We start from the raw sequence: 57,671 nt of genomic DNA, 5'->3' as shown, positions 1-57,671 counted from the left end.
GAGAGCGTAAGAGTGACCGGCTCGTCGGTCCAGTTGGTGTAGGTGACCGTCCTGGACACCGGCGAGTGCGGGTATTCGGCTCGGCCGAAGCTCAGGTTTGCGTCGGGGGTGATCTTCGGATCGACCGCGCGGGCCACGTCCACCCGGCCGGCGCCCTGCGCGAACAGGTCGTGCCCGAGGTCCTTGGAGGTCGCCATCAGCGGCGACTTGATCTGCCGCCCGGTGAAGTCCGGGTGCTGCTGGGCGACGATCGCCGCGGCACCGGCCATATAGGGCGTGGCCATGGAAGTGCCACTGGCGGACGTGTAGAAGTCGTCCACGGGCTTGCCCATGCCGGTGCCCTTGGCCCGGGCCGCGACGATGGCGACGCCCGGCGCCGAGATGTCCGGCTTGACCGCGCCGTCCCCGACGCGGGGTCCGCGGCTGGAGAAGCGGGCCATCTGGTCACTCTTGTCCACGGCCGCGACGGTCAGCGCCTCGTCGGCGGCACCTGGCGACCCGACCGTCTCGGAGTCCGGGCCGGCGTTGCCCGCGGCAATGACGAACAGGGTGCCGTAGGTGCGGCTGAGCGTGTTGACCGTTGTGCTCAGCACGTCCTTTCCGTCGGAGGGCGCGCCGCCGAGGCTCATGTTCACCACGTCGGCACCGGACTTGGCTGCCCACTCCATGCCGGCGATGACCGCGGAGCCGGCGCACGAGCCGTCCGAACCGCAGACTCTGCCGATGGAGAGCTTCGCACCGGGCGCCACACCGCGACGCAGCCCGTCGGAGGCCTGTCCGGTGCCGGCGATCGTGGACGCCACATGGGTACCGTGTCCGTGTTCGTCCACCGCACCCTTCGGGCTGTTGGTGAAGTCAACCGCCTCGGCGATCCGGCCGGCGAGATCGGGGTGGGTGGCATCGACGCCACTGTCCAGCACCGTGACCTTCACGTTCGAACCGTCGTAGCCACGTTCCCAGGCGGCGGGCGCGCCGATCTGCGGTACGGACTGGTCGAGCTGCAGCTTCGTCAGCTCGTCCAGCCACACCTTCCCCACCCCGGCCAGCGGGCCGGTCGCCAGGGCGGCGGCGGACTTGCCGGTGTTCTTCTTCCGCACCTCTCGCCACCACTGGCCGTTGCCCTTGATGCTCATCGAGCGGGCGTTGATGCTCGGCAGGACGGTCTTGGCGGTCGTACCGGCGGCGGTCGCCGCTGTCCGGGCACTGGCCTTTCCGCTGTACGCGGTGATCACCGGGACTTCACCGGTTCTGCCCTCGGCCGCCCAATCGGCCAGCTTGGCGAGGTTGAAGAGCTCCCAGTCCAGCACGTCGGCACGGAGCAGCGACAACGCGTCTTCCGGTACGACGTAGACCTGGTCGTTTCTGGTTACGGTGTGAAAGAGAACCGACTCGTTCCCGGGCCGCGTCGCGGGCACGATCTCACGGACGACCGGCTTTTGGTCCTCGGTGATGCCGATCTGCACCTTGTCGCCGGTCACCAGCGTCAGGGACAGGTTCGCCCGATTTCCGGCGGCAGCCTGGAGAAGGCTGTCGTGCACCGACGCGGGCAGGTTGAGGGCAGTAAGGGAAGAGGGAGCCGGAGTTGGGTTGGAGGCATTCGCCGCGGTGCTCGACATGACCGTCCCGAGGACGGTGATGCCCGCGGCCGCGGCGGCCAGCCGTCGCCCGAAACGCCTCACTGCGAGGCCTCCTGTGATGTCGTTATTTCGGGTTCGCCGTGAAAATGGCGCGGGGGATGCATGAGTGTCTCCTGCTCATCGTGAGAAAGAAGTTCTTTCTGCATTCGGCAGATACTTTCCGGCTCTTCACGGACTGAGGCAACCGATTGGCAGTGGCGGATTTCTTCCATGTCGTAAACCCGCCACGGCATTCGGCCGGAAGACCGGCGGAGGAACGCCAAAGCACTCGTGGGCAAGGAAAACTGCCGGTGCCGCGTTCGGGAATGTGGAGATGCGCCGATGAAGCAGTACGCCAAGCGGGCTGGTGTGGACGTCAGAACTTTCGGATGTGTCCGGTCTTTTCGAGGTTGCTGCTGATTTCGGCAATGCGGAGGAGCGGCAAGGTATTTGATTGCCAATACAACGGGGTATGCCCCTGGCGCAAGGGCGTGCCTTGTGCCAGGGGTACGGTCAGGAATGGGCCGTTGTGAGGGTTAGCGAATGGCGTAGGCCTTGATCAGGGTCTGCTCGATCTTGCTGCCGTTGGTGTCCTGTGCCTTGATGCGCAGGGACACATAGCCCTTTGCCGGGTTGTTCACGGACACCTTGTAGCTGCCGTCGCTCTTGCTCTTGACCTTCGCGGACTGCCAGGTGGCACCGTCGTCGGAGGACGCCTCAACCTCGACCCCGTCGATGTCCGGGGTGGCGCCGTTCTGGAGAACGAACGACAGGTCGAACTGGTAGGTGTTGCCGCCCGGGGTGGTGTTCTCCGCGTCCAGGTCCAGGCCGTACCTCGGCCAGAGCAGCGCCAGGTCCTCCTTGCCGTTCGCCGGCCGGGCGGACTTGAACGTCCACGCGGTGCTGGCCTTCGTGGACAGCGGGAACCACGCCGGGTGCGACGTGTCCATGGTGATCCGGTAGGTCGCCGGGTCAGGGCTGACCGGCAGCGTCGTGAGCGAGAACCAGCCCTGCTCCTTGAGGAGTTTGCCGTCCTGGTACAGCCGCACCGTCGACGTGGTGCCGTTATCGCCCTGGAAGTAGGCGTAGTGTCCGGGCTGGCTGTCGCCCATCTCCTGCATGTTGAGGGTGACCTTGTCACCGTCGCGGAACGCAAGGGTGCTCTCCGGTCCGGACGGGCCGTTCGCCGCACCCAGCCAGGTCTCCTCGCGCTGCTCGCCCGGGCTGTAGTTGCGGATGAGGTCCCTCATGCTGGTGATGATGTCCTTGCGGTCCGGGTAGACCGTGTGCGACCACCGCATGTCCTTCATCGTCGGCCACTTGCTGCCGGTGGAGTACCACTCCTCCCGGTCCGCCGGCGCGTCGAAGAAGTCCACGAACTGGATGATGAAGGATTCTCCCGGGCGGATCGCCGAGGTGGTGTCGCCGATCAGAGTGCCCTTGGTGCTGCGGTAGTGGGCCTTCACCACGGCCGAGTTCTCCGCGGTGACCGCGTCGGTGGGGTCGGCCGGAATTCCACCGGGAACCATCAGCGCGATGTTGTACACATAGGGGTGGTTCCCGATGCCCTGCAGGTTGATCTGCGTGGGACCGTCGGCCATCCGGCCGAAGAGCACCGCGCCCTCGTCCTGGGTGAGGCTCCAGGCCGGGATGGCAGTGCCGGTGACGCGCGGCACGATGGTGGCGTAGACGCCGGGCCGGTCGTTGACGATGATCGCTGCCTTCGCGCCGGCACCGGCCACTGCGGCGATCTGGTCGACAACCTTCTGGGTGGCATCGCGGGTGACGACCGCGAGCTTGCCATCGAGGTCCTTGCCGGCCAGGTCCTCCGGCCGTCCCGTGCCGGCGTTGACCGCCTGGAGCGTGCTGGGGCCGTACAACTGGGCCGCATAGGTCACCGGCTTGAGCGGGAGCGCGCCTCCCTGCCCGGCATAGGACGCCCGGATCACCGGCGAGTACCTGCGGTCCTGGAAGTTGAACTCGAAGGTGCCGTCCGTCACCGGCGCGGTGGGCACCACATAGGCGTGCTTCGCGAACAGGCTCGACGTAGTCTTCATGTAGTCGACCCCGCGCTTGCCGGGCAGCTGCTGGCGGTACCCGAGCTTGTACTGGCTCGACTGCGCCTCCTTGGGCGTCGAGACCTTGACCTCCTTGCCCAGCCGGGCGTCCATCGTGATCGTCCGGTCCGCCTTCAGATCCACCACGGGCTCACCGGCAAGCGTGTTGCTCACGGCCACGCCCGTGGCCTTGTCCTTCGTGTACACCAAGCCCATGACGGAGTAGCGACCCTGCGGCACCGCGACGGTCTTGGTTCCGCCCTGGGGGAAGACCTGTTGGGCGACGCCGTTGTCCAGGTCGAACACCACGAGTTCGCCGGACGCCGGGTTTCCGTTCCGGTCGATCGTGTTGAGAGTGAGGTCGACGGTGGGCACGTCCTTCGTGGCGCCGACGGTGGTGCGGGTCGTGGTGCCGTCGGCCGCGGTGGCGGTGATGACACCGGTGTAGTCGCCCACGGCGCCGAGTTCGGGGTGGTAGGTCACCGTCACGCCGGCGGTGGAGTTCGCCGGGACCGTCACGCTGTTGGCGCTGAGCGTGAACATGCCGTCCGGCGGGGGTGCCGTCTCTCCGGCGCTGAACAGGCGGAGCGACAGCGTGGTGTCCGTCGCGGAGGTGTTGACGTAGTTGATCGTCTTGGTGACCGGCGCGCTCTCGGCCGACTTCTGGCCCATGCTGACGACGGCGGGGTTGGAGTAGACCTCGGCGTTGATCGCCTTGGGCACGTCGACGCGGCCGTTACCGCCCTGGTAGGCGTTGTACGAGCCCTGCTTGGCGGTGCTGACCAGCACCTGCTTGAGCCGGTCGGCGGACCAGTCGGGGTGGCGCTGGACGAGGATCGCCGCGGCGCCGGACACATGCGGGGTGGCCATCGAGGTGCCGCTGGCCGAGGTGTAGTTGGCGTCGACGGGGGTGCCCATCGTGGTGCCGGCGGCGCGGGCGGCGACGATGCCCACACCCGGTGCGGTGATCTCCGGCTTGACCGCGAAGGTTTCCTTGACCGGGCCGCGGCTGGAGAAGTTCGCGAGCTGGTCCTGCTTGCTCACCGCACCGACGGTCAGTGCGTCCTCTGCGGCACCGGGCGAACCCACGGTGCCCTTGCCCGGGCCATCGTTGCCAGCCGCGATGACGAACAGCGACCCGGAGGATTCGGTGAGCTGGTTGACGGCCTGGCTGATCGGGTCGGTGCCGTCGCTGGGGACCGAACCGCCCAGGCTCATGCTGATGACGTCCGCGCCCTGGGCCGCCGCCCACTCCATGCCGCCGATGACCCCCGACTCGGAGCCCGAACCGGCCGTGTTGAGGACCTTGCCGATGTACAGGTCGGCGCCCGGCGCCACACCCTTGAGTCTGCCGCCCGATGCGGCACCCGAGCCGGCGATGGTCGAGGCGACATGCGTGCCGTGACCGTGGTGGTCGACCGCGTCGGGGTCGTCGGTGAAGTTCTGCGTCTTCTTCACCTGCCCTGCCACATCGGGGTGGTTGGGGTCGATTCCGGTGTCGAGGATGGCGACCTTGGTGCCGGTGCCGTCGTAGCCGGCCGCCCACGCGTCCGGGGCGCCGATCTGCGGCACGCTCTGGTCCAGAGCGACGTGCACCGGCTTGTCGAGCCAGAGCTTCTTGATGCCGTCGGCGAGCTTCGGTGCCTTTGTCGCGGCGGTGCTGTCGTCGTCGACCGCCTCCCAGAAGGCCGCCGCCTTCTTCTTGCTCGCGTGCAGCGCCACCGCGTTGGCGCTGGGCAGCTCATCCTTCTTCACCGAGCCGGCCGGCGCGGCCTTCTCGAGCGCTTTGCCGGCCTTGCCCGGCGCGCCCGGGTAGGTCGCGATCAGTGGTACGGCGGGGCGGTGTGCGTCGTCATAGCCGTACTCGACCAGCTTGGTGACGTTGAACAGCTCACGGTCGAGCTCGTTCGCGGCGAGGTAGGGCTGTGCCTTCTCCGGGATGACATAGACCTCGTCACCCACCTTCAGGGTGGTGAAAGCCGCCGGGGTGCCGTCGGCAGCGGGCTCGACCGTCGCCGCCTGGAAGCCGTTGGCGTGGCGCTCCAGCGTCACCACCTCGCCCGTGACGAGGGTGAGCTTGTGCGCGGCGACAACGGGGCCGTTCTGCTGCGGCTGGCTCGCCCGGGTGGCCGGCGTTTCGGCGGCGGCGATGGCGGGGATGCCGAGCGTCCCGGCCACGCAGGCCGTGGCCAGCAGCGCCGTGAGCGTGCGATGTGAACGGTGTGGCAAGCGCCGGAGTATGGGGATGGTCAGGTGGACCGGGAGCCTGGATGCCCCGGCCGGTGGTGACTTTCTCATGCGGCAATGACCTTTTCTGAGGGGAGAATGCGCGCGGATACCGCGCGGTTGCGGGGATTGCCCAACGCGCCGAATGGCTGCGATGCATGGGGTGGGTGCCGGCCAGTGCTGCTTCGGGCGGATCGGTGGTACAGCGCCGGGCGGCGAACGATGCGTCCCGCTTTGGCGGCAGTGACCTGGCACCGGTCGGTCGGCCTGCGGGGTTCGTCCCGGAACCTGGCCTCGTCGGGAATCCGGGGACGGTCGAGGCGATCCGTCAGATGTGACCGTGCGGCAGAAGCCTTGCGGCCGCGGGGGGACGAGTGGCGACAGGCGGAGGTAATGATTCCATGACGCTGAGTGTTGTTCACGCACCGGCCACCGGACGACTGGGCAGATGACCCAATTTTGCTGCCGCGCCCGCCTAACCGTGCGCGCCGGCCGGGCTGTCGGCGACGACGCCGGCTTCGACGACCTTCACGGCCAGCGCCGTCCGGGACGAGACCTCGAGCTTGCGCATCGCTGTCTCCATGTGCCGTGCGACCGTCTTCGGCGACAGGATGAGGGCACCGGCGATCTCCCGGTTGGTCCGGCCTCCGACGAGCAGCCGGACTACGTCGAGCTCACGGGGAGACAGTTGATCGCCGTAGCTTCGTCGTCCGCCGTGCCACGACGGGCGCTTCACCCCGACACCGGATGCACGCAGTGTGTGCATGACGCGCTCGGCGTCGCCACGAGCGCCGAGGGTGGACAACCCCTGGAAGGTTTCCGTAAGGAGGGAGAGAGCCGCATCGGACTGGTCCGCAGTTAGCAGACAACGGGCCTGTCGCTCACGGTTGAGCAGGGCGTCGTACGGCTGCGGAAGGCCCTGCCACGCGTCGGCCGCACGCGCGAACAGTTCGGCGGCGCTGAGGGGATCGTCCTGATGCTGGGCCAGGATCGCCCTGCAGGTCGACAAGGCGGCGTGCGGCCGAGGTGCGCGGCGATCACGCACTCCCGCTGCGAATGCGTCGACCAAGTCGCCGGCCTCGTCGATGCGGCCGGCCATGAGTAGTGCCTCGGCCCGGACCGGGGCGAGTTCGGTGGCCCAGATCCACGTGCCCTTGCGCTCCAGGAACCGGATCGGCCCGTCGGTCAACTGCAGCACGTCGTCGACCCGCCCGGCGCCGAGCCGGAGCCTGGCCAGGGCGCCGGCAGGTTCGACGGAATACTCCGCACCGCCATGTCGGTCTGCCTGTTCAAGGACGCGCCGCAGGCACTCGTCCGCTCTGTCCTGGTCGCCGCGGGCCGCATACAGCAAGCCAGTGACCACGGCCGGCGCCAGGCGGCTCACCGGCTGCAGGAGTTCCTCGTCACCGGCCAGCGACAGGGCCCGGTCGGCCAGCCCGTCCCAGGCTCCGGTGAGCCAGTCCAGCTGAGCCAGCGTCACCTGCCCCTTCCTGTGGAGCTTCTGGTACTGATACGTGTCGGTCATTCCTGCGGCCAGCGTGAGCGCCCGCCTCGCCTCCGGGTACCTCCCCCAGATCAGCGCCATGTGCCCGACGTTGTGACGGCCGACCGTGATCTGCTGCCTTTCCGCGGAGGTGGACGCGTCATCGGCGATCAATGCCGCCTCGGCCCACCCCTCCTCCTCTCCGAGCAGCAAAAGCCCACTCGCCCGTCCGACCCGGATAGGCAGCCGGTCCACCGGCGCGATCGAGACCGGCACCTGCGCCACGCGCCGCAGCCACCTGAGGTGTTCGGCCGCCGGTGTCGTCGTCCCGTACGGCAGGCCGAGAAACATCATTGCGCGAACTGACTTCGCCGGGTCGTGCCCGAGGTCGGGCAGCGCGCGTTCCATCTCGATCCGGGACTGCTCGAACCCCTCCATCTGCTGCAGCAGCCGGGCGACGTGGAAGCGGATCTCCGCCGCCTCGCTCGGCGTTGGCCCGCCGGTGTCCAGCACGAGGCGGAGGGCGTCCATCAGTTCGCGGTAGCGTTCGTGCCCGCTGAGCAGATGGAATGGAATCTTGCCGGTCAGCCGGACCACGTCGGCGGGCGGCAGGCTGGCGTTGGTGAGCAGATCGTGCAGCAGAGTGACCGCCGTCGCATCGTCACCCGAGGCGAGAGCGAGGTCGGCAGACTGTTCCGTGTACCGGCACCACGCCGTCGTGTCGCCGGCCTCCCGGAAGTGGCGCGCGAGCTGGGCGACCGGGGACGGGGTGGTGTCTTCGAGAACGTGTGCGGCACGCAGGTGCATCGCCCGCCGCTGCGGCACAGGAATCGCCTCGTACACCGCGCGGCACGCCAGCATGTGCCGGTACGAGACCAGCCCGCGCTGGTCCTCCCTCAGCAGCCCCGAACCCACTGCCTCCGCCAGGCCTGCCAGCCTGCTCGCCGGATCGCCTTCCGGAGCCATCACCTCGACGACGGCCTCCTCGGGGGCGGGGTCGGTGAGTACGGCGGCCGCGCGCAACGCAGCCTGCGCCGCCGGGCCGAGCCGTGCGCTGCGTTCCAGTACGACGTCCCGCACTGTCGGCGGTACGTCGATCTCACTCAGTCGCTGCCGCACCCAGGAATCACCCCGCCGGGTCATATCAGCGCGGTTCCACATCAGCCGGACGGACTCCTCGACCGCGAGCGGAAGCCCGTCGGTCCGGTCGTGCAGGATGGTCGCGAACTCGTCGGAAAACCGTTCCCCACCCAGCATCGAGGACACCATCTCGGCAGTCTCGGGGACATTCAAGGGCTCCAACAACAGCCGCAGCCGCGCCGCTCCCGCCGGTTGCCGCGACGACAACCGCAGCAGCAGAGAGTCCGGCGCGACTTCCTCCGGACGATAGCTCACGAGCAGGCTGACCCGTTGCTGCGGGCGTGATGTCAGAAACAGCAGAAACTCCAGGGTGGCCTCATCCGCCCAGTGCACGTCCTCAACCGCGAGCAACCCGATCTCGAGCCGTACGAGGATCTCCTCGATGGCCCTGAACAGCCGGTGTCGTGCCGCTGCCGCGTCTTCGGCCGGGTCGGGTGTCGGCGGCAGCGCCGATGCCCACTCGGGGAACAACGGTCGGAGCGCCCCCGCCAACCCGCTCAGGCCGAGCCGGGCGACATCCTCGGTGGCCGGCCGGATCGCGTCCACCACCGGCCCGAGCGTAAAAGGCTGCCGAACAGCCGGACATGCCGCCAGCAGCACCCGCTGCCGGGCCGGAGTATGCGTCGCGAGCAGTTCCTGGATCAGCCGGCTCTTACCGATCCCGGCCTCGCCCTCGATCAGTACGACCACCGGCGGGTCGGACAATGCGGCTTTCAAGGCGGCGAGTTCGCGCTCGCGTCCGACCAAACCGGGTGATGCGATCGCCGGCAGGTCGCGTGTGTCGGAATCGCTGGTAGACATTCGCCCCACTGTCGGAGACAGGCGACGGCGTGCCCGAACCGTCGTCTTCCGTGAACAATATGACCAGAGGTTACAAGGCGGGGTGGCAGGGGGGTAGGCCACGTTCAAAGGCGTGGTGCAGAAGGCGATCACTGTGGAGTTCCGGGGCTGAGGTTTGTGCTGCCATCGCGCCCGCCCGGGGGCAGAGGCATCCGTGTCACTTGCCCCAGCCTCACATCGGTCCGCTCCGCCGCCGTGGGGCTACGGACCGGCGGACGCCGCACCGGTGCCGTGCTCTTGCACCGCATGTGCGCGGTCTTTGACGGCCGGCCCGGCTCGGCGTTCGGGAATGTGGAGATGCGCCGATGAAGCAGTGCGCCAAGCGGGCTGGTGCGGACGTCAGAACTCTCGGATATGTCCGGTCTTTTCGAGGTTGCTGCTGATTTTGGCAATACGGGGGACCGGCAAGGTATTTGATTGCCAATACAACGGGGTATGCCCCTGGCGCAAAGGCGTGCCTTGCGCCAGGGGTGTGATCAGGAAAGGGCCGTTGTAAGGGTCAGCGAATGGCGTAGGCCTTGATCAGGGTCTGCTCGATCTTGCTGCCGTTGGTGTCCTGTGCCTTGACGCGCAGGGACACATAGCCCGATGCCGGGTTGCTCACGGACACCTTGTAGCTGCCGTCGCTCTTGCTCTTGACCTTCGCGGGCTGCCAGGTGGCACCGTCGTCGGCGGACGCCTCCACCTCGACCCCGTCGATGTCCGGGGTGGCGCCGTTCTGGAGGACGAAGGCCAGGTCGAAGTGGTAGGTGTTGCCGCCCTGGGTGGTGTTCTGCGCATCCAGGTTCAGGCCGTACTTCGGCCAGAGCAGCGCCAGGTCCTCCTCACCGTGCGCCGGCCGGGCGGACTTGAACGTCCACGCGGTGCTGGTCTCGGTGGACAGCGGGAACCACGCCGGGTGCGACGTGTTCATGGTGATCCGGTAGGTCGCCGGGTCAGGACTGACCGGCAGCATCATCAGCGCGCGGGGCGTCTCGGCGAGGAGCTTTCCGTCCTGGTACACCCGTACCTTCGCCTTGTCGGCGTCCGCGCCGAACCAGCCGAAGTGCTCCGGCTCGCTGTCGCCCATTTCCGGCACGATGAGGGTCATGTCGTCGCCCTCGCGGACCGCGCGGGTGTTCGCCGGGCCGGCCGGGCCGTTCGCGGCGCCCAGCCAGGTCTCCTCATGCCGCTCGCCCGCGCTGTAGGTGCGGAGTACGTCATTCATGCGACGGAGGATGTTGGGGGCGTTCGGGAAGACCGCGCGGGACCAGCGCATCTCCTTCAGAGTCGGCCACTTGCTGCCGGTGGAGGACCACTCCTCCCGGTCCAGTGGCCCGTCGACGAACTCCACGATCTGGACGATGAGGCGCTCCCCCGGGCGGACCACCGAGTCGGCCTCGCCGAGTCTGGCACCCTTGGCGCCGCGGTAGTGGGACTTCACCACAGCCGAGTTCTCCGCGGTGACCGCGTCGACGGGGTCGGCCGGAATTCCAACGGGAACCATCAGTGCGATGTTGTACACATACGGGCTGCTGGCGATGCCGTGCAGGTTGACCTGCGTGGGACCGCCGGCCATCCGGTCGAAGAGGACCGCGCCTTCGTCCTGGTTGAGGGTCCAGGCCGGGATGGCCGTCCGGGCGGCGAACGGCACATTGGCGGTGAAGATACCCGGCTGGTCGCCGACGATGATCACTGCCTTCGCGCCGGCCTCGGCCACGGCGGCGATCTGGTCGGCAGCCGTCCGTGTGGCATCGCGGGTGACGACCGCGAGCTTGCCACTGACGTCCGTGCCGGCCAGGTCCTCGGGCCGTCCCTTGCCGGCGTCGACCGCCCGGAGCGTGCTGGGGCCGTCCAGCCGGACCGCATTGAACACCGGCTCAAGCGGGAGCGTGCCGCCCTGCCCGGCAATGGACGCCCGGATCGCCGGGGCGTACCTGCGCTGCTGGAAGTTGAACTCGAACGTGCCGAGCTTCACCGGCTCGGTGGGCACCACGTAGGCGTGGTCCCAGATCGGGCTGACCATGAACTTCATGAAGTCGAACCCGTAATTGCCGGGGAACTGCTGACGGTACCCGAGCTTGTAGCCGTTCGGCTCCGACTCCTTGGGCGTCGCGACCTTGACTTCCTTGCCCAGCCGGGCATCCAGAGTGATCGTCTTGTCCGCCTTCAGCTCCACCATGGGATCACCGGCGAGGGTACCGTTCAGGATCTCGACTCCGGCCTTGTCCCGCGTGTAGACGACACCCATGACCGAGTAGCGCCCCAGCGGCACTGCGACAGTCGCCGTTCCGTCCCGGAGGTGGGGCTGGATGATCTCGTCCTGGTCCAGGTCGAACACGGCCACGTCGGTGCCCTCCGCCGGGTTTCCGTTCCGGTCGATCGCGTTGACGGTGAGGTCGACGGTGGGCACCCCCTTCGTCGCGCCGACGGTGGTGTGGATCGCGGTGCCGTCGGGCGCGGTGGCGGTGATGACACCGGTGTAGTCGCCCAGGGCGCAGAGTTCGGGGTGGTAGGTCGCCGTCACGCTCGCGGTGGAGTTCGCCGGGACCGTCACACTGTTGGCGCTGAGCGTGAACGTGCCGCTCGGTGCGGGCCCGGTCTCCCCGGAGCCGGCCAGGCGGAGCGAAAGCGTGGTGTCCGCCGCGGAGGTGTTGACGTAACTGACCGTCTTGGTGACCGGCGCGCTCTCGGTCGTCGACTTGCCCATGCTGACGACAGCGGGGCTGGAGTAGACGGTGGCGTCGATCGCCTTGGGTACGTCGACCCGGCCGCCGCCCTGCTGGTAGGCCGTGTACGCGCCCTGCTTGGCGGTGCCGACCAGCACCTGCTTCAACCGATCGGCGGTCCAGTCCGGATGGCGCTGAGCGAGGATCGCCGCGGCGCCGGCCATGTGCGGGGTGGCCATCGAGGTGCCGCTGGCCGAGGTGTAGTTGGCGTCGACCGGGAGACCCATCGAGGTGCCGGCGGCGCGCGCGGCGACGATTCCCACGCCCGGTGCGGTGATCTCCGGCTTGACCGCGAAGTCGCCCTTGCGCGGGCCGCGGCTGGAGAAGCCCGCGAGCAGCTCCGACTTGGACACCGCGCCGACGGTCAGCGCGGCGTCGGCGGCACCCGGCGAACCCACCGTCGACTTGTCCGAGCCCTCGTTGCCGGCCGCGATGACGAACAGCGCGCCGGAGGACGCGGTGAGCTCGTTGACGGCCTGGCTCAGCGGGTCGGTGCCGTCACTGGGGACCGGCGAACCCAGGCTCATGCTGACGACGTCCGCACCTTGGTCCACCGCCCACTCCATGGCGGCGATGACCCCCGATTCGGGTCCGACTCCGGCACTGTTGAGGACCTTGCCGATGTACAGATCGGCGCCCGGCGCCACACCCTTGTACTTGCCGCCCGACGCGGCACCCGATCCGGCGATGGTCGATGCGACATGCGTGCCGTGACCGTGGTGGTCGACTGCGTCGGGGTCGTTGGTGAAGTTCTGCGTCTTCTTCACCTGCCCCACCACATCGGGGTGGTTGGGGTCGATACCGGTGTCGAGGACGGCCACCTTGGTGCCGGTGCCGTCGTAGCCGGCCTTCCACGCGGTCGGCGCGCCGATCTGCGGCACACTCCGGTCCAGCGTCACCTTGACCGGCCGGTCGAGCCAGAGCTTCTTGATGCCGTCGGCAAGCTTCGGTGCCTTCGTCGGGACGGCGCTGTCGTCGTCGACCGCCTCCCAGAAGGTCGCCGCCTTCTTCCTGCTCGCGTGCAGCGCCACCGCGTTGGCGCTGGGCAGCTCGTCGACCTTGACCGAACCGGCCGGCGCGGCCTGCTTGAGCGCCTTCCCGGCCTTGCCCGGCGCGCCGGCATAGGTGGCGATCAGCGGCACGGCGGGGCGGTGCGCGTCGTCGTAGCCGTACTCGATCAGCTTGGTGACGTTGAACAGCTCGCGGTCGAGCTCGTTCGCGGCGAGGTAGGGCTGGGCCTTGTCAGGGATGACATAGAGCTCATCGCGCAGCCGCAAGGTGGCGAACGCCGCCGGGGTGCCGTCAGGCGTGGGCGCGACCGTTGCCGCCTGGAAGCCGTTGGCGTGACGCTCCAGCGTCACCACCTCGCCCGTGACGAGGGTGAGCTTGTGCGTGGCGACAACAGGGCCGTCCTGCCGTGGCTGGGCGGCCTGAGCGACCGACTCGACCGGTGTTGCTGCGGCGGCGACCGGCAGGTTGACGAGCGTGCCGGCCACACAGGCCGCGGTGAGCATCCCCAGGGCCGTTCGCACTGGACGGCGTGTCAGCCGGTAGGCTATGGGGGCGGTCGGGCTGGCTGAGGATCTGGTGGATCCAGCCGGTTGTGACTGTCTCATCAAGGCGTTGACCTTCTCTGAGGGGGAATGAAGGCGCGCGAAAGCCACGCGGTCGCGGGAATTCGGCGCCGCGTCGGATCACTGCGTTGGTTGTGGTGTGTGGTTGTGCTGCCCTTTCAGGTGTGAGCGGTGCAGCAGTACCAGGACGGCGGACCACGCGCCGCATGGATGCGGCGGCCGTGCGCCGTCGGTATGTCAGGCACGGGGACCTCGTTGTGCTGTGGGTTCCGGAAACTTGGGTCGGTCCGACGCGTTGGGCGGGTTCGCGGGATTCGCTCGTACGGGCGGTAGCGCGGGGCCGGGCAGCGGTTCGGGAATCAGGCCACGGCCCAGTGCCGCCGTCACGGCGCCGGTGCGGCTGTCCACCCCGAGCTTGGCGAAGACACGGACCAGGTGGGTCTTCACTGTTGCCTCGCTGATGAACAGCGCGCGTGACACCTGCCGGTTCGACAGTCCCTTCGCGAGCAGGACGAGAATCTCTGTCTCGCGTGGGGTCAGTGTGGACTGCGGTGCCCGCATGCGGCCGAGCAGCCGAGTGGCGACGGGCGGAGCCAGCACGGTCTCGCCGGCCGCGACGGCGTGCACTGCGGAGATGAGCTCCTCGACCGGCGCGTCCTTGAGCAGGTAACCGGTCGCACCCGCCTCGACGACGGCAAGGATCTCGGGGTCGGTTCTGTAGGTGGTGAGGACCAGTACCCGGGGCGGGGCCGGCAGGGCCCTGATACGGCGGGTGGCCTCGACACCGTCCATGCGCTCGCCGCCGCCTCGCCCGCTGCCGGTCGCATCGGTGGCGACGTCTGACATTTTGTCGGTACCGCCGCCCATGCGCAGGTCCATGAGGACCACGTCGACCTCCGTCGACCCGGCGACCATTCGCAGCGCCTCGGCGCCGTCCCCCGCCTCACCGGCCACCACGACCTCGGGCACGTCATCGAGCAGCGCACGCAGGCCACGGCGCACGACCGGGTGGTCGTCGACGATCAGCACGCGTACCTGCGCGACGGAGGCGGTCTGCGGCGCGGTCATGATGTCACCCCATTCGGAATCGGCAGACTGGCGGCGACCGCCGTTCCCTCGCCGATCGCGGACTCGACGGTGAGCGCGCCGCCCAGCTCCTCTATCCGCTGGCGCATCCCGAAGAGCCCGAAGCCGCCACGGGAGTCCTGTAGGGGCAGCTCCGGATCGAAGCCCTTGCCGTCGTCGAAGACATCGAGCGTCACCCGGTCGTCCAGGTAGCAGAGGCTCACCACGCACCTCTCGGCGTGCGCGTGCCCGCGCACATTGGCCAGCGCCTCCTGGGTCAGTCGCAGTAGTGCCACATCGCACTCGGCACCCAGCGGGTACGGCTCCCCGTGCAGATGGAAAGCGGTGCTGAGACCGTCCTCGGCACTCCGGTCGACCAGTCGGCGCAACGCCTCGGGCAGGGGCGTCTCGACCAGGGGTGGCGGGCTCAGTTCGTACAGGAAGCGCCGGCACTCGGCGAGGTTCGCCGTCGCGACCTCGGTGGCCGCGGCGGTCCGCTCCTGCGCCAGGGGTGCGTCCGGCGGCAGCGCGGCGTCGGTGGCGCGCAACAGCATGATCACGCTCGAGAGGCCCTGCGCGACCGTGTCGTGTATCTCCCGGGCCAGCCGCTGGCGTTCAGCGAGCCGGCCGGCCTCCCGCTGCGACTCCGCCAGCGCGTCCCGGGTGACGACCAGCTCAGCGATGAGCGCCTTGCGGGCCTGGCTCTCCCGGTACAGCGACTGGTACCCGAGCAGCGTCAGCGTGGAGACCAGCGCGCCCAGCAGTGGTCCGGCCACCTGGGGGATCCCCAGCGTGCCGGCCTCCGCTCCCTTGGCGGCGACCACGACGGCGGTCCCCAGAGCGACGGCCACGACCGCCAGCCGCAGCGGCAGGTGCAGGACATACAGTGCGAACAGCGGGAACCCCAGCCAGCCGAACCCCGAACTGAACGCCATGAGGCAGGTCCACACCGCGGTCAGCGCGCCCAGCCAGCGCAGCACACGGCCCGGGTTCCCTCCGGTCGTGTCGACGGACTCGGTGGGTTCCTCGCGACGCCGAGAGTCGGAAGGCCTGGCAGGGCCGGCGAATCCCACCGCGTACGTGGCGGCGAGGAGCACGGACAGGGCGGCCACGATGGACGTGTCCTGGCTCGACACAGCCGTGCCCGGACCGATCACGACCAGGAGGGCAGCGACGAGCGAGGAAACGAACAAGCCGTTCAGTGCATGCCGCAGCGTCGGCGGCATGGCGCACGCCGCCCCTCTGGGCTGCCCAATCCTCATCCGCGCCTCACTCCTGGTTCACTTCAGGCGGTCAGCGCTGAGACTAAGCCGTGCACCGGTTCGGGGTCGTGTCCATCGTTTGGTTGACTTGGGAGGGTACTTGATCCTTGATTGCCCTTGAATGCAATGGTCAACACCGTTGTGTTTGGCCCCTGAGCTGTACGTCAAGCCCTGCTGAACAGCGCAACGGGACCACCTGATAGATCAACGATCGGCGACGAAAGTCGATCAAGGTCAGGGGTCCCGGTGCAGGAGAAGTCTGTCATCACGTCCACGATCGAGACAGCCCGGGGTGTGTTCGCGCCAGGCCATCTGGGGGAGTTGACCCAGGTCGTGGACTTTGCGCTGGTGGACGCGGTGTTGGAGGAGACCGGCCGGCGCGAGAAGCGCCTGCGGCTGCTGCCGTCGCGGGTGGTGGTGTACTTCGTGCTCGCTCTCGCGCTGTTCGAGCACCGCTCGTACCGTACGGTGTGGTCCAAACTGACCTCCGCCCTGACCCCGCTGGCCCTGGTGCGTCCCGCGGTCTCCTCGCTGACGCGGGCCAGGCGCAGGGTGGGGGCCGCACCTCTGCGGCGTCTGTTCGAGACGCTTGCCGGGTCCGTCGCCCGCCCCGGGCAGGACGGGTCCTTCTACCGGGGCCTGCGCACGGTGACCGTCGACGGGACCCTGCTGCACACCCCCGACGACGAGACGCTCACCTGGCGCTACCCCAAACGGGCCGGGGAGGGTCTGGAGTTCGGCTATCCAGGAAACGAACAGTGCCGAGCGCGGCGCGTGTCGATCGCAGGGGAGGGGCGGGAGAGCGGCCATGGTGAGATCATGAACAGCGTTGACCTTTTGACGGACGCGTTCACCCGCGTCCAGGAGACGGTGCACTCGGCGGTCGAGGGACTGTCACCCACCGACCTCCATGCTCGCCTCGATGGCGGAGCGAACACGATCGCCTGGCTTGTGTGGCACCTCACCCGGATCCAGGACGACCATGTCTCGGATGCGGCCGGTATCGAGCAGGTCTGGTTCACCCGGGACTGGGCCTCCCGATTCGATCTGCCTTTCGAGAAGAACGCCACCGGGTACGGACACAGCGATGCGGACGTCGCGGCGGTGCGGGTGGGCTCGCCGGAACTGCTGCTCGGCTACTACGACGACGTCCATGAACAGACCCTCGATTTCATCAGCGGGCTCGACGGCAGGGCTCTGAACCGCGTCGTCGACGAGGCGTGGTCGCCGCCGGTCACCCTCGGGGTCCGTCTGATCAGCGTCATCTCGGACGACCTGCAGCACGCCGGCCAGGCGGCCTTCGTCCGGGGCGCGCTCGAACGTCGGTAGAACTCTGCACGGGCGGGGGCCCGTTGCACACTCCGGGGCGTCGGCGCACTCCGGTGCCCGTTCCCTCCCCTGGTCCGCCGGGCGCCGAGGCCATGAACCCACATGGCCTCGGCGCCCGGCGGATTCCGGCGTGTTTCAGACCTTGAGCCCGACGCCGCTCACCGCGTGACCCTGCAGGGTGTCCGCCGGATTCTGGTGGGGATCGGGGCGCCAGGCCGACGTCCTGACGACGCCCGGCTCCACCACCTCCAGGCCGTGGAAGAAGTCGGAGATCCGTTCCGGGCTGCGCAGATGGTACGAGCCGGCCGAGTTCGCGTTGTAGGAGGCGACGGCCCGGTTCAGCGCGTCACTCGTGTTCGTGCCGTCGCTGAGGGCCAGGTAGCTACCTGCGGGGAGCGCGTCGAGCAGCCGGTCGACCAGTGCCCATGGATCGTCCTCGTCGGGGAGCTGCCCCATGATCCCGAGCATGGTGAGCCCGACCGGCCGGCTGAAGTCCAGCGTCCTGGCGGCCTCGGCAAGGATGGCGTCGGCGTCCCTGACGTCGGCGTCGATATACGCGCACGCGCCCTCGGGAGTGCTGGAGAGCAGGGCACGGGCATGCGCCAGGACGAGGGGATCGTTGTCGACGTACACGATCCTCGACTCCGGGGCCACCCGCTGTGCCACCTCGTGCGTGTTGTCGGCCGTGGGCAGGCCCGTGCCTATGTCGAGGAATTGACGGATGCCCGCCTCCGCGGTCAGGAAGCGCACCGCGCGGGCGAGGAAGGCCCGCTGGAGCCGGGCGATATCGGCGAAGTCCGGAAAGGCTTCGAGAATCACGTCGCCCATCTGTCGATCGACGGGGTAGTTGTCCTTGCCGCCCAGCAGGTAGTTCCACACGCGTGCCGAGTGAGGCCGGTCCGTCCGAAGCCCATCGGCCGGCGACTGCGATGATGTACTCATGGCCAGATCCTCACATGTGCCCCCCGCGCCTGCCTTGATGTATTGATCACCGGCGGGGACGCGAAGGGGGGTTGAGCTCCTGTCGGAGTAGCCACCGGGGGAGCGGTGTCACGGACCGTTGTTCAACAGCCGCCCGACGTGGGGAATGTGGTAATTCCGGCGTCGGTATCCCCTCCACTTGCGGGGAGTTGAGCGGTGCCGGAATGCCGGTTCATGAGTGATCGAGGGTTGTCGGCTCGCGCTGGTGCGGCAGGACGGCATCCGTGGGACCTTTCCGGCTCGAGAACCCGGACGGTCGTGACTGTTGGTGGCCGGGTGAAGAGCCCGCCAGTGCGCTTCGCTGTTCGGTGTGGACGAAGAGACGCTGTGGCAGCCGCTGCATTCCCTTGCCTGGCCCTCGCGGCAGGAGTTGCAGTGCTCCGTGAGCGGGCACGGGTCTGGACCTGTGTGTGACCATCGCATCGGAAACAGCCCTCGGGCCGCTCGACACCCACTGGTTCCAGAGCTACCGCGATCGAGCAGCGCGTCGGCCGGGCGAACGAGCCGAGGCCGGTGCGGGGCTCGGCGCTCATCCGCCGATGAGGAGATTCCTCGCGGTGGCCGACGGCGTCGGATAGATCCGCTCGGGCGGCAGCAGCCGTTGCGCCTGCGCGGACCGGCCGCTCTGCTTGAGTGCCGCGATCCTGCGGGCCTGTGGGGTGATGTCGGTGAGGCCGACGACCCAGTCCTTTGCGAAGGTGCGGATCAGCCCGCGCCCGACGCCGACCTGGATGCTGTAGTGGTTGAGAGCGGCCCCCCGCAGTGAGCGTTCGGGATCCCACTGGACGTGTACGGGGGCTCGGGCGACGGCCGCCGGGTCGGCTGTCGTCAGCACGGCCCGGGAGAGGGCCTCCTCCCATCCGGCACGGGTGATCCGTACCGCCAGGACGCGTTCCTGCCCCGGCTTCTGCGCCCAGTTGCTCCGGTGCATGAGCCACAGGAACGACGGTTTGATCCAGGTCATCCGGTTGAACGAGAACGGCGGCACGAACCGTTTTGCCCGCAGGGACGGATCAGCGACCGCCGGTGAGTACGCCTGGTAGACCACGATAGTCCGGGCGTCGTCATGGGCGCGCACCTGGTACTGGGGGGACATGCGCCCACAGGCTGCCAGGTACCCGATTGCGCGTCGATCGATTTTTCTCGCCGTCCTGCCGGACCGTTCACGCCGTCGCACCCTCGTGTTCGTCTTCGTAGCGGCGCACCGTCGGCGAGCCGGTTTTTCGTGCGGCGCGACCACTCGGACCCGGTGTGCGGCTGCCTAATGTTCCCTCACTCGGCGGCGGCATGCCGCTCCCTCGGAGGTGACCATGGCCAGCACCGCAGGCTCGGAAACGAGAAGCAGATCGACGCGCAGGAGCCGGTCCGCGGCGGCGCTGGCCACGGCGCTGGGCGTGGTCGCCACCGTGGCGGCATGCGGTGGCGGTTCGGCAGCCGGCGGTGCCGGCGGGTCGACGGTGGTGCTCGCCATGGCCGGCGATCCGGGCACGCTCAGCCCCACCACGGCGCTGGCCAGCACCGCACTGTCGATGAACTCCTTCGCGTACGACACACTCGTGCACATCGAGGCCGACGGTTCGGTGGTTCCCGGGGTGGCCGAGAAATGGTCCGCCACGTCCACCTCCGCGCGGTTCATCATCCGCCCCGGCGTGACCTGCGAGGACGGCTCGCCGCTCACCGCGGACGATGTGGCCGCCGAGTACAACCACATCGCCGACCCGAAGAACCAGTCACCGTTGCTCGGGCTCTCCGTCCCCGTCACCGCCGTCGCGAAGGCCGACACGGCGAGCCGGACCGTCACCGTCACCACGACGAAACCCGCGCCGTTCATCGTGGAGATGGCCCGGCTGCTGCCACTGCTCTGCAAGAAGAGCCTGGCGGCACCGGCCGCGCTGGCCAAGGCCACCGCCGCGAGCGGACCGTACCGGCTGACCGAAGCGGTTCCGGGCGACCACTACACGTACGTCAAACGGGACACGTACGCCTGGGGGCCCCGCGGATCCACCGCCGCGGCTCTCCCCGGCAAGGTCGTCTTCAAGGTGGTCGCCAACGAGTCGACCGCGGCCAACCTCCTGATGGCCGGACAGATCAACGGCGCCGTGATCAACGGCGCCGATCAGGAACGGCTGGACGCGGCCGGGGTGAAGAACGAGAGCTACGAGGCGCTGTTCGGACAGCTCCTGTTCAACCAGGCCGCCGGCCGGCCGACCGCCGACCCGGCGGTACGCAAGGCGCTGGTCTCCGTACTGGACCTGCGGCAGCTCGGGAACGTCGCCACCGGCGGGAAGGGCAGGCCCGCCACCGGCATCGGTGAGACCGCCCCCACCCCCTGCAGCGGCGACACGGTGACCGGGAACCTCCCCGCCCATGACACTGCGCAGGCCGCCGCCGCACTCACCGCGGCCGGCTGGACGAAGAACGGCGGCACCTGGACCAAGGACGGCAAACCGCTCACCACCGGACTCAGCCACCCGACCAATCAGGGCCCACAGGTCGCCTCGGCGGTCGAACTCGCCGTCCAGCAGTGGACGTCCTTCGGCGTGAAGGCAGCCGCGAAACCCACCGGCTCATCCAGCATCCTCGGCACCCTCAGCGGCGGCGACTGGGACGTGGCCTGGGCGCCCATCGGCGTCATGCTCCCGGACCAGCTGACCCAGTTCTTCGACGGACCGCCCCCGCCGAAGGGCAACAACTTCGGCTCCATCGACAACCCCGACCACCACCGCCTCGCCACACAGGCCTCGGCCAAGACCGGCGCCGCGGGCTGCGCCCTGTGGGAAGCGGCCGACGCCGCCCTCGTCAAGCACGTCGACATCGCGCCGATCGTCAGCCGGCCGATCCGGTACTACGGAAAGGGCATCACCTTCAAGGTGGACGGCGCCGGAATCATCCCCGGCACGCTGCGGCGGAGCGCCGGCTGATGGCGACGATCACCCTGAACTCCCTGAGTGCGACGGTCCGCAGCCCCTGGGCCGGATTCGCCCTGCGCCGCGCCTGGCGGCTGGTGGTGTCGCTGGCGGCGCTGGTCACGGCCGCGTTCGCGATGATCCATCTGATCCCCGGCGACCCGGTGCGGGCGTCGCTCGGCACCACCGCCGACCCGGCGCTGGTCGCCGCCCGCAGACACTCGCTCGGCCTGGACCAACCGCTGTTGCAGCAGTACGGCGACTTCGTCGGCCATCTCCTCCAGGGCCGGCTCGGTGATTCGATCGGCGCGCAGATGCCCGTATCCGGCATCATCTCCAGCCGGCTCCCGGCGACGCTGCAGATCGCCGTCCCCGCGTTCGCACTGATCCTGCTGCTCGCCATCCCGGTCGGGATGACGGCCGCCGTGCTGACCAAGGACGGTCGCCGACGGCGCGGCGAGCTCGCCTTCACCGGCGTCACCGGCTTCCTGGGCGCGGTGCCCGAGTTCCTGCTGGCGGTGGGCCTGATCGCGGCGTTCGCCGTGGCGTGGCCGGTCCTCCCGGTGGCCGCGCAGGGCGGCTTGGACTCCTACGTACTGCCGGTGCTGGCACTCACCGTCGTCCCGGCGGCGACCCTGTCGCGCATCGTGCGGGTGGAGACCCTGCGGGTGCTGGACGAGGACTACATGCGGACCGCGCGGGCGAAGCGGCTCCCGGCCCGGCTGCGCTATCTGCGCCATGCGCTGCCCAACCTGCTGACCTCCTCGCTCACCCTGGGCGGCCTGCTCTTCAGTTCGCTGCTCGCCGGCACCGTACTGGTCGAGAACGTCTTCGCCTGGCCGGGCCTCGGCACGACGATCGTCCAGGCGATCACCGAGAAGGATTATCCGCTGGTCCAGGGCGTCGTACTGGTTTACGGGGCCGCCGCGCTGCTGATCACCTTCGCCGTCGACGTGGCCGTGGCCGTCGCCGACCCCCAGTCGACCGTCCGCGGGAGTTGACGATGCCTCAACCGAAACAGGACACCTTGCTGCGGCACCGTCTCGGGCGCACGCTCAGGACACCGATCGGCATCACCGCACTGACCGCCTGCCTGCTGGTGGCGCTGGTCGCCGTGTTCGGGCCGGTCCTGCTCGGCGACCAGGCCGCACGCGTCGACACCGACGCGATCAACCAGGGCAGCAGCTCCGCCCACCTGCTGGGCACCGACCAGCTCGGCCGCGACATCGCCGCGCGGGTGGTCGTCGCGACCCGGCTGACCCTGCGACTGACCCTGCTGGCCGCCATGATCGGGGTCGGCGGCGGGCTGCTGCTCGGTGTGGCACCGGCGGTGGTGGGCCGACGCCTCGGCCGGCTGATCACCGCGACCGTCGGCGTACTCGTCGCCTTCCCCGGGCTGCTGTTCCTGCTCTTCCTCGCCACGATCTTCGGCGTGGGAAGCACCGGCGCGGTGTTCGCCGTGGGGCTGGCCATGGTCCCGCCCATGGCACGGCTGGTGCAGAACCTGACGGCGTCGGTCGCGGGCTCCGACTACGTCGCCGCGGCCCGGATCCTCGGCGTGGGCCGGTTCAAACTGGTGGTACGTCATCTGCTTCCCAACATCGCCGAGCCCTCGGTGCTGTTCGCCACCCAGGCCACGGGCGGCATCCTTGTCGCCTTCTCGGGCCTCTCGTTCCTCGGACTGGGCGTACAGCCGCCCGAGTACGACTGGGGGCGGCTGCTCAACGAGCAGTTGAACCGGATCTACGTGAACCCGGCGGCGGCACTGACGCCAGGCGCGGCCGTGGTCCTGACGGGGCTGATGTTCGGGCTGGTCGGTGAGGTACTCGCGCAGGCCGGTGGCCGACGGGCCCCGCAGGCCCTGGAGCTGATGCCACAACAGGAGGAACGGACGCGGGAGGAAGTAGCGGCGGACGGCGGCGTGGCCCTGGTCCGGGCCCGCGATCTGCGGGTGACGTTCCCCGGCGGGCGGCACGCCGTACGCGGCATCTCGTTGGACATCGCCAGGGGCGAGGCCGTCGGCCTGGTCGGCGAATCGGGCTCCGGCAAGAGCCTGAGCGCGCTGGCCCTGGCCGATCTGGTCCCGCACCGGGGACACGTCTGCGCGAGCACGCTCCGCTTCGACGGGCACGACCTGCGGGCGGACCCGCCGCTGGGCACCGAACTGGCCCTGGTCTTCCAGGACCCGATGGCCTCGCTCAACCCGGCCCTGCGCGTGGGCCGGCAGCTCGCCGAGGTGGCCGAGGTACATCTCGGGGCCAGCCGCGCACAGGCCACGGCACGCGCCGTCGACCGCCTCGGCGCCGTCCGTATCCCCTCGCCCGAACGGCGCGCCCGGCAGCGCCCGCACGAGTACTCCGGCGGAATGCGACAGCGGGCCGTCATCGCGATGGGCCTCATGGGGAAGCCGAAGCTGATCATCGCCGACGAGCCGACCACGGCGCTCGACGTCGCCGTCCAGCAACAGGTGCTCGACCTGCTCGCCGAGGTGCGCGAGGAAACCGGCGCCGCCCTGCTGCTGATCTCCCACGACCTCGCCGTCGTCGCCCAGGTCTGCGAACGGGTCCTCGTGATGTACGGAGGCCTGATCGTCGAGGACCTCCCCGTCGCCCGACTGGTCGGCGGCGCGGCCCACCCGTACACCCGGGCGCTGGTGGGGGCCGTCCCGACCATGACCACGGATCCCGGCACAGAACTGGCGACCATCCCCGGCCGCCCGCCGGAGCCGGGGGAGAACGGCCCGGGCTGCCCCTTCGCGCCGCGCTGCGAACGCGCCCGGGAGCGCTGCCACGGCGAAGCTCCCGAGCTGGCCGCCCTCGGCCCGGACCGCAAGGTGGCCTGCTGGTACCCGGTGGACGCGGTGACGGCCGCCGCCTCCGTCGAAGCCACGTCACACGGAGCGGAGGCGACATCATGAGCTCACTGGAGCTGCGGGGGATCACCGTGCGCTACGGCCGCTTCACCGCGGTGGAGAACGCCGACCTGCTGGTGCCGGAGGGAACGGTCACCGGACTGGTGGGCGGGTCGGGGTCGGGTAAATCGAGCCTCGGGAAGGCCGTCGTCGGCCTGGCGCCGGTGCACTCCGGGCGCGTGCTGATCGCCGGGAGCGAGGCCGGTCGCCGGGCCCGGCGCAGCCCCGTGCAACTGGTGTTCCAGAACCCGTACGCCTCGCTCGACCCGCGCATGACCATCGGTGCGTCGGTCGCCGAAGCGCTGCCCCGCGAAACCGGCCCACGCACCGCACCCGGCCGCAGGGCACCGGCCCGCGCACGCCGGGCAGCGCGCGACGCGGAGGTGGCCCGTTACCTGGAGCTCGTCGGCATCGACCCCGCACGGGCCGTACTCACCCCGGAGGCGCTCTCGGGCGGCCAGCGCCAACGGGTGGCCCTGGCAAGGGCCCTGGCCGCCCGGCCCGACGTGCTGATCGCGGACGAGATCACCTCGGCCCTGGACGTGTCCGTACAGGGCGCGGTGCTCAACCTGCTGCGCCGGCTTCAGCGCGAGCTGGGCTTCGCCATGCTCTTCATCTCCCACAATCTCGCGGTCGTCCGCTACCTGTCCGACCAGGTCGCCGTGATGGACGGCGGACACCTCGTCGAATGCGGCCCCACCGAACGGGTGCTGGAGCGCCCGGAGCATCCGACGACCCGGAACCTGATCTCCTGCGTTCCCACCCTTGCCCTCGCCGAGGAGGCGTCATGACCCGGCCGCTGAAGATCGACGACTTGTACCGGTTCGAGATCCCCGGTGATCCCGCGCTGTCTCCCGACGGGGAACGTGTCGCCTACACACTGGCCACCCAGGACGCCGAGAACGACCGCGTGGTCCGCTCCATCTGGGAGGTTCGCGGCGGGGGTGGCCCGGCCCGGCGGCTCACCCACGGACCCGCCGACACCGCACCGCGCTGGTCCCCGGACGGTACGCGACTGGCGTTCCTGCGCGAGGGGCAGCTCCATCTGCTGACCCTCGACGGGGGAGAGGCCACACCGCTGACCACGCCCGCCCGGTGCCCGGCCGGGGCCGGCACACCGGTGTGGAGCCCGGACGGATCACGGATCGCGTACGCGGCCCCCGGGACCCGGCGCGACGCCACCGCCCCCGTCGTCATCGACGCCCTCGGCTGGAAGGCGGACGGGGCGGGCCTGATCGGGTCCGTCCGGACCCAACTGTTCGTCGTGGACGTGGAATCCGGCGAGGTCAGGCAGCTCACGAAGGGCGACCGGCAGGCCGGCCCACCCACCTGGTCGCCCGACGGGACACAGCTCGCCTACCCGGCGAAGACCGGCCCGGACGCGGCTGCGCTCGGGACCTCGGCCGCCCATGTCGTAGGGGTCGGGGAGGACGCGCCCGCGCCCCGCCGGATCGGCCCCGCCGACGGTCTCGCGGGCCCGGTGAGCTGGTTCCCCGACGGGTCCGCACTGCTCGTCGTCGGCCGGACCGTATTCGGCGTCGGCCACCTGGAACTGCTGCGCCAGCCCCTGGACGGATCGGCGCCGGTGTCCCTCAGCGCGCCTCTCGACCGCAACGTCCTGCCGGGCGGCCCGGGCTACCCGGGGGCGCTGCCGCAGTTCCACGGCGACGCCATCGTGTTCTGCGCCCGTGACCGCGGTGCCACACGCCTGTACCGGGTGGACGCGGCCGGAATCAGCGCATCCCCGCTGCCCGCCGGTACCGGGGTCGGCGGCTGCTCGGTCGCCACGAAGGCCGGGCGGGCGGCGCTGGTGGTCTCCGACGCGTCGGACTTCGCCGAGATCGCCCTGCTCGACCTGGATGCCTGGGAGTCCGGCGAACCGGGCGAACCGTCGGCCGGGTCCCGGCCCGAGCGACTCACCGGCCACATGGCCCGGTCGCTGCCCGACATCGTCCTCCACCCGTTCACCGAACGCGAGTTCACCATCTCGGACGGCACGGTGGTGCACGGCATGATCACCCGGGCCGCGCAGATGCCCGCGGGCGGGCCGCTGCTGGTGGACGTGCACGGCGGCCCGCACAACGCCTGGGCACCGCACTCCGACCCGGTCCACCTCTACCACCAGGAGCTGGCCTCGCGGGGCTGGACGATCCTGACGCTCAACGTCCGCGCCAGTGACGGCTACGGCGAGGCGTTCTACACGGCCGCCGTGGGTGCCTGGGGCGAGACGGACGAACAGGACGTGCTGCAACCGGTCGCCACCCTCGTCGCCGAGGGGCTCGTCGACCCGGAACGGATCGCGCTCACCGGCTACAGCTACGGCGGCTACCTGACCTGCTGGCTCTCCGCCCGCAGCGACGTCTTCGCCGCCGTCGTACCGGGCGGCGTCCTGGTCGATCTGAAGAGCATGGCCGGTACCTCCGAAGAAGGACACCTGATCGCCGACCACGAGATCGGCGAACCGGAACGGCTGACGGCGCTCTCACCGATCAGTCATGCCGACGCCGTGCGCGCGCCCACCCTGATCCTGCACGGCGGCGCGGACGACACCTGCCCGGTCGGCCAGGCCGAGCAGTGGTTCCACGCGCTGCGCACCCGGGAGGTGCCGGCCCGGCTGGTCGTGTACCCCGACAGCTCGCACCTGTTCCTCCTGGACGGCAGGCCCTCGCACCGGGAGGACTACTCCCGCCGCCTGACCGAATGGGTCACCACGCACACCGACCGCTGAAACCGCGGAACGCGCCGAAGTGGCAGAAGCCACCACCATCACAGCAACCACCACAACCGCCGTAACCGCCGCAACCACCGAATCCGTTGAGATCGTTGAACGAAACGGAATGGGAGCCGAAATGACCGACACCACCGACCTGTCCGCCCGCTGGACCGCCCGCCTCACCGACCTGGCCGCCCGTCACTCCGTCCCCGGCGCCAACCTCGGCATCCTGCACCGCGGTGAACTGATCGCCGAGGCCGCCACCGGCCTGGCCAACACCGACGCCGGGATCGAGACGACCACCGACACCTTGTTCCAGATCGGCTCGATCTCCAAGGTCTGGACCACCACGGTCGCCATGGCCCTGGTCGACGAGGGTCTGCTCGAACTGGACGCGCCCCTCATCTCCGTAATGCCCGAACTGCGACTCGCCAACGAGGAGTTGACACAGGGACTGACACTTCGTCATCTCCTCGACCACACCAGCGGCATCGACGGCGACCTCTTCACCGACACCGGCCGGGGCGACGACTGCCTGGAGAAGTTCGCCGCCCTCCTCGGCGACGTCACCCCCAACCACCCGCTCGGCGCCACCATGTCGTACTGCAACGCGGGCTTCACCCTGCTCGGCAGGGTGCTGGAAATCGTCACCGGCGTCCAGTGGGACGAGCTGATGCGCGAGCGCCTGTTCCGTCCGCTCGGCCTGACACACACCGTGACTCTGCCGGAGGAGGCGCTGCGTTTCCGCGCCGCCATCGGGCACCTGGGGGACCCGCCGGCGCAGGCCCCGCAGTGGGGGCTGATGCGTTCGGCCGGACCCGCCGGACTGATCTGCTCGACGCCGCGCGAAGTACTGCGGTTCGCACGGCTGCACCTCGACAACGGCGTCACCGAGGACGGCACCAAGATCCTCTCGGCCGAGGGCGCCACCGCCATGCAGACCCCGCAGGTCGAACTCCCCGACCCGCACATCCTGGGCCACGCCTGGGGACTGGGCTGGTTCCTCGACACCTGGGACGGACAGCGGGTGTACGGACACGACGGCGGCACGATCGGGCAGAGCGCGTTCCTACGGGTGCTGCCCGAGGCCGACCTGGCGATCTGCCTGCTCACCAACGGCGGCGACACCATGAGTCTCTACCGGGGCGTGTTCGGGGAGATCGTCCAGGAGCTGGCCGGCGTGACGATGCGCACCACGATCCAGCCGGCGAAGGAGCCGGTGGCGGTGGACCCCGCGGACTACGCCGGCGCGTACCAGCGGCTCTCCAGCCGGGTGGAGATCGTGGAGCGGGACGGCGGCCTGGTGATGCTCGACCGGATCACCGGACCGCTCGCCGAGCTGATGCCCGACACGGAGCAGGAGTACGCGCTGCACCCCGTCGAGCCGGGGCTGTTCGTGGTGCAGCGACCGGGCCTCAAGGTCTGGGTCCCCGTCGTGTTCTACACCCTCGCCGACGGCACGCCCTACATCCACCACGGCGGCCGCGCCACCCCCAAGGTGGGCTGACGTGACCGCAATCGCCACCGCCCTGGAGGCGGCGCTGCCGGGACTGCTGGCCGACATCGAGGAGCTGGTCCGTACCGAGTCGCCCAGTGAGGACCCGGCCGCCGTCGCCGACTGTGCCCGGGTCGTCGCCGGGCTCGGCACCCGGCTGACCGGCGCGGCGCCCGAGTGGCTCGACGGCGCGGGCCGGCCCGCGCTGCGCTGGCGCTTCGGCTCCGGCGACCGGGTGCTGCTGCTCGGTCACTTCGACACGGTGTGGCCGGTGGGCTCGTTGGCCGGCCACCCCTTCGAGGTGGTCGGCGGCAGGCTGACCGGACCCGGCTGCTTCGACATGAAGGCCGGTGTGGCACAGCTGTTCCACGCGCTGGCGGTCCTCGACGACCTGGACGGGGTGTCGGTCCTGCTCACCGGCGACGAGGAGATCGGTTCCCCGACGTCACGCACCCTGATCGAGGCCGAGGCCCGCCGCACCCGGGCCGTACTCGTCCTGGAGGCCAGCGAGGGCGGCGCGCTGAAGACCGCGCGCAAGGGGGTGTCCGGCTACGAACTGCACATCGCCGGCCGCGCGGCGCACGCCGGCCTCGAACCCCATCGCGGCGTCAACACGACCACCGAACTGGCCCACCAGGTACTCGCGTTGTCCACGCTCGCCGATCCGGCGACCGGCACCACGGTCACGCCGACGGTGGCCTCCTCCGGCACCACCCGCAACACGGTGCCCGACACGGCCCGGCTGCTGGTCGACGTACGGGTGGAGACAGTCGCCGAACAGGACCGGGTGGACCGTGCCGTGCGCGGTCTCGTACCGGTCCTCGCGGGCGCCTCGCTCAAGCTCTCCGGCGGCCCGGACCGGCCGCCGCTGCAGACGAGCGCTTCGGCGGAGCTGTTCGCACTCGCCCGGAGCCACTACGCCGAACTGGGCTTCGGTGCCCTGCGCGGAGTGGCGGTCGGCGGCGGCTCCGACGGCAACCTCACGGCCGGCGCGGGCACGCCCACACTGGACGGCCTCGGGGCCGTGGGCGGCGGGGCGCACGCGGACGACGAGCATGTCCTCGTCGATGAACTGCCGCGCCGCGCGGCGCTGGTGGCCTCCTTGGTCGCCTCGCTCGTACGGGAGCCGCCGGCCGCACCGGGCCGGGTGAGATCGTGAACGGTACGGAAGCGGCCGCAGCAGCCGCAGCGGCGGCGGCGCACCGCGCGGGCGTGACCGTCTCCGAACTGCACGGGCTGGAAGAGATGCGGGACGCCTGCCGGGTACTGGACCGGGTCTGGCGGCCCGATCCCGGCAACCCGCTGATCACCCCGGAGCTGCTCCGGGTCTTCGCCCACTCCGGCAGCTACGTCGTCGGAGTCCACCGGGACGGCCGGATGGTCGGATTCTGCCTGGGCTTCCTGGCCACCGCCGGACTGCACTCGCACATCGCCGGGGTCGACGACACCGTCCGGGGCCGCAATGTCGGCTACGCCGTCAAGCTGCATCAGAGGGCCTGGTCCCTGGCCCGTGGCATCACCGCGGTCACCTGGACCTTCGACCCGCTGATCAGCCGCAACGCCTATTTCAACCTGGCCAAACTGGGCGCGGCAGCGAGCGAGTACCTGGCCGACTTCTACGGGGCGCTGCAGGACGAGGTCAATGCCGGGACCGAGACGGACCGGCTGATGGTCCACTGGGACCTGACCGGTGAACACGCCGTCACAGCCGCCGCGGGCGCACCCCGTACCGTCACCGTCGACAGCGCGGGCGCCCACGCCGTGGTCGGTCTGGACGCCAAACCCGACGGGCGCCCCGCCGTCGGGCGCCGGGACGGCGACACGGTCCTGGTCCGGGTCCCCGGGGAGATCGAGACACTGCGCCGCACCGACCCGCCCCTGGCCCACGCATGGCGGTACGCGCTGCGCGAGGTGCTCGGCGGCCTGATGGCCGAGGGGCACACCGTCACCGGATTCACCCGGGACGGCTGGTACGTGATCGACAAACGTCAGGAGAGGCAGGCATGAAGCTCGTCGGTGTGGAACTGCGCCGGATCGCGATGCCACTGGTCGCACCCTTCCGAACCTCCTTCGCCACCATGACCACCCGGGAGATCCTGCTCGTCAGGGTTGAGACCGAGGACCACGAGGGTTACGGCGAATGCGTCACGATGGCCGATCCCCTGTACTCCTCGGAGTACACGGCCACCGCCGCGGACGTCCTGCGCAGCCATCTCGTGCCCGCGCTCACCGCCCTGCCCGCGCTCACCGCCCTGCCCGCGCTCGACCCCTGGGCGGTCGCCCCGGCCCTGGCCGCGTTCAAGGGACACCGGATGGCCAAGGCCGCCCTGGAGACCGCGGTGCTGGACGCCTGGCTGCGCGCCCATGACCTGTCGATGGGCCAGTGGCTGGGGGCGACGGCCGAACGGGTACCGGCCGGGGTGTCGGTCGGCATCATGGACTCGATCCCCGCCCTCCTCGACGCCGTCGACGGCTATCTGTCCGAGGGCTATCTGCGGATCAAGCTGAAGATCGAGCCCGGCTGGGACGTGGAACCCGTGCGCGCGGTCCGGGAACGCTTCGGCGACGGCATGCTGCTCCAGGTGGACGCCAACACCGCGTACACCCTCGCCGACGCCGCACAGCTGGCCCGGCTCGACCCGTACGGGTTGCTGCTGATCGAACAGCCCCTGGACGAGGAGGACATCCGAGGCCATGCGGCACTGGCCCAGCGGGTGCGCACCCCCATCTGCCTGGACGAATCCATCGTCTCCGCCCGCTCGGCGGCCGACGCGATCGCCATGGGCGCCTGCTCGGTCGTCAACATCAAGCCGGGGCGGGTCGGCGGCTATCTGGAGGCCCGGCGGATCCACGACGTGTGCGCCGCGCACGGCGTTCCCGTCTGGTGCGGCGGGATGCTGGAGACCGGCCTCGGCCGGGCCGCCAACGTCGCCCTCGCCGCGCTGCCCGGCTTCACCCTGCCCGGCGACACCTCCGCCTCCGACCGGTACTACCGGACCGACATCACCGAACCGTTCGTGCTGAAGGACGGCCATCTCGATGTGCCCCGCGCACCCGGGATCGGACTCTCGCCGATCCCCGGGCAACTGGCCGACGTGACCGAATCGACAGAATGGATCAGCCGATGACCAACCGGTCCGGCACCGCCGAGGCCCTGATCCGGACGGCGTTCGACGACGCCGGGGTCCAGGGGTTCTTCTTCGCCCGCGAGATCGACGGCGACCGCACGATCGGCGTCGCAGCGGACGAACCGGTCTGCCTCGCCTCCGTCTTCAAGATCCCGGTCGCACTCGCCTACGCCCGCGAGGCCGCGGCGGGACGGCTGGAAAGGACCGAACGCCACGCGGTGCAACCGCGCTACCGCGACGGCGGCATCGGCACCTCCGGCTGCGCCGACCCGATCGAGATGAGCCTGCGCGACCTGGTCCACATGATGATGACGATGAGCGACAACGCCGCCACCGACGTCGTGCTGGACCGGGTCGGACTCGACACGGTCAACGCCATGCTCGCGGAACTCGGCCGGAAACGGACCCACTTGATCGGCGGATGTCTGACCCTGACCGGTTCGCTCTTCGCCGATCTCGGCGTGAGCACCGAGGTCGAGGCGCACAAGAAGATGGCGGCGCTGGCCGCGCAGAGGCCGGAGGAGATCCTGGAATTGTCGGTGTGCGTCCCCGAACGCACCACCCGGGGAACGGCCCGCGACATCGCCGAACTGCTGGCCGCGATCTGGCGCGACGAGGCGGGACCCGCCGAAGCCTGCGCCGAAGTACGGGCCGTGATGGGGCAGCAGATCTGGCCGCACCGGCTGTCGTCCGGCTTCGGCGACAGCTACCGCGTCGCCGGCAAGACCGGGACGCTGCCGGGCTGGCGCAACGAGGCCGGGGTCGTCGAGGACCCCGACGGCGGGCGCTGGGCGGTGGCCGTATTCACCCGGTCCGACCGGCCCGACCTGCGCAATCCCGGGGCGGACCGGGTGATCGGCCAGGTGGCGGCACTGGCCGTGGACGCATTCCGGTCAACTGCCTTGTGCCGATGACGGAGCAGCCGCGAGCCGTACTCGGCCGGATCCTCAACGATCTGGGGTCGACGCTGATCGAGGTGGTCGCAGGGGAGGCCGACCCGGCCCGGACCGTCACCGGAGTGCTCATCCAGGACCCGCTGGACGAACCGGCCCGGCTGCCCGGAGCGGTGGTGCTCGGCGTCGGCGTGTACGGTGCCGAGCCGGTCGCCGCCCTGGTCGACCGGGCGGCCGGCCTCGGCGCGGCGGCCGTGGTCGTCCGGTCCCCGGTCCCGGTGGACGGACCCGTGTCCGAGGCGGCAGCACGCACCGGCCTCACCGTGCTGGGGCTGACCCCCGGCGCGTCCTGGGCCCAAGTGGCCGCGCTGCTGCGGTCGCTGCTCGCGGCCGACGAACTGGGCACGGTGGGCGGCTCCGACGACGCCGACGGCACCGAGCCCCTCGCAGGCGACCTGTTCGCGCTGGCCAACGCGACGGCCGGGCTGCTGGACGGCCCGGTCACCGTGGAGGACCGCGGCGGTCGGGTGCTGGCCTTCTCCAGCCGTCAGGACGAGGGCGACGACGCCAGGATCGCGACCATCCTGGACCGTCAGGTCCCCGCCGAGAAGCTGCGCGCCCTGGAGCAGCTCGGCGCCTTCCAGGCCCTCTACCGTAAGGAGGAGCCCGTCTATGTGGCCGGCATCTCCGACAAACCACGGGTCGCGATCGCCGTCCGCGCGGGCGGCGAGATCCTCGGATCGATCTGGGTCGTGGTCGACGGACCGCTGAGCGAGGACCGCACCCAGGCGTTGCAGGAGGCCGCGAAGGTGGCCGCCCTGCATCTGCTGCGCCAGCGCACGGGCGAGGACGTCGAACGCAGGCTCCGCGCGGACCTGCTCGCCACGGTCCTGGAGGGCGGCACCCACGCCCCGCAGGCCGCCGTACGGCTGGGCCTGTCCGTGCAGCCCGCCTGCGTACTGGCACTCGCCGTGACCGGTGAGCCGTCGGCACCCGACCGGGTGGCCGCGGGCCACCGCGTCGCCGAGGCCCTCGCCCTGCACCTGGCCGCCATCCACCCCCGTACGGCCGCGGCCTCGCTCGGGGGTGTCACCTACGCCGTCCTGCCCACGAGTTCGGACGAGGACGCGCTACGGGTGGCGGAGGCGTTCCTCGGGCGCATCGGCGACCGGGTGCCCGCCGTCATCGGCATCGGCCGGCTCGCCGCCCGTCCGGCCGAGCTGCGCCGCTCCCGCGCCGACGCGGACCGCGCGTTGCGGGTCCTCGGCTCCGGCCGCTCACAGCGACGGTCCGCCCGCCTGTCGGACGTCTACGCCGCCTCGCTGCTGGAGGAGCTGACGGACCGGATCGCCGCCGAGGACGATCTCCCCGACGGCCCGGTCGTCCGGCTGCGCGCCTACGACGCCCAGCACCACACCGCCCTCACGGACACGCTGGAGGCCTGGCTGAACACCTTCGGCGACGTGGCCGGCGCCGCGGCCGCCGTACACATCCACCCCAACACCTTCCGTTACCGGCTCAAGCGGCTGGCCGTGGTGGCAGGCATCGATCTCGACGACCCGGAGGCCAGATTCGAAGCCATGCTCCAACTGCGGTTGAGCCCGCCGCAGCACTGACCGGCCCGGTCCTCACCGTGACACGCGGATCCGCCCGGCCCGGGGCGGGCGCAATGATGAAAGAGTTCTCGTAGCAGCCGGACACAGCGACGCCCGCACGTCCGCGTGTCCGAGCAGCCGTGTATCCGAATGTCGACGATGGGACAGATGCCATGCCTCTCAAGGGCGAGTACGAGCCGAGCCCCGCGCAGTGGGTCCGCGACCAGGTCGAGCTGTTCGAGCGCTCCGGTGGGACGGAGGGGACCACGATGAGGGACCTGCCGGTCATCATCCTGACCACCCGCGGGGCCAAGAGCGGCAAGATCCGCAAGACCCCGCTCATGCGGGTCGAGCACAACGGCTCGTACGCCGTGGTCGCCTCGCAGGGCGGCGCCCCCAAGCACCCCGTCTGGTACCACAACATCGTGGCCGACCCCCGCGTGGAACTGCACGACGGCCCCGTCCGCCAGGACATGAACGCCCGTGAGGTCACCGGCGACGAGAAGGCCCTGTGGTGGCAGCGCGCGGTCGAGGCGTACCCCGACTACGCCGACTACCAGCTCAAGACCGACCGGCAGATTCCGGTCTTCGTCCTGGAACCGGCGGCCGAGCCGCACTGACGACCGCGCGGGGAGGAGCGGCCCGCACGCCCGCCGCGCCCCTGGACGCAGTCTCGTGAGCCGGGCGCGGTCAGCGGTGCTCCGGGTCGGGACAGTCCGAGCGGCAGCCCGCATCCCACGCGGAGCGCTGGTTGCCGTGGGCCGGAATGCCATGCGCACGCCTCGGCATCGTGGCGAGATGCATCAGCGTGAACCCCGGTCCACCGTCATGTGCGGCCGCACCGGGCGGTAGGCGCGCGGATGCCCCCTGCGCAGCAAGTCCGGCTCCCGGTCCCGCCCGGCCTGCCGCGCCGGTGCGGTGGGCGCCGCCCCGGTCATCCGGCGGATGCGCTCGGCGCTCCGGTCGTGCCTGCCGCAGGCGATTCCTTGCGGGTCGCCGCCCACACGAGGAGCGCGAGTGCGCTGATCGCGGCGCCGAGAACGCACACCGCACCCCATCCGGCCCTCGCGTATACGGTCGTCGAGGCGAGCGCGCCCGCAGCACTGCCGACCGAGTAGAAGACCATGTAACCGCCGATCAGACGGCTGCCCGCGTCGGGACGGACCGCGTAGATCAGGCTCTGGCTGGTGACATGGACGGCCTGCACGGCGAGGTCGAGGACGACCGCGCCGATCGCCAGTGCCCACAGCGACTGCCGGGTGAGGGAGAGGGGGAGCCACGACACGGTGAGCAGGGCCAGTGCGACGCCGGTTGTCCACCTGGCGAGGCCGCGGTCGTGCAGGCGCCCGGCCGGAGCGGCCGCGAGCGCGCCCGCCGCCCCCGCGAGCCCGAACGCTCCGATCGCTGTGTGCGACAGCGACAGCGGGGGTTCGCTCAGTGGCAGCGCGACGCAGCTCCACAGGGTGCTGAAGGCGGCGAAGATCAGCAGGGCGAGCAGAGCTCGGACGCGGAGTACGCGTTCCTCGGCGAACAGGACGAGTGTCGAACGCAGCAGCTGCAGGTATCGCATGGATGTGGGTGGTGCAGCGCGTCGTGGCAGCACGCGATGCAGGGACAGGGTGAGCGCGAGGGTCAGTGCCGCCGATGTGAGGTAGACCGTTCGCCAGCCCGCCAGGTCGGCCAGTGCACCGGACATCGTGCGGGCCAGCAGGATTCCGATGACGATTCCGCTGGTGACGAGGCCGACCGCGCGGCCGCGTCGGTCCGGGGCGGACAGCGACGCGGCGAACGCCACGAGGGTCTGCGTCACCACGGCGAGAAAGCCCACCGCGGCCAGGGCGGTCAGCAGGATCGGTGCGGTGGTCGCGGTCCCGGTTGCGATGAGTGCCGTCGCCAGCAGTACCAGCTGGGTCACGACGAGGCGCCGCCGGTCGACCAGATCGCCCAGGGGCACGAGCAGGAACAGCCCGAGGCCGTACCCGATCTGGGTGAGGGTGACGACGATGCCGACGCTCGCCGCACTGATCCGGAAGTCCCGGCTCAGGGTGACGAGCAGGGGTTGCGCGAAGTAGACATTGGCCACCGCCAAACCGGACGCGACCGCGAACAGCAGTGTCGTGCGTCCGGACAGGGTGCGAGCCGGTGTCCCCCCGTTTGCCGTCTCGGATCGCATCGTTCTCTCGCTGCCGGCCACGTGACACCCTTCGATCGAGTTGGTTGCATGTTGCTACCAGGGTGACCGTAGCCGTACCTGGTAGCATGTTGCAACCGATGGTCTGAGGGAGGACGGCATGGTCAAGCGGACACGCTTCGACGAGAGCGACTGCCCGGTGGCTCGTTCGGTCGACGCGATCGGCGACTGGTGGTCGCTCCTGATCGTCCGCGACGCGTTCGACGGCAGTCGCCGCTTCGGGGAGTTCCAGCGCAGCCTGGGCGTGGCGAAGAACATCCTCGCGTCGCGCCTGCGCGATCTGGTCGCGGGCGGCATCCTCGACATGGCTCCGGCGGCCGACGGCAGCGCATACCACGCATACGTGCTGACGCCCAAGGGCAGGGATCTCTTCCCGGTCATCGTGGCGTTGCGGCAGTGGGGCGAGGGTCACTTCTTCGATCCCGGCGAAGCGCACTCGGAGATGGTCGACCTGCGGCACGGCCGTCCGCCCCGGGCGCTGGAGGTCCACTCGGCCGACGGGCGGCAGCTCGGACCGGACGACATCACGGTGAAGAAGGTCGAACGCCCCGCGGACGCGGCAGCAGCATCCGAATAGGCTGCAGTGCCGCACGCTTCGGTGGTGCCGCCACCCGCCCGTCCGTCCGCGCCACACGCGTACGACCCCCGCACGATCCCCCCGGACAGTCGATCAGGACGCGCGTCCGTCCGCCCTCCCGCGCTCCAATGGACGGGTGACCGCGCCTCCCGACGACTGCCTCGCGCGCAATGAGTGGCTCTGCGGCGCCTACCTGACCAGCCGTCGCGAGATTCTCTGGGACGCCGTCGTCCAGCACGTGCAGCTCACCGCGGTCTCCGTACTCCTCGGGCTGGTCCTCGCCGTTCCGCTCGCCCTCGCGGCGCGCCGCCGGCGCTGGGCGGCCGGCCCGGTCCTCGGCGTGACGACCATCCTCTACACCGTGCCGTCGCTCGCCATGTTCTCGCTGCTGCTGCCGGTGTACGGACTCTCCGCCTCGCTCGTCGTCGCCGGACTCGTCCTGTACTCGCTCACCCTCCTCGTAAGGAACATCCTCGCCGGACTGCGTGCCGTGCCCGCGGAGACCAGGCAGGCCGCACGCGGCATGGGGTACGGCCCCGTGCGTCTGCTCGTCGCTGTGGAGCTTCCCCTGGCCCTGCCCGCCGCCATGGCCGGACTGCGTATCGCGACCGTCTCCGCGGTCTCCCTGGTCACGGTCGGCGCGATCGTCGGGTACGGCGGACTCGGCAACCTCATCTACTCCGGGATGAACACGTACTTCAAGGCCCAGGTGCTCACTGCCTCCGTCCTCTGCGTCGTCATCGCCGTCGCCGCCGATGTGCTGCTTCTTCTCGCGCAACGAATCCTGACCCCGTGGACCCGGAGGCGGTCGTGAGCACCCTCGCCGCCGCCTGGTCCTGGCTCACGACCCCGGCGCACTGGTCCGGCGACGGCGGCATCTGGAACCGTCTCGGCCAGCATCTGTTCCTCACCGTCGTCTGCCTGCTCATCAGCTGTCTGATCGCGCTGCCCATCGCCCTGGTACTCGGCCATCTCGGCAAGGGCGGCGCGCTCGCCGTCAACATCTCCAACATCGGCCGGGCCGTCCCCACCTTCGCCGTGCTGGTGCTGCTGCTCCTCTCCCCGATCGGTGGGCACGGCGAGTGGCCGACCGTCATCGCCCTCGTCCTCTTTGCCGTACCGCCACTGCTCACCAACGCCTACGTCGGCATGCGCGAGGTCGACCGCGACGTCGTACGGGCGGCCACGGGAATGGGTATGACGGGCAGACAGGTGATGCTGGGAGTGGAGGTGCCGCTCGCCCTGCCCCTGATTCTCACCGGCGTACGGATCGCCGCCGTCCAGCTCGTCGCCACCGCCACCCTCGCGGCGCTGGCGGGCGGCGGGGGACTCGGCCGCATCATCACGGCGGGCTTCAACCTCGCCTCGACCGCGCAGGTGGTCGCCGGGGCCGTGCTCGTAGCCGCCTTCGCCCTGATCGTCGAAGGGCTCTTCGAAGTGGTACAACGCCTCGCCCCCGGCCGGTTCCGCGGCGAGGAATCAGGATGAGGCCGCGAACGGCCCTCCCCGTGCTCCTCGCGATCCTGCTGTCGGCGAGCGCCTGCACCACCGGACCCTCTCTGGAGAACCAGGGCGAGGTCACCGCACCGCCGGGCGACAGCAAACACCTCACCATCGGCTCCGCGGGCTTCACCGAGAGCGATCTGCTCGCCCAGATGTACGCGCTGCTGCTCGACCGGGCCGGCTACTCCACGAAGATCATCTCCGTCACCAACCGGGAGATCTACGAACCGGCGCTGGAGAGCGGCCAGATCGACGTCGTGCCGGAGTACGCGGCCACCTTCGCGGACTGGCTGAACGCCAAGAAGAACGGCGCCGACGCAGCCCCCGTCGGCTCGCCCGACCTCGCCGCCACGATGAAGGCCCTGCGCGCCCTCGCCGCACCCCGTGGCCTCACCGTCCTCGACCCCGGGCACGCCGTCGACCAGAACGCCTTCGCGGTCGCCGCCCCGTACGCGGCGAAACACCACCTGAAGACCCTCAGCGACCTCGGCGGATCCCAACTGCCCGTGCGTCTGGCCGCCGGCGACGAATGCGTACAACGCCCCTACTGCGCACCCGGTCTGAAGAAGACGTACGGCATCCGCATCACGGCCGTGGACCCCAAGGGCGTCGGCACCACCCAGGCCAAACAGGCCGTCCAGAACGGTCAGGACCAGATGGTCCTGACCACCACCACCGACGCCACCCTCGACGTCTTCGGCCTCGTCCTGCTCGCCGACGACAAGCACCTGCAGAACGCCGACTACCTCGTCCCCGTAGTCAACCGGTCCCGGGCGGGCAGCGAAGGCGTACGCAAGGCGCTGGGCAAGCTCAACACCGTACTGACGACCGCCGACCTGGCCCGGCTCAACGAGCAGGTCGACAGCTGGCGACGGCTGCCCGAGGACGTGGCACGCACCTACCTGGAGTCCAAGAACCTCGTCCCGCGCGGCTAGGAGGGCGCTGAAGATCTCGGCCGGGCACGCGACGCCCGGCCAAGATCTTCAGCACCCTCCAGGGCCCTTCTTCGGGATCAGGCCGTCAGCTTCCCGGGCAGCCAGCCCAGCTGCGCGGCCTCCTGGAACGGCCCGCCGCCCTCGTGATCGTTGAAGTCGTACACCTCGATGGCCTTGTCCTGGTGGGCGTACGCGTTGAAGGCGGCGAAGACGGTCGAGGGCGGGCAGGTCATGTCCTCCAGAGCCGTCGAGAACAGCGCCGGTGCACGCCCGCGTGCGGCGAAGTGCACCCCGTCGAAGTAGGACAGAGTGGCCCTCGCCTGTTCGGCCCGGCCCCGGTGCGTCTTGAGGTAGTTGCCCACCTCGCGGTACGGGTTGCGGTCGGTGACCGTCAGCGCACGCGGGAAGTCACACAGGAACGGGACGTCCGGCGCGATCGCCACGAGGTCGGGTATCAGCCCGCCGACGGCGAGCGTGATGCCACCGCCCTGGCTCTCGCCGGTCGCCGCGGTGCGTGCCGCGTCGGTCAGGGGATGCGAGCGCGCCGCCTCCACCGCCCGTACCGCGTCGGTGAACACGCGCCGGTAGTAGAACCCGTGCGGGTCCTCGATGCCCCGGGTCATGAAACCGGGGTACGAGGGAGCGCTGCCCACCGGGTCGGGGGTGTCGCCGACCTGCCAGCCGCTGCCCTGGCCCCGGGTGTCCATCACGAAGTGGGCGAAACCGGCCGACGCCCAGAGCAGATGGGTGTGGGCCAGGCCCCGCCCGCCGCCGTAGCCGATGAACTCCACGACCATCGGCAGCGGTTCGGTGGTGCCCGCCGGGAGGACGAACCAGCCCTTGACCGGGTGCCCGCCGAAGCCCGCGAACGTCACGTCGTACACGTCGACGGTGCTCAGCCCCGTGCCCGTACGCAGCTCGAACCGGGCGTCGAGGTCGTGGGACCTGGCCTCGTCGAGGGTCTTCGACCAGAACGCGTCGAAGTCCTCCGGCTCCACCGAACGGCTGCGGTAGCCGCGCAGCTCGTCGGGGGGCAGATCGAACAGGGACATGCGGAACCGCCTTCTTCGCAGGGGTGAGTGGTCACCTGTGGGGATGGTTGATCACACCGTACGGGTGCGGCCGGCGCGCGGACGAGAGTGCCCTTGCGCCGGCAGGAAGCTGTGTCCGAACTCTTGACGGGCACCGGGCCGGCCCTCGCCGTACTCGTCCATGCGCATTGCTCATACGCGTTGGCTGATCCGAGGAACCATGGTGGAACCATCGACCGCCCCGCCGAGGACGTCGCCTTCCTGGCACACGGCATCCGCCATCCGGCCCGCGGGCCGCCTCGAAACACCTTGCCCGCAGGCCGGAGGCCTGCGACGCTCCCTCTCATGCCTGACAACGACTCAAGCGGTGCGCACCAGGTCGCGGCGCTCTTCTCGCACGGCCGTCTGACGGCGATCCCCCGCAAGACGGCACGCCGCGAGCAGTTGCTGGTCCACCTCACCGAGACGCTCTTCGAGCGGGACCGGACCTACACCGAACGTGAGGTCAACGAGGCACTGCTCACGGTGCACGAGGACTGCTCGGCGCTGCGCCGCTACCTGGTCGTCGCCGGTCTGCTGGTCCGCCCCAAGGACGGCAGCAGCTACCGGCGCGGGCGGTAGGGCGAGTCCTGACCGGCGCGTGGCGTGCGACGCACAGCGCGCGCCCTACGCGTCCGCCACCGAGTCGAACTGCACCTCGTCCCGGCCCACTCCCTGCGCATCGGCGTCCACCGAGCGGCGCAGCGCCTCGTGGAGTTTGGCCGGGGTCAGCACGCCGAGGAACCGTGACCCGTCCAGCACCGCGACCCACCCGGCGTCGTGCTGGAGCATCTCGCCGAACGCCTGCTTCAGCGGCGCACCGACCGGCACCCAGGCGTCCATCCGGCGGGCCAGCTCGCCGACCGTGCCGTGTTCCCCGGCGATCCGCAGCGCGTCCGCCGACACCCAGCCGTGCAGGTCGCCCTCGCCGTTCAGCACCACCGCCCAGCGGGCACCCGCACTGCTCAGCCGTGCCGCCGCCGATCTCACCGGCTCGTTCAGCCGGGCGACCGGCGGCTCCTCCAGATCGTCCGGCTCGATCGTGGTGACCGAAAGCCGCTTCAGACCCCGGTCGGCGCCCACGAACTGTGCCACATACGAGGTCGCGGGAGACCCGAGCACCGCCCCCGGGCTGTCGAACTGCTCGATGCGCCCCGCCCCGTAGACCGCGATCCGGTCACCCATCCGGACCGCCTCCTCGATGTCATGGGTGACCATCAGGACCGTCTTCCTGACCGTCGCCTGAAGACTCAGGAATTCGTCCTGCAGCCGCTCCCGCACCACCGGGTCGACCGCGCCGAACGGCTCGTCCATCAGCAGCACCGGCGGGTCGGCGGCCAACGCCCTCGCCACGCCCACTCGTTGACGCTGCCCCCCGGAGAGCTGGGCGGGGTAGCGGGAGCCGTACGTCTTCGGGTCGAGGCCCACCAGATCCAGCAGCTCGGCCGCCCGCTCGCGGGCCCTCGCCCGCTTCCAGCCGACCAGGGAGGGGACCGTCGCGGTGTTGTCGAGGATCGTACGGTGCGGGAAGAGACCGACCTGCTGGATGACATAGCCGATCCGGCGGCGCAGTGTCACCGGATCGACGCCGGAGATGTCCTCGCCGTCGACCAGGATCCGGCCCGACGACGGCTCGATCAGCCGGTTCACCATCATCATCGTGGTGGTCTTGCCGCAGCCGGACGGTCCGACCAGCGTGACGAGTTCCCCCTCGGCGACCTCGAAGGAAAGACCGTCGACCGCTCTCGTACCGTCCGGATAGACCTTGCTGACCTGCTCGAACCGGATCATGCCTGCACGGTAGGAGGCCCCCGGGCGTACCGCACACGGGCCGCGACTGTCCGTGTCACGGCCATGTGCTGAACTGTCCGTGGAACATCTGATTCAGGAGCACCTTGTGAGCAGCTACCGGCACCCCGGCATCGTCTTCACCGACCGCTATTTCACGGTCCCGCTCGACCACACCGATCCGGGCGGTGAGCGGATCGAGGTCTTCGGCAGGGAGGCCGTGGCGAGCGGCAAGGGCGGCGAAGAGCTGCCCTGGCTGGTCTATCTGGAGGGTGGCCCCGGCTTCGGCGCCAGGCGCTTCATCGGTACGGAGGCATGGCTGGGACGGGCGGTGGAGGAGTTCCGGGTTCTGCTCCTCGACCAGCGCGGCACCGGCCTGTCCACCCCGGCCAACCGGCAGACCCTGCCGCTGCGCGGCGGTCCGCGCGAGCAGGCCGACTACCTCACCCACTTCCGGGCCGACAACATCGTGCACGACTGCGAGCTCATCCGCACGAAGCTGACCGGTGGCGAACCATGGACGGTCCTCGGTCAGTCCTTCGGCGGCTTCTGCGCCGTCCGCTATCTGTCGGCCGCCCCCGAAGGGCTCAGGACCGTCCTGATCACCGGCGGGCTGCCCTCGCTCGACGCACACGCCGACGACGTCTACCGGGCCGCCTACCCGCGGATCGAGCGCAAGGTCGCCGCCCACTACGCCCGCTACCCGCAGGACGTCGAGCGTGCCCGGGAGATCACCGCTCACCTCGCGGAGCACCGCCCGGAAAGCGCGGGCCACCGGCTGACGCCCGAGGGGTTCCAGTCCCTCGGCATCATGCTGGGCGGCGGCAACGGCAGCCACCAGCTGCACTACCTGCTGGAGAACGCCTTCGTCCGTACGCCACTGGGCACCGAGCTCTCGGATACGTTCCAGGAGGCGATGCGCACGGCGAGTTCGTTCGCCGGGCATCCGCTGTACGCGCTGATGCACGAGGCGATCTACGGCCAGGGCGAGCGGCCCACCGGCTGGGCCGCCGAGCGGGTCCGTGCCGAGTTCCCCCAGTTCGACGCGGCCGCGGCGCTCAAGGGCGACGGCCCGGTGCTTTTCACCGGTGAGAGCATCCACCCCTGGCACTTCGAGGTCGACCCGGCGCTGCGCCCGCTGCGCGAGACCGCCGAACTGCTGGCCTCCCGTACCGACTGGGCGCCGCTCTACGACACCGAGCGGCTGGCCGCCAACGAGGTGCCGGTCGCCGCAGGCGTCTACCACGACGACATGTACGTCGACACCGGGCACGCGCTGCGCACGGCGGCGGCGATCCGCGGGCTGCGTACCTGGGTGACCAACGAGTACGAGCACGACGGGCTGCGCGCGGGCGGACCGCGCGTACTGGACCGGCTGCTCGCCCTGGTCCGGGACGAGGTCTGATCCGTTCCCGCGAACGGCAGGAGCCGGTCACGCGGGTGCGTGACCGGCTCCTGCCGTCGCTCGGTGTGTCAGCTCTGGAGGGCGTCCAGCGTCGCGTCCAGGTTCGCGGCCGAGCGCGGGGCCCGGTTGTACGGAAGCTTCGACAGGGCCGCCGCCATCCCGCACGTGTTGGTCACGGCGGAGAAGACGAGCCCGGAGCCGATGCCCGCGGAGATCCACCGGGCGGCCGGGAAGCGCACCCCGGCCAGCAGGCCGGCCACCACCAGCGAACCCGCGGCGAGCCGGACCTGACGCTCCATCGGCCAGGTCGGCCGGGCCCCGGCCGGACGGTCGAGATCGCGGCCCTCGCCCTCCCAGGCCGAGGTGCCGCCGGACAGTGTCACGGTGTCGATGTCGGCCGCGGCGAGAATGTCGCAGGCCCGGGTGGAGCGGACGCCGGAGGCGCACACCACGAGGAGCGAGCCGCGGGCAGCGGCGGACTTCAGGGCGGGCACGGCCTCGGGGAGGCGGTCCAGCGGGATGTTCAGGGCACCGGGCACGTGCCCGGAGGCGTACTCGCCGGGGGCCCGCACATCGATGACGGTGAACTCCGCGAGACGGGCTGCGGCCTGGGCGGGGGAGAGGGAGACGGGGCTGGTCACGAGCAGTTGATTCCTTTCGTTCACCGGGGCCGAGGAGGAACTCGGTCGCTCCCGCCCCATGCGGTTAGAATACCCCTTGGGGTATCAGGAGGAGGATGTTGTGGAACTCGACATGGCGGCCGAAGAACTGAAGTCGGTTCTCAATCGTCTTCGCCGCGCGCAGGGCCAGCTCGCCGGGATCATCAGGATGATCGAGGAGGGCCGGGACTGCGAGGACGTCATCACGCAGATGGCGGCCGTTTCCCGGGCGCTCGACCGGGCCGGTTTCGCGATCATCGCGACCGGCCTGCAGCACTGCATGGCCGACGGCGGCAGTGAGCCCGCGGACCGGGACCGGATGCGGGCACGGCTGGAGAAGCTCTTTCTCTCGCTGGCCTGACCGAGGACCAGGGGGCGATGCCGTGAACGGGGCGCTCTCGCTGGCCTGACCGAGGACCAGGGGGCGATGCCGTGAACGGGGCGATCACCGCCCAGTCCGGCGCGGCGGGCGTGGCGAGGCGGGTGACCAGGGCGGCCGTGGAGTTCACGGGTCCTCGCCCCGCGCTCGAGCGGCTGCGAGGCCCGCGAAGCCGGACCTGCGGAACGAACGGAGCGAGGCTGCGTCGCCCGCCTGATCGACGCCGATACCCCGAGGAGTGTTCTGGATCTTGTGAGACCTACGCGCCGCCGCCGCAGGGGGGTGCGCGGAAGGCGAGCGGGCGCCGATCGCCGGCGGCTAATCTGCCGGCATGACGGAGCAGCTGACGCCCATGCCCGCGGACTGGCGGCGTGCCCTCGCCGTGGTCGCGCACCCCGACGACCTGGAGTACGGCTGCGCGGCGGCGATCGCGGACTGGACCGATGGCGGGCGCGAGGTCTCCTACCTCCTCGCCACCCGCGGCGAAGCCGGCATCGACTCGCTCTCCCCGGAGGAGTGCGCACCACTGCGCGAGCGGGAACAGCGGGCGAGCGCGGCGGTCGTCGGCGTCACCACCGTGGAGTTCCTGGATCACCGCGACGGAGTGATCGAGTACGGAATCCCGCTGCGCCGCGACATCGCCGCGGCCATCCGCAGGCACCGCCCCGAACTGGTCATCACGCTCAACCACCGCGACACCTGGGGCGGCGTCGCGTGGAACTCCCCGGATCACCGGGCGGTCGGCCGTGCCACCCTGGACGCCGCGGCCGACGCGGGAAACCGCTGGATCTTCCCGGAGCTGACCAGGGCGGGGCTTTTGCCGTGGAACGGGGTGCGATGGGTCGCGGTAGCGGGGTCGGCCACCCCCACCCACGCCGTCGACGCGGCGCCTGGACTGGAGCGGTCTGTGGAATCGCTGCTGGCGCACCGTACGTACATCGAAGGGCTGACGGAGCAGAACCCCGAGGCGTACTGCCGTTCCTTCCTGACCGGACACGCGCAGTCCGCGGCCGAGCGGTTCGGTGGCCGCCCCGCCGTCACGTTCGAGCTCTTCGCCCGCTGAAAGCGGGCCCGGGCAGGGCAAAACTCCAGGTCCAGGTGTTGATGTTGTCCAGACCATTGACATGCAAGCGACACGATGTTGAATTCAGTGTTGTCGTGTTGTGCGACTCCGGTGACTTGAGTGATCAATGGAGGACCTGTGACGCCTCGCCCATCCCGTTTCACCGCGCTCGGCACGGCGGCGACCCTGCTGGCCGGCGGTCTGCTGGCCGCGGTGCCGCCCGCCCAGGCAGCCGACGGCCCCGGGACCGCCGTACCGGCGAAGTCCGCGGCGGGGCAGCGGACCCCCGCCATCACGCCGACCCCGCAGTCGGTGCGGAACCGACCCGACCGGGTCACCATCAGCCCCACCGTCACCGTGGTGGCGGGCGCAACCGCCGACGAGCCGTCCCTCAAGGTGGTGGAGACCGCGCTGCGCCGGGCCGGTGCACAGCGCGTCGTACGCAGCGACAGACCCGGCAGGAGCGGGCTCACCGTCCAGGTCGGTGACTCCGCCGCGCTCGCCGCCCAGCACCTCGACGGCCCGTCCGAACTGCCCGCCGACGGCTATGTGCTCGGCATCGGCGCCGACCGCATCGTCCTCGCCGGCAAGGACACCACCGGCACGTACTACGCCGCGCAGACCCTGCGTCAGGTTCTGCCGCAGGTGAAGCATCCGGGTGCCGAGGTCGCCGGACTCGCCGTACGCGACTGGCCCGGCACCGCACTGCGCGGCGTCATCGAGGGCTTCTACGGCACCCCGTGGTCGCACGAGGCCCGGCTCGACCAGCTCGACTACTACGGCGAGCACAAGATGAACATCTACGTGTACTCGCCGAAGGACGACGCGTATCTCCGGGCGAAGTGGCGCGACGCCTACCCCGCCGACCAACTGGCCCGGATCAAGGAGCTCACCGACCGGGCCGTCGAACGGCACGTGGAGTTCACGTACGCGCTCTCGCCCGGCCTCTCCGTCTGCTACAGCTCGGACGCCGACGCCAAAGCCCTGGTCGACAAGTTCCAGACGATCTGGGACATCGGCGTACGGACTTTCGCCATTCCGCTCGACGACATCAGCTACACCGACTGGAACTGCGCCGAGGACAAGGCGAAGTGGGGGACCGGCGGGGGCGCGGCGGGCGCGGCGCAGGCCTATCTGCTCAACCGGGTCAACAAGGAGTTCATCGCCACCCACCCGGGCGCCCAGCCGCTCCAGATGGTCCCCACCGAGTACTACAACGTCTCCGCGTCGCCGTACAAGAAGGCGCTGGCCGAGCAGCTCGACCCCGGTGTCCTGGTCGAATGGACCGGCGTCGGCGTCGTCGCACCGACCATGACCGTCGCGCAGGCCGAGGCCGCCCGCACGGTCTTCAACCACCCGATCCTTACGTGGGACAACTACCCGGTCAACGACTACGCGACCAACCGGCTGCTGCTCGGTCCGTTCAACGGGCGCGAGAAGGGCCTGCCCGGCAAGCTGGCCGGGATCACCGCCAACCCGATGATCCAGCCGTACGCCTCGAAGATCGCGCTCCATACCGTTTCCGACTACGCCTGGAACGACGCCGCGTACGACGCGCGCACCTCATGGGGCGAGGGGCTGAAGGAGTACGCGGGCGGCGACCCCCGTACCGAGAAGGCGCTGCGGGCCTTCGCCGACGTCAACTACAGCTCCGCCCTCAACAAGGACCAGGCCCCCGAGCTGGCGGCCGAGTTCGCCCGCTACTGGGAGTCCGGCGACGCCGCGCGGCTCACTTCGGTGCTCGGCGCGCTCGGTTCCGCACCCGGCCGGTTGCGCGGCAGCCTCCCGGACCGCGGCTTCATCGCCGACTCCGGCCCCTGGCTGGACGCCACCGGGTCCTGGGCCACGGCCGCCCGTACCGCCCTGCGCATGGTCGAGGCGGCCCGCGCCGGAAAGGGTGCGCAGGCCTGGGAGCTGCGGCAGCAGCTGCCCGCACAGGTCGCCGCGGCGAAGTCGTTCACCTACACCGGGCTGGACGGCCGCAAGGTGCCGGTCCTCGTCGGTGACGGCGTGCTGGACCGGTTCATCGACGCCGCGAGCGCCGAACACGACCGGATTCTCGGCGTGAGCGGTCGGCCCTCGGCAACGACGAGCCTGGGCACGTACCAGAGCAACACGGTCGCCCGGATGCTGGACGGCGACGACTCCACCTACTTCTGGAGCGACCGCGCGCCCGCCGCGGGCGACCAGGTCACCCTGGACCTGGGCCGAGTGCGGGACATCGGCGACATCACCCTCGCCATGGCCAAGCCCGGCAGCACCGACGACTTCCTCCACCAGGGCGTGCTCGAATACTCGGCCGACGGGCAGAACTGGCAGCAGCTCACCGCCTTCTCCGGAAAGCCGGACGTCACCGCGACCGCGCCCGCCGGAACGAAGGCCCGCTATGTACGGGCGCGGGCGACCGCCGGCCAGGACAACTGGCTCGTCGTACGGGAGTTCAGCGTCCCGGCCGAGGACGGCGCGGTCACCGGGGGCCCGCCCGCCGCGACCGGATCCTCGCTGCGGGCGGCGTCCGACGGGGACCCGGGAACGGTCTACCGGGCGGCCCGCGCTCCGGAGGCCGGGGAGGCGCTGGAGATGGGGCTCGCCGCCGCGCGCCCCGTGCGGTCCGTCACCGTCCTGCAGCCGGCCGGGTCCGCCGGGCGCGCCGACATCCAGCTGCGCGGCACCGACGGAGCGTGGCAGACCGTCGGCGCGCTCGTCGGCCCGTACGCCGAGGTGCCTGCCGCGGGCCGCACCGCCGACGCGGTCCGCCTGGTCTGGCGCGCGGGGTCGGCGGCGCCGCAGATCGCCGAAGTGGTGGTGGCCGGCCAGGACTGACGCCCGGCCGTCGGGTCACGGCCGGGGCCGCACCGGCCCCCGTCGAACACGCCCGGTCCGGCCCGAAGCGCTTCGGGCCGGACCGGGCGCAGCCATGCCCACCTCCGGCCGGAACCGGCAGCGGCAGGTTGTTTCCAGAGAGGCAAGCAACCGCTTAGTATGCGCCGGAGCAGTGGTAATGCCGACAGTGTTGTGGAGGCCCCTCATGCAGGCATGGCGAGTACACCGGAACGGCGAGCCGAACGAGGTGATGCGGCTCGAAGGGACCGACCGGCCCACAAGCGGCGCCGGGCAGGTGCTTATCGAGGTGCTCGCGGCGGACGTCAACTTCCCCGACGCGCTGCTCTGTCGCGGCCAGTACCAGGTGCGGCCGCCGCTGCCGTTCACGCCCGGGGTGGAGATCTGCGGCCGGACGCCGGACGGCCGGCGGGTGCTCGCCACGCCCGCCCTGCCGAACGGCGGATTCGCCGAGTACGTCGTCGCGGACGAGGCGTCCCTGCTGCCCGCCCCGGAAGCCCTGGACGACGCCGAGGCCGCCGCTCTGCACATCGGCTACCAGACCGGCTGGTTCGGCCTGCACCGCAGGGCACATCTCCAGGCGGGCGAAACGCTCCTGGTCCATGCGGCGGCCGGTGGGGTCGGCAGCGCGGCCGTGCAGCTCGGCAAGGCCGCCGGAGCGACCGTCATCGGCGTCGTAGGAGGTCCCGAGAAGGCGAAGATCGCCGGCGGGCTCGGCTGCGACCTGGTCATCGACCGCAGGAGCGAGGACATCGTCGCCGCCGTGAAGGAAGCCACCGGCGGGCGCGGCGCAGATGTGGTGTACGACCCGGTCGGCGGCGACGCGTACGCCAAGTCCGTGAAGTGCGTCGCCTTCGAGGGCCGGGTGATCGTCGTCGGCTTCGCGAGCGGAGTCATCCCCACCCCGGCGCTGAACCACGCCCTCGTCAAGAATTATTCGATCGTCGGACTCCACTGGGGTCTGTACAACACCCACGATCCGGCCGCCGTCCGCGCCTGCCACGACGAACTCACCCGTCTCGCGGCCGAGGGAGTCATCAAGCCGCTGATCAGCGAGCGCGTCGGGATGGACGGGGCCGCGGCCGCCGTCCAGCGGGTCGCCGACGGCACCAGCACCGGCCGGATCGTCGTCCTCCCGTCAGGAGCCGCCCGATGACGCCCCCCGACGCGGCCGAACTGCGCCGCCGCACGCAGGAGCTGCTCGCCGCACATCCCCCGGGCACCATCGACCGCACCGCGTTCCTCCAGGCCCGCTTCGACGCCGGACTCGCCTGGGTGCACTACCCGGCCGGCCTCGGCGGCCTCGACGCACCGCGCTCCCTGCAGTCCGTCGTCGACGCCGAACTCGCCGCCGCGGGCGCGCCCGACAACGACCCGCGCCGGATCGGCATCGGCCTCGGCATGGCCGCGCCCACCATCCTCGGCTACGGCACCGACGAGCAGAAGCGGCGCTTTCTGCGGCCGCTGTGGGTCGGCGAGGAGGTCTGGTGCCAGCTCTTCAGCGAACCGGGCGCCGGCTCCGACCTCGCCGCGCTCGCCACCCGCGCCGTCCGTGACGGCGAGGACTGGGTGGTCGACGGACAGAAGGTCTGGACGTCCAGCGCCCAGCTGGCCCGCTGGGCGATCCTCATCGCCCGCACCGACCCTGACCAGCCCAAGCACCGCGGCATCAGCTACTTCATCTGCGACATGACGGACCCCGGCGTCGAGGTGCGGCCGCTGCGCCAGATCACCGGCGAGGCCGAGTTCAACGAGGTCTTCCTGACCGGCGTACGCATCCCGGACAGCATGCGCCTCGGCCCGGTCGGCGAGGGCTGGAAGGTCGCCCGGACCACTCTGATGAACGAGCGGGTCTCCATCGGCGGGGCACGCATCCCCCGCGAGGGCGGCATGATCGGCCCGGTCGCCCGCACCTGGCGCGCACGCCCCGACCTGCGCACCCACGACCTGCACCAGCGCCTGCTGAGCCTCTGGGTCGAGGCCGAGGTCGCCAGGCTCACCGGCACCCGGCTGCGCCAGCAGCTCGTCGCCGGACAGCCCGGCCCCGAGGGCTCCGGCATGAAGCTCGCCTTCGCCCGCCTCAACCAGGAGATCAGCGGACTGGAAGTCGAACTCCTCGGCGAGGAAGGCCTGTTGTACAGCGACTGGACGATGCGCCGCCCGGAACGCGTCGACTTCACCGGACGTGACGCCGGATACCGCTATCTCCGCTCCAAGGGCAACTCCATCGAGGGCGGCACCAGCGAGGTACTGCTCAACATCGTTGCCGAGCGCGTCCTCGGCCTGCCCGCCGAGCCGCGCAACGACAAGGACGTCCCCTGGAAGGACCTGGCCCGATGACCGCGCCGACCGAAGAGACCCAGGTACCCGATCTGCTGTACTCGGAGGCCGAGGACGATCTGCGGGCAGCGGTGCGTTCGCTGCTCGCCGACCGGTGCGACGCGCCGGCGGTGCTCGCCCGCATCGAGTCCGGCACGCCCTACGACCAGCGACTCTGGAAGGCCCTCGCCACCGACATCGGCACGGCCGGACTGCTGGTGCCCGAGGAACTGGGCGGGCAGGGCGCCGGCCACCGCGAGGCCGCAGTGGTGCTGGAGGAGCTGGGGCGCGGCGTCGCCCCCGCGCCGTATCTGACGAGCGCGGTCGTCGCCACCGAGATCCTTCTCGCGCTGGGGGCACTGGACGGACCGGTCACCGAACTGCTCCGCGACCTCGCCGCCGGACGCAAGGTCGCGGTCCTCGCCGTACCGTTCTCCGCCCCGTCGCCCGGCGCCGCGCAGCCGGCCGGTGTCGTGGCCGACGCGCTGGAGGGGACCGTGACCGGCGTCGCCGACGCGCCCGCGGCCGATGTGCTGCTGGTCCCCACGACCGACGGTCTGTACGCGGTGGAGACCGGCGCCGAAGGCGTCACCGTCGAGCCCCTCGTCCCGCTCGACCTGACCCGCCCGCTCGCCACCGTCACCCTCGCCAAGGCCCCCGGAACCCGCCTGGCCGACGGCGCGTCCGCGGTCTTCGCCGTGCGCCGGGGCCTGCTGGCGGGCGCCGGACTGCTCGCCTCCGAGCAGCTCGGACTCGCCGAGTGGTGCCTGACCGAGACGGTCCGCCACACCCGCGAACGACACCAGTTCAACCGGCCCGTCGGCTCGTTCCAGGCCCTCAAGCACCGTATGGCGCAGCTCTGGCTGGAGGTCGTGTCGGCCCGTGCCGCCGCGCGGAACGCCGCGGACGCCCTCGCGACCGGCAGCCGTGACACGCCCTTGGCGGTGGCTGTCGCGCAGGCGTACTGCTCGAAGGTCGCGGTGCACGCGGCGGAGGAGTGCATTCAGCTGCACGGCGGCATCGGCATGACCTGGGAGCACCCGGCGCACCTGTACCTCAAGCGCGCCAAGGCCGACTCGATCGCGTACGGCACGGCCGGACACCATCGCGAGGCCATCGCCGAGCTGGTCGATCTGCCCGCGCCATAAGGAACACCCCGCGGTGCGGCGGTAGTTGGGAGCGGAGGTGCGGGTCGGCGCACCTCCGCTCCCTCGTTCCGGCGTCCAGTGGGGTATCGGGCATCCCTTTACCTGTTGTTTAATTGCGACTGGTTCGCAATAACAGTCGATCTTCAATAAGGGATGTGCAGAGTATGACGGGCCGATCGATACGGGGAGCGGTCGCCGCGACACTGGCGACCGTGCTGTCGTTGACCACGGCAGCCTGCTCACAACCGGGTGACTCGGACGACGACAAGTCCGGTTCGGGTGCGGGGGAGTCGGCGGTGGTCGGAATCGCCTACGAGCCCGACAGCCTCAGCCCGCTGCTGGGCTACGGCAAGGACGGCAACTCCAAGATCTTCGACGGGCTGCTCGCCCTCGACGCGCACATGAAGCTGCGGCCCGCCCTCGCCGCCGCCCTGCCCGAGGTGAGCGACGACGGACTGACGTACACGTACAAACTCCGCCAAGGCGTGAAGTTCAGCGACGGGAAGCCGTTCGGCGCCAAGGACGTCGTCTTCACCTACCGCACGATCCTGGACGAGAAGACCAACAACGCGTCCCGGACCGAACTCGACGCGGTGAAGAGCGTCGAGGCGACCGGCGACGACAGCGTGGTCTTCACACTCAAGTACCCCTACGCGCCCTTCGCCCAGCGCACCGTCCTGCCCATCGCCCCCGAACACGTCGCGGGCAGGCAGGACGTCAACACCGGCGCCTTCACCACCCACCCCATCGGCACCGGACCGTACGTCCTCACCAAGTGGTCCAAGGGCGAGAAGCTGAGCTTCAGGGCCAACCCCGACCACTGGGGCGGCGCACCGAAGGTGAAGAAGTTCACCATGGCGATCATCAAGGACGACGACGTACGTGCCACCCGGCTGCGCTCCGGTGAGCTCGACGGCGCGATCCTGCCGCCCAACCTGGCCAAGGGCTTCGCCGGTGGCAGCGGCATGCGGACATACGCCGCCACGACGTACGACTACCGCACCGTGACCCTGCCCAGCCACAACAAGGTCGCGGGCGACACCGCGATCCGGCGCGCACTCGATGCCGCCGTCGACCGCAAGGCCATGGTCGACTCCCTCCTCAACGGCGAGGGCAGGCCCGCCTACGGCCCCGTCCCCACCGACAGCGAGTGGTTCGCCACGGGCACCGAACGCACCCACGACCTGGCCGCCGCGAAGAAGATCCTCGACGACGCCGGGTGGCAGCCCGGCAAGGACGGCATCCGCACCAAGGACGGCGTACGCGCCGCGTTCCCGCTCTGGTACCTCACCGGCGACAAGCTCCGCCAGGACCACGCACTCGCCTACGCCTCCGACGCCAAGAAGGCCGGCATCGACATCACCACCGAGGCCGGGACCTGGGAGGTCATCGAGCCCCGGATGAAGCAGGACGCCGTCCTCGCGGGCGGCGGATCGCCCGCCGACCCCGACTTCGACCAGTACACCCTGCTGAAGTCCTCGCTCGCGGGCGACGGCTTCAACAACATGGCCTGGTACGACAACAAGGCCGTCGACCAGGCCCTCGAAGCGGGCCGCAGGAGTGGCGACACGGCCGCACGCAAGGCCGCCTACGACACCGTCCAGCGCGAACTGGTGAAGAACCCCGGCTACACCTTCCTCACCCACATCGACCACCTCTACGTCGTGAAGGACCGTTTCGGTGCCCTCACCACCCAGGTCGAACCGCACGACCACGGCCTGGCATCCGGTCCGTGGTGGAACGTCGAGGACTGGACGCCGAAGAAGTGAACCACCGCCTCCCCTGGGGGCCGATGGGCAGGATGGCGGGACGGCGGGTGCTGCTCGCCGTCCCCGTCCTGGCCGCCGTGACGTTCGGTGTCTTCGCCGTCGCCGCCGCCTCCCCCTTCGACCCCGTCAAGGCGTACGCGGGCACCGCCGGTCTCACCGCCTCGCAGGAGAACCTCGATCAGCTGCGGGCCAACCTCGGTGTCGACCAGCCCCTCGTGACCCGCTGGTGGGACTGGCTGACCTCCGCGCTCAGCGGTGACCTCGGCGATTCCAGCGTGATGCGCCAGCCCGTCGCCGATGTCATCGGCGAGCGCCTGGGCTGGTCCGTGCTGCTCGCCGCGACCGCCTTCCTGCTCGCCGTCGTCCTGGGTACGGGCCTCGGAGTACTGGCCGCGCGCCGGCCCGGCGGCCTCCTCGACCGGTGCGTCAGCTCCGCCGCGTACACGCTCGAAGCCGCCCCGGCCTTCTGGCTCGGACTGCTCGCCATCTGGTTCTTCGCCCTGAAACTCGATGTGCTCCCGGCCGGCGGCCTCACCGACGCGGCCAGCGATACCGTCACCTTCGGCCAGGTCGCCACCCATCTGGTGCTCCCTGCGGCCGTGCTCGGGTTCTCCCAACTCCCGTGGTTCTTCCTCTACGTACGCCAGGGTGTCGCCGACGCGCTCGACGAGGATCCGGTGCGCGGCGCCCGCGCCCGCGGACTGCGCGAACGCACCGTGCTGCTCGGCCACGCACTGCGCTCCGGCATGCTGCCGATGCTCACCCTCATCGGCTCCCGCGTCCCCGAACTCATCACCGGCGCCCTGCTCGTCGAGACGGTCTTCAGCTGGCCCGGCATCGCCGCCGCCACCGTCCAGGCCGCCACCTCCGTCGACTTCCCGCTGCTCGCGGCGCTCACCGTGCTCGCCACCGTGGCGGTCGTCCTCGGCAACCTCCTCTCCGATCTGCTCTACGCGATCGCCGACCCGAGAGTGGGCTTCGATGGCTGAACTCGTTTTCGGATCCGCCCGCCGCACCAACCGCCGCCTCCGGGTGGCCGGCTCAGCCGGGATCGTCGTCGCGGTGCTGCTCGCGGTCCTGCTCGTACCGCCGCTGGTCCAGCTCGACCAGCAGGCCGTCGACCTCGCGGCCAGACTCCGGCCACCTTCCTGGGAGCACCCGTTCGGCACCGACGACGTCGGCCGCGATCTGCTGCTGCGCTGCGTCTACGGGCTCCGCGTCTCGCTGCTCGTCGGCATCGTCGCCGGGCTCACCGCCACCGTCATCGGGACCGCCGTCGGTGCGCTCGCTGCCGCGTTCGGGGGCTGGACCGACCGGATCGTCATGCGGCTCGTGGACACCTTCTCGTCCGTACCGCACCTGCTGCTCGGCATCTTCATCGTCGCCATGTTCCGGCCCGGCGTCGGCCCGGTGATCGTGTCCGTCGCCCTCACTCACTGGCTCTCGACGGCCCGGATCGTCCGCTCCGAAGTGCTGTCGCTGCGCTCGCGACCGTTCATCGACGCGGCGATCTCCGGCGGGGCCTCACGCGGCCGGGTCATCGTCCGGCATCTGCTGCCCGCGGTGCTTCCACAGGCGGGCCTCGCCGCGGTGCTCATGGTGCCGCACGCCATGTGGCACGAGTCCGCGCTCTCCTTCCTGGGGCTCGGACTCCCCACCCACCAGGCGAGCCTCGGCAACCTCGTGCAGACGGCGCGCGGTTCGCTGCTCGCCGGGGACTGGTGGCCGACGCTCTTCCCCGGCCTGTTCCTGATCATTCCGACCCTCGCCCTCGCGGGCCTCGCCGGTGCCTGGCGGGAACGGATCAACCCGCGCCGCCGATCGGAGCTGATGCTGTGAACACCGTCCCGGACCCGCAGAACCCGGACCCGCAGACGCAGGACCCACGGCCCCCGGTCCTTTCCGTCCGCGGGCTCTCCGTCCGCTTCAGGATGCGCGGCGGGCGGCACATCGCGGCCGTCAGCGACGCGCGCTTCGACCTCGCGGCGGGGGAGTGCCTCGCCCTGGTCGGCGAGAGCGGCTGCGGCAAGTCCGTACTCGCCTCCGCGCTGCTGGGCCTTCTCCCCGGCAACGCGCGGACCGCGGGCTCGGCGCTGCTCCACGACGGCACCGATCTCCTCACCGCCGATGAACGGACCCTCGCCCGCACGGTACGGGGCCGCCGCATCGGACTCGTACCGCAGAGCCCCGCGGCCCACCTCACCCCGGTCCGCACGGTGCGCGCCCAGCTGGAGGAGACCCTCCGCGAACTGACCGGCGTCCGAAGGCCCGCACTGCGCGCCGCCGCCGAACAGGCCGCCGCGCGCGCCGCGTTTCCGGCCGGCCACCTGGACCGGTACCCGCACGAACTCTCCGGTGGCCTCGCCCAGCGTGCCGCCACCGCGCTGGCCCTGATCGGCGACGCACCCCTGCTCCTGGCCGACGAACCGACCACCGGACTCGACCGCGACCTGGTCGAGCGGACCGTCGACGAACTGCGCCGCCACACCGACGGCGGCAGGGCGCTGCTGATCATCACTCACGACCTGGCGGCGGCCGAGCGGATCGCCGACCGGGTCGCCGTGATGTACGCGGGCCGCATCGTCGAACTCGCCGACGCCGACCGGTTCTTCGGGGGGCCGGGACCGCGCCACCCGTACGCCCGCGGTCTCCTCGACGCCCTCCCGGAGCGCGCCTTCGCCCCCATCCCGGGAATGCCACCGGAACTCGGCGCGCTCCCCGACGGCTGCGCGTTCGCGGCCCGCTGCAGGCGCGCCGACGACCGGTGCTCCGTCCCACCCCCGTTCGACGGCCGTCTCGCCTGCCACCACGGCGTGCGGACAGCCGCGGAGGAGTCCGCCCATGCTTGAACTCACCCGTATCACCGCCGGATACGACCCCCGCGACCCCGTGGTCCGCGATGCCTCGCTGACGGTCGAACCCGGCGAATCCGTCGGACTGCTGGGTCCGAGCGGTTGCGGTAAATCGACCCTGGCCAGGGTCGCCGCGCTGCTGCACCGCCCGGACGCGGGCACGGTCACACTGGACGGGCGACCGGTACGGGGCTGGCGGCACCGCGCTCCGAGGGCGCAGCGCACCGCTGTCGGCGTCGTCTTCCAACAGCCCCGGCTCTCGGCAGACCCCCGGCTCAGCCTCCGCGAGCTCATCGCCCAGCCCCTGCGCGCGACCGGCCGGCGCTCGGCGGTGACGGACCGGGTGGCCGATCTGGCACCGGCCGTCGGCCTCACCGCCGAATTGCTGAACCGGCGTCCGCACGAGGTGAGCGACGGCCAGTTGCAGCGCGCCTGCCTCGCCAGGGCGCTGGTCCTGCGGCCGCGCTGGCTGATCTGCGACGAGATGACGGCGATGCTCGACGCGTCGACGACCGCCGCGCTGGTCGCGGTCGTCGAGTCCTACCGACGCGAGTCCGGGGCCGGTCTGCTGGCCGTCGGCCACGACCGGGTGCTGCTGGAACGCTGGTGCGACCGCACGGTCGGCTGGCAGGAAATCACCGGGCACGGCGCACCGAAGGAGGCCCTGAGCCCGGCCTGATGAGGGCGTGACCTTCGCGCATACGACAAGGACGATGCTGGGGCGGGGCCGCATCCGGCAGACTCCGGTCGAGGGGGAACACAGCGGCGGCCTCCACCACCCCGGACGGTCCCGGCCGGGAGAACGACAGTCGACGAGCGAGCGACGACGCGGTCAACTTCTGTGCGGTGCCTGCCATTTACAGGGATCCCGGTCGCATACTCGGTCGCGTCCGACCATCCGATCCATCCCTCGCCCCCGGGAGAATCCATGGCGTTCCCTACCCGTCGAAGCGTCGTCACCACCGCGCTCGCCACCGTTGCCGCAGGCGCGGTGCTGTCCCCGCGGACAGCCGCCGCGTCCGAGGCCTCCGCCGCGAGCCCGGCCGCAGGCCGGCCCCGCCCGCGCCCGTTGCGCCGGGCCCACGCGCACAACGACTACCTGCACACGCGCCCCCTCCACGATGCGCTCGACCACGGCTTCACCAGCGTCGAGGCGGACATCTTCCTCGTGGACGGAGAACTGCTGGTCGCCCACGAGGCCACCGACCTCGACCCCGGCCGGACCCTTGCCTCGCTCTACCTCGACCCGC

The 57,671-nt window shown here is 70.7% G+C and carries 42 protein-coding genes and 3 pseudogenes (2 of these 45 cut by a window edge); 32 read left to right on the top strand and 13 right to left on the bottom strand.

What is annotated here, in order from left to right:
* The 6 genes and pseudogenes from ACFVV1_RS24670 to ACFVV1_RS24645 all read right to left on the bottom strand — a co-directional run.
* On the bottom strand, nt 1–1,679 hold the 5' portion of the coding sequence (locus tag ACFVV1_RS24670; RefSeq protein ID WP_389992931.1) for a S8 family serine peptidase. 514 nt of this gene lie to the left of the window's left edge; the window shows 1,679 of its 2,193 coding nt (coding positions 1–1,679); the start codon lies at nt 1,677–1,679; the stop codon falls past the left edge of the window.
* Between the two features lie 473 nt (nt 1,680–2,152).
* Nucleotides 2,153–5,902 carry a S8 family serine peptidase gene (locus ACFVV1_RS24665; protein ID WP_389992929.1) on the bottom strand — a complete coding sequence of 1,250 codons (3,750 nt, stop codon included), beginning with the start codon at nt 5,900–5,902 and terminating at the stop codon, nt 2,153–2,155.
* 472 nt (nt 5,903–6,374) lie between these two features.
* Nucleotides 6,375–9,323 (bottom strand): helix-turn-helix transcriptional regulator, encoded by a 2,949-nt coding sequence (locus tag ACFVV1_RS24660; RefSeq protein WP_389992927.1) that lies wholly within the window; start codon nt 9,321–9,323, stop codon nt 6,375–6,377.
* A 538-nt stretch (nt 9,324–9,861) separates the two neighbouring features.
* A complete protein-coding gene (locus ACFVV1_RS24655; RefSeq protein WP_389992925.1) occupies nt 9,862–13,602 on the bottom strand; it encodes a S8 family serine peptidase in 3,741 nt (1,246 codons plus the stop codon).
* A gap of 399 nt (nt 13,603–14,001) precedes the next feature.
* Nucleotides 14,002–14,712, bottom strand: a pseudogene (locus tag ACFVV1_RS24650) (response regulator); the annotation flags it as partial.
* A complete protein-coding gene (locus ACFVV1_RS24645) occupies nt 14,709–15,902 on the bottom strand; it encodes a sensor histidine kinase (protein ID WP_389992923.1) in 1,194 nt (397 codons plus the stop codon). The pseudogene ACFVV1_RS24650 and the gene ACFVV1_RS24645, both read right to left, overlap by 4 nt.
* A gap of 315 nt (nt 15,903–16,217) precedes the next feature.
* Here ACFVV1_RS24645 and ACFVV1_RS24640 point away from each other — a divergent pair.
* A pseudogene (locus ACFVV1_RS24640) lies at nt 16,218–16,544 on the top strand (transposase domain-containing protein); the annotation flags it as partial.
* Between the two features lie 246 nt (nt 16,545–16,790).
* The gene (locus tag ACFVV1_RS24635; protein WP_389992981.1) at nt 16,791–17,300 is read left to right on the top strand and encodes a DUF664 domain-containing protein; all 510 of its coding nucleotides are present in this window, start codon (nt 16,791–16,793) and stop codon (nt 17,298–17,300) included.
* A 135-nt stretch (nt 17,301–17,435) separates the two neighbouring features.
* Here ACFVV1_RS24635 and ACFVV1_RS24630 read toward each other — a convergent pair whose 3' ends face one another.
* Both ACFVV1_RS24630 and ACFVV1_RS24625 read right to left on the bottom strand, forming a co-directional pair.
* Nucleotides 17,436–18,242: an SAM-dependent methyltransferase gene (locus tag ACFVV1_RS24630; RefSeq protein ID WP_389992920.1), complete on the bottom strand. Its 807-nt coding sequence runs from the start codon at nt 18,240–18,242 to the stop codon at nt 17,436–17,438.
* A gap of 568 nt (nt 18,243–18,810) precedes the next feature.
* On the bottom strand, nt 18,811–19,377 hold the full coding sequence (locus ACFVV1_RS24625; RefSeq protein ID WP_389992918.1) for a DUF4291 domain-containing protein: 567 nt from the start codon (nt 19,375–19,377) through the stop codon (nt 18,811–18,813).
* A 214-nt stretch (nt 19,378–19,591) separates the two neighbouring features.
* Here ACFVV1_RS24625 and ACFVV1_RS24620 point away from each other — a divergent pair, with 214 nt between their 5' ends.
* The 12 genes from ACFVV1_RS24620 to ACFVV1_RS24565 all read left to right on the top strand — a co-directional run bounded on the left by ACFVV1_RS24620 (nt 19,592) and on the right by ACFVV1_RS24565 (nt 34,542).
* Complete coding sequence (locus ACFVV1_RS24620) at nt 19,592–21,202, top strand: ABC transporter substrate-binding protein (RefSeq protein WP_389992915.1); 1,611 nt, start codon at nt 19,592–19,594, stop codon at nt 21,200–21,202.
* A complete protein-coding gene (locus tag ACFVV1_RS24615) occupies nt 21,202–22,188 on the top strand; it encodes an ABC transporter permease (protein ID WP_389992912.1) in 987 nt (328 codons plus the stop codon). The genes ACFVV1_RS24620 and ACFVV1_RS24615 overlap by 1 nt, the downstream gene beginning before the upstream one ends.
* Before the next feature lie 2 nt (nt 22,189–22,190).
* Entirely contained in the window at nt 22,191–24,104 is a 1,914-nt protein-coding gene (locus tag ACFVV1_RS24610) for a dipeptide/oligopeptide/nickel ABC transporter permease/ATP-binding protein (RefSeq protein WP_389992910.1), read from the top strand.
* Nucleotides 24,101–24,889 carry an ATP-binding cassette domain-containing protein gene (locus tag ACFVV1_RS24605; protein WP_389992907.1) on the top strand — a complete coding sequence of 263 codons (789 nt, stop codon included), beginning with the start codon at nt 24,101–24,103 and terminating at the stop codon, nt 24,887–24,889. The genes ACFVV1_RS24610 and ACFVV1_RS24605 overlap by 4 nt, the downstream gene beginning before the upstream one ends.
* Complete coding sequence (locus ACFVV1_RS24600; protein WP_389992905.1) at nt 24,886–26,826, top strand: prolyl oligopeptidase family serine peptidase; 1,941 nt, start codon at nt 24,886–24,888, stop codon at nt 26,824–26,826. The genes ACFVV1_RS24605 and ACFVV1_RS24600 overlap by 4 nt, the downstream gene beginning before the upstream one ends.
* Nucleotides 26,827–26,947: 121 nt before the next feature.
* Nucleotides 26,948–28,318, top strand: a complete 1,371-nt coding sequence (locus ACFVV1_RS24595) for a serine hydrolase domain-containing protein (protein ID WP_389992902.1) — start codon at nt 26,948–26,950, stop codon at nt 28,316–28,318.
* 1 nt (nt 28,319) lies between these two features.
* Complete coding sequence (locus tag ACFVV1_RS24590) at nt 28,320–29,465, top strand: M20 family metallopeptidase (RefSeq protein ID WP_389992899.1); 1,146 nt, start codon at nt 28,320–28,322, stop codon at nt 29,463–29,465.
* Nucleotides 29,462–30,313, top strand: a complete 852-nt coding sequence (locus ACFVV1_RS24585; RefSeq protein WP_389992897.1) for a GNAT family N-acetyltransferase — start codon at nt 29,462–29,464, stop codon at nt 30,311–30,313. The genes ACFVV1_RS24590 and ACFVV1_RS24585 overlap by 4 nt, the downstream gene beginning before the upstream one ends.
* Nucleotides 30,310–31,434 (top strand): o-succinylbenzoate synthase, encoded by a 1,125-nt coding sequence (gene menC, locus ACFVV1_RS24580; RefSeq protein WP_389992894.1) that lies wholly within the window; start codon nt 30,310–30,312, stop codon nt 31,432–31,434. The genes ACFVV1_RS24585 and menC overlap by 4 nt, the downstream gene beginning before the upstream one ends.
* Nucleotides 31,431–32,348, top strand: coding sequence for a serine hydrolase (locus ACFVV1_RS24575; protein ID WP_389992891.1), 918 nt, complete (start codon nt 31,431–31,433; stop codon nt 32,346–32,348). Before menC ends, ACFVV1_RS24575 begins: the two co-directional genes overlap by 4 nt.
* Nucleotides 32,345–33,943, top strand: coding sequence for a PucR family transcriptional regulator (locus ACFVV1_RS24570; protein ID WP_389992887.1), 1,599 nt, complete (start codon nt 32,345–32,347; stop codon nt 33,941–33,943). The genes ACFVV1_RS24575 and ACFVV1_RS24570 overlap by 4 nt, the downstream gene beginning before the upstream one ends.
* Before the next feature lie 152 nt (nt 33,944–34,095).
* The gene (locus ACFVV1_RS24565; protein ID WP_389992884.1) at nt 34,096–34,542 is read left to right on the top strand and encodes a nitroreductase family deazaflavin-dependent oxidoreductase; all 447 of its coding nucleotides are present in this window, start codon (nt 34,096–34,098) and stop codon (nt 34,540–34,542) included.
* Nucleotides 34,543–34,612: 70 nt separating this feature from the next.
* Here the strand turns inward: ACFVV1_RS24565 and ACFVV1_RS24560 are convergent.
* A pseudogene (locus ACFVV1_RS24560) lies at nt 34,613–34,732 on the bottom strand (flavodoxin family protein); the annotation flags it as partial.
* Between the two features lie 124 nt (nt 34,733–34,856).
* Nucleotides 34,857–36,095, bottom strand: coding sequence for an MFS transporter (locus ACFVV1_RS24555; RefSeq protein WP_389992881.1), 1,239 nt, complete (start codon nt 36,093–36,095; stop codon nt 34,857–34,859).
* 118 nt (nt 36,096–36,213) lie between these two features.
* Here ACFVV1_RS24555 and ACFVV1_RS24550 point away from each other — a divergent pair, with 118 nt between their 5' ends.
* The 4 genes from ACFVV1_RS24550 to ACFVV1_RS24535 all read left to right on the top strand — a co-directional run bounded on the left by ACFVV1_RS24550 (nt 36,214) and on the right by ACFVV1_RS24535 (nt 39,128).
* Nucleotides 36,214–36,690, top strand: a complete 477-nt coding sequence (locus ACFVV1_RS24550; RefSeq protein WP_389992879.1) for a winged helix-turn-helix transcriptional regulator — start codon at nt 36,214–36,216, stop codon at nt 36,688–36,690.
* Nucleotides 36,691–36,826: 136 nt separating this feature from the next.
* On the top strand, nt 36,827–37,504 hold the full coding sequence (locus ACFVV1_RS24545; RefSeq protein ID WP_389992877.1) for an ABC transporter permease: 678 nt from the start codon (nt 36,827–36,829) through the stop codon (nt 37,502–37,504).
* The gene (locus tag ACFVV1_RS24540; RefSeq protein ID WP_389992874.1) at nt 37,501–38,178 is read left to right on the top strand and encodes an ABC transporter permease; all 678 of its coding nucleotides are present in this window, start codon (nt 37,501–37,503) and stop codon (nt 38,176–38,178) included. Before ACFVV1_RS24545 ends, ACFVV1_RS24540 begins: the two co-directional genes overlap by 4 nt.
* A complete protein-coding gene (locus ACFVV1_RS24535; RefSeq protein WP_389992871.1) occupies nt 38,175–39,128 on the top strand; it encodes an ABC transporter substrate-binding protein in 954 nt (317 codons plus the stop codon). The genes ACFVV1_RS24540 and ACFVV1_RS24535 overlap by 4 nt, the downstream gene beginning before the upstream one ends.
* Before the next feature lie 77 nt (nt 39,129–39,205).
* Here the strand turns inward: ACFVV1_RS24535 and ACFVV1_RS24530 are convergent, their stop codons facing one another.
* Nucleotides 39,206–40,180: an acetylxylan esterase gene (locus tag ACFVV1_RS24530; protein ID WP_389992868.1), complete on the bottom strand. Its 975-nt coding sequence runs from the start codon at nt 40,178–40,180 to the stop codon at nt 39,206–39,208.
* A gap of 324 nt (nt 40,181–40,504) precedes the next feature.
* On the opposite strand from ACFVV1_RS24530, the gene ACFVV1_RS24525 reads away from it, so the two are divergent.
* Entirely contained in the window at nt 40,505–40,780 is a 276-nt protein-coding gene (locus ACFVV1_RS24525; protein WP_389992865.1) for a DUF2087 domain-containing protein, read from the top strand.
* Nucleotides 40,781–40,825: 45 nt separating this feature from the next.
* On the opposite strand, the gene ACFVV1_RS24520 is transcribed toward ACFVV1_RS24525, so the two are convergent.
* Nucleotides 40,826–41,989 carry an ABC transporter ATP-binding protein gene (locus ACFVV1_RS24520; protein ID WP_389992862.1) on the bottom strand — a complete coding sequence of 388 codons (1,164 nt, stop codon included), beginning with the start codon at nt 41,987–41,989 and terminating at the stop codon, nt 40,826–40,828.
* 106 nt (nt 41,990–42,095) lie between these two features.
* On the opposite strand from ACFVV1_RS24520, the gene ACFVV1_RS24515 reads away from it, so the two are divergent.
* Nucleotides 42,096–43,391 carry an alpha/beta fold hydrolase gene (locus ACFVV1_RS24515; protein ID WP_389992859.1) on the top strand — a complete coding sequence of 432 codons (1,296 nt, stop codon included), beginning with the start codon at nt 42,096–42,098 and terminating at the stop codon, nt 43,389–43,391.
* Nucleotides 43,392–43,459: 68 nt separating this feature from the next.
* On the opposite strand, the gene ACFVV1_RS24510 is transcribed toward ACFVV1_RS24515, so the two are convergent.
* Nucleotides 43,460–44,032, bottom strand: coding sequence for a rhodanese-like domain-containing protein (locus tag ACFVV1_RS24510; protein ID WP_389992856.1), 573 nt, complete (start codon nt 44,030–44,032; stop codon nt 43,460–43,462).
* 100 nt (nt 44,033–44,132) lie between these two features.
* On the opposite strand from ACFVV1_RS24510, the gene ACFVV1_RS24505 reads away from it, so the two are divergent.
* From ACFVV1_RS24505 to ACFVV1_RS24450, 12 genes are all read left to right on the top strand, one after another.
* Nucleotides 44,133–44,411, top strand: a complete 279-nt coding sequence (locus ACFVV1_RS24505; RefSeq protein ID WP_389992855.1) for a metal-sensitive transcriptional regulator — start codon at nt 44,133–44,135, stop codon at nt 44,409–44,411.
* Nucleotides 44,412–44,760: 349 nt separating this feature from the next.
* Complete coding sequence (locus ACFVV1_RS24500) at nt 44,761–45,492, top strand: PIG-L deacetylase family protein (RefSeq protein WP_389992852.1); 732 nt, start codon at nt 44,761–44,763, stop codon at nt 45,490–45,492.
* A gap of 138 nt (nt 45,493–45,630) precedes the next feature.
* Nucleotides 45,631–48,315 (top strand): beta-N-acetylglucosaminidase domain-containing protein, encoded by a 2,685-nt coding sequence (locus ACFVV1_RS24495; protein ID WP_389992849.1) that lies wholly within the window; start codon nt 45,631–45,633, stop codon nt 48,313–48,315.
* Between the two features lie 205 nt (nt 48,316–48,520).
* A complete protein-coding gene (locus ACFVV1_RS24490; RefSeq protein WP_389992847.1) occupies nt 48,521–49,489 on the top strand; it encodes an NADPH:quinone oxidoreductase family protein in 969 nt (322 codons plus the stop codon).
* Nucleotides 49,486–50,673, top strand: a complete 1,188-nt coding sequence (locus ACFVV1_RS24485) for an acyl-CoA dehydrogenase family protein (RefSeq protein WP_389992844.1) — start codon at nt 49,486–49,488, stop codon at nt 50,671–50,673. Before ACFVV1_RS24490 ends, ACFVV1_RS24485 begins: the two co-directional genes overlap by 4 nt.
* On the top strand, nt 50,670–51,800 hold the full coding sequence (locus ACFVV1_RS24480) for an acyl-CoA dehydrogenase family protein (RefSeq protein WP_389992842.1): 1,131 nt from the start codon (nt 50,670–50,672) through the stop codon (nt 51,798–51,800). Before ACFVV1_RS24485 ends, ACFVV1_RS24480 begins: the two co-directional genes overlap by 4 nt.
* A 164-nt stretch (nt 51,801–51,964) precedes the next feature.
* The gene (locus tag ACFVV1_RS24475) at nt 51,965–53,569 is read left to right on the top strand and encodes an ABC transporter substrate-binding protein (RefSeq protein ID WP_389992840.1); all 1,605 of its coding nucleotides are present in this window, start codon (nt 51,965–51,967) and stop codon (nt 53,567–53,569) included.
* Between the two features lie 23 nt (nt 53,570–53,592).
* Entirely contained in the window at nt 53,593–54,558 is a 966-nt protein-coding gene (locus ACFVV1_RS24470) for an ABC transporter permease (protein WP_389992978.1), read from the top strand.
* Nucleotides 54,551–55,408, top strand: a complete 858-nt coding sequence (locus ACFVV1_RS24465) for an ABC transporter permease (protein ID WP_389992838.1) — start codon at nt 54,551–54,553, stop codon at nt 55,406–55,408. Before ACFVV1_RS24470 ends, ACFVV1_RS24465 begins: the two co-directional genes overlap by 8 nt.
* A 92-nt stretch (nt 55,409–55,500) precedes the next feature.
* Nucleotides 55,501–56,418 carry an ABC transporter ATP-binding protein gene (locus ACFVV1_RS24460; RefSeq protein WP_389992974.1) on the top strand — a complete coding sequence of 306 codons (918 nt, stop codon included), beginning with the start codon at nt 55,501–55,503 and terminating at the stop codon, nt 56,416–56,418.
* Entirely contained in the window at nt 56,411–57,100 is a 690-nt protein-coding gene (locus ACFVV1_RS24455) for an ABC transporter ATP-binding protein (RefSeq protein WP_389992835.1), read from the top strand. The genes ACFVV1_RS24460 and ACFVV1_RS24455 overlap by 8 nt, the downstream gene beginning before the upstream one ends.
* Nucleotides 57,101–57,349: 249 nt before the next feature.
* Nucleotides 57,350–57,671: the 5' end (the start) of a phosphatidylinositol-specific phospholipase C/glycerophosphodiester phosphodiesterase family protein gene (locus ACFVV1_RS24450; RefSeq protein WP_389992833.1), read on the top strand. Its footprint extends 602 nt past the window's final position; only the first 322 of its 924 coding nucleotides appear in the window; its start codon is at nt 57,350–57,352; the stop codon falls past the right edge of the window.

It is taken from the genome of Streptomyces sp. NPDC058092, assembly GCF_042884935.1.
Classification (GTDB): Bacteria; Actinomycetota; Actinomycetes; order Streptomycetales; family Streptomycetaceae; genus Streptomyces.
The sequence above is the reverse complement of the archived record's forward strand: the minus strand, read 5'-3'. Positions and strand labels throughout refer to the sequence as shown.

Bases quoted from the DNA above. Each gene is read 5' to 3' on its own strand.
- ACFVV1_RS24660 (WP_389992927.1), bottom strand. From the start codon at position 9,323: ATGTCTACCAGCGATTCCGACACACGCGACCTGCCGGCGATCGCATCA.
- ACFVV1_RS24635 (WP_389992981.1), top strand. From the start codon at position 16,791: ATGAACAGCGTTGACCTTTTGACGGACGCGTTCACCCGCGTCCAGGAG.
- ACFVV1_RS24630 (WP_389992920.1), bottom strand. From the start codon at position 18,242: ATGAGTACATCATCGCAGTCGCCGGCCGATGGGCTTCGGACGGACCGG.
- ACFVV1_RS24625 (WP_389992918.1), bottom strand. From the start codon at position 19,377: ATGTCCCCCCAGTACCAGGTGCGCGCCCATGACGACGCCCGGACTATC.
- ACFVV1_RS24620 (WP_389992915.1), top strand. From the start codon at position 19,592: ATGGCCAGCACCGCAGGCTCGGAAACGAGAAGCAGATCGACGCGCAGG.
- ACFVV1_RS24615 (WP_389992912.1), top strand. From the start codon at position 21,202: ATGGCGACGATCACCCTGAACTCCCTGAGTGCGACGGTCCGCAGCCCC.
- ACFVV1_RS24610 (WP_389992910.1), top strand. From the start codon at position 22,191: ATGCCTCAACCGAAACAGGACACCTTGCTGCGGCACCGTCTCGGGCGC.
- ACFVV1_RS24605 (WP_389992907.1), top strand. From the start codon at position 24,101: ATGAGCTCACTGGAGCTGCGGGGGATCACCGTGCGCTACGGCCGCTTC.
- ACFVV1_RS24600 (WP_389992905.1), top strand. From the start codon at position 24,886: ATGACCCGGCCGCTGAAGATCGACGACTTGTACCGGTTCGAGATCCCC.
- ACFVV1_RS24595 (WP_389992902.1), top strand. From the start codon at position 26,948: ATGACCGACACCACCGACCTGTCCGCCCGCTGGACCGCCCGCCTCACC.
- menC (WP_389992894.1), top strand. From the start codon at position 30,310: ATGAAGCTCGTCGGTGTGGAACTGCGCCGGATCGCGATGCCACTGGTC.
- ACFVV1_RS24575 (WP_389992891.1), top strand. From the start codon at position 31,431: ATGACCAACCGGTCCGGCACCGCCGAGGCCCTGATCCGGACGGCGTTC.
- ACFVV1_RS24570 (WP_389992887.1), top strand. From the start codon at position 32,345: ATGACGGAGCAGCCGCGAGCCGTACTCGGCCGGATCCTCAACGATCTG.
- ACFVV1_RS24565 (WP_389992884.1), top strand. From the start codon at position 34,096: ATGCCTCTCAAGGGCGAGTACGAGCCGAGCCCCGCGCAGTGGGTCCGC.
- ACFVV1_RS24555 (WP_389992881.1), bottom strand. From the start codon at position 36,095: ATGCGATCCGAGACGGCAAACGGGGGGACACCGGCTCGCACCCTGTCC.
- ACFVV1_RS24550 (WP_389992879.1), top strand. From the start codon at position 36,214: ATGGTCAAGCGGACACGCTTCGACGAGAGCGACTGCCCGGTGGCTCGT.
- ACFVV1_RS24535 (WP_389992871.1), top strand. From the start codon at position 38,175: ATGAGGCCGCGAACGGCCCTCCCCGTGCTCCTCGCGATCCTGCTGTCG.
- ACFVV1_RS24530 (WP_389992868.1), bottom strand. From the start codon at position 40,180: ATGTCCCTGTTCGATCTGCCCCCCGACGAGCTGCGCGGCTACCGCAGC.
- ACFVV1_RS24525 (WP_389992865.1), top strand. From the start codon at position 40,505: ATGCCTGACAACGACTCAAGCGGTGCGCACCAGGTCGCGGCGCTCTTC.
- ACFVV1_RS24520 (WP_389992862.1), bottom strand. From the start codon at position 41,989: ATGATCCGGTTCGAGCAGGTCAGCAAGGTCTATCCGGACGGTACGAGA.
- ACFVV1_RS24500 (WP_389992852.1), top strand. From the start codon at position 44,761: ATGACGGAGCAGCTGACGCCCATGCCCGCGGACTGGCGGCGTGCCCTC.
- ACFVV1_RS24490 (WP_389992847.1), top strand. From the start codon at position 48,521: ATGCAGGCATGGCGAGTACACCGGAACGGCGAGCCGAACGAGGTGATG.
- ACFVV1_RS24485 (WP_389992844.1), top strand. From the start codon at position 49,486: ATGACGCCCCCCGACGCGGCCGAACTGCGCCGCCGCACGCAGGAGCTG.
- ACFVV1_RS24480 (WP_389992842.1), top strand. From the start codon at position 50,670: ATGACCGCGCCGACCGAAGAGACCCAGGTACCCGATCTGCTGTACTCG.
- ACFVV1_RS24475 (WP_389992840.1), top strand. From the start codon at position 51,965: ATGACGGGCCGATCGATACGGGGAGCGGTCGCCGCGACACTGGCGACC.
- ACFVV1_RS24470 (WP_389992978.1), top strand. From the start codon at position 53,593: ATGGGCAGGATGGCGGGACGGCGGGTGCTGCTCGCCGTCCCCGTCCTG.
- ACFVV1_RS24465 (WP_389992838.1), top strand. From the start codon at position 54,551: ATGGCTGAACTCGTTTTCGGATCCGCCCGCCGCACCAACCGCCGCCTC.
- ACFVV1_RS24460 (WP_389992974.1), top strand. From the start codon at position 55,501: ATGCGCGGCGGGCGGCACATCGCGGCCGTCAGCGACGCGCGCTTCGAC.
- ACFVV1_RS24455 (WP_389992835.1), top strand. From the start codon at position 56,411: ATGCTTGAACTCACCCGTATCACCGCCGGATACGACCCCCGCGACCCC.